The organism is Paraburkholderia sp. BR14374 (assembly GCF_040948685.1).
In the GTDB taxonomy this organism is placed as follows: domain Bacteria; phylum Pseudomonadota; class Gammaproteobacteria; order Burkholderiales; family Burkholderiaceae; genus Paraburkholderia; species Paraburkholderia youngii.
The window spans coordinates 339540-384354 of record NZ_JBFPKF010000007.1 but is presented as its reverse complement, the minus strand read 5'-3'; the positions used below and the strand labels follow the sequence as shown (position 1 = coordinate 384354).

47 protein-coding genes and 4 pseudogenes (1 of these 51 running past the window's edge) are annotated in these 44815 nt (G+C 61.1%); 19 read left to right on the top strand and 32 right to left on the bottom strand.

Annotated features, from left to right (window positions below; all coding sequences use genetic code 11):
* Positions 1-118 (top strand): annotated as a pseudogene (locus AB3X86_RS19665) (IS5/IS1182 family transposase); the annotation flags it as partial.
* On the opposite strand, the gene ligD reads toward AB3X86_RS19665, so the two are convergent.
* The gene (gene ligD, locus AB3X86_RS19660; RefSeq protein WP_368597284.1) at positions 115-1821 is read right to left on the bottom strand and encodes a DNA ligase D; all 1707 of its coding nucleotides are present in this window, start codon (positions 1819-1821) and stop codon (positions 115-117) included. The pseudogene AB3X86_RS19665 and the gene ligD sit on opposite strands and share 4 nt — an antisense overlap.
* Before the next feature lie 19 nt (positions 1822-1840).
* Entirely contained in the window at positions 1841-2419 is a 579-nt protein-coding gene (locus AB3X86_RS19655; protein ID WP_368597283.1) for a GNAT family N-acetyltransferase, read from the bottom strand.
* Between the two features lie 1001 nt (positions 2420-3420).
* On the opposite strand from AB3X86_RS19655, the gene AB3X86_RS19650 reads away from it, so the two are divergent.
* Positions 3421-3582, top strand: a complete 162-nt coding sequence (locus AB3X86_RS19650) for a DUF1328 family protein (protein WP_368597282.1) — start codon at positions 3421-3423, stop codon at positions 3580-3582.
* Positions 3583-4022: 440 nt separating this feature from the next.
* Here the strand turns inward: AB3X86_RS19650 and AB3X86_RS19645 are convergent, their stop codons facing one another.
* On the bottom strand, positions 4023-4175 hold the full coding sequence (locus AB3X86_RS19645; RefSeq protein ID WP_368597281.1) for a hypothetical protein: 153 nt from the start codon (positions 4173-4175) through the stop codon (positions 4023-4025).
* On the opposite strand from AB3X86_RS19645, the gene AB3X86_RS19640 reads away from it, so the two are divergent.
* On the top strand, positions 4174-4908 hold the full coding sequence (locus tag AB3X86_RS19640; RefSeq protein WP_368597280.1) for a hypothetical protein: 735 nt from the start codon (positions 4174-4176) through the stop codon (positions 4906-4908). The two genes, AB3X86_RS19645 and AB3X86_RS19640, sit on opposite strands and share 2 nt — an antisense overlap.
* Positions 4909-4943: 35 nt before the next feature.
* On the opposite strand, the gene AB3X86_RS19635 is transcribed toward AB3X86_RS19640, so the two are convergent.
* Together AB3X86_RS19635 and AB3X86_RS19630 are read right to left on the bottom strand one after the other, a co-directional pair.
* Positions 4944-5246 carry a DUF4148 domain-containing protein gene (locus AB3X86_RS19635; RefSeq protein ID WP_176378150.1) on the bottom strand — a complete coding sequence of 101 codons (303 nt, stop codon included), beginning with the start codon at positions 5244-5246 and terminating at the stop codon, positions 4944-4946.
* A gap of 190 nt (positions 5247-5436) precedes the next feature.
* Positions 5437-5957: pseudogene (locus AB3X86_RS19630) on the bottom strand (phosphate acyltransferase); the annotation flags it as partial.
* Here AB3X86_RS19630 and AB3X86_RS19625 point away from each other — a divergent pair.
* Together AB3X86_RS19625 and AB3X86_RS19620 are read left to right on the top strand one after the other, a co-directional pair.
* Positions 5956-6390 (top strand): hypothetical protein, encoded by a 435-nt coding sequence (locus AB3X86_RS19625; RefSeq protein ID WP_368597279.1) that lies wholly within the window; start codon positions 5956-5958, stop codon positions 6388-6390. The pseudogene AB3X86_RS19630 and the gene AB3X86_RS19625 sit on opposite strands and share 2 nt — an antisense overlap.
* Before the next feature lie 101 nt (positions 6391-6491).
* On the top strand, positions 6492-6743 hold the full coding sequence (locus tag AB3X86_RS19620; protein WP_368597278.1) for an EamA family transporter: 252 nt from the start codon (positions 6492-6494) through the stop codon (positions 6741-6743).
* Here the strand turns inward: AB3X86_RS19620 and AB3X86_RS19615 are convergent.
* Entirely contained in the window at positions 6713-7348 is a 636-nt protein-coding gene (locus AB3X86_RS19615; protein WP_176122074.1) for a TetR/AcrR family transcriptional regulator, read from the bottom strand. The two genes, AB3X86_RS19620 and AB3X86_RS19615, sit on opposite strands and share 31 nt — an antisense overlap.
* 86 nt (positions 7349-7434) lie before the next feature.
* Between AB3X86_RS19615 and AB3X86_RS19610 the strand changes: the two genes are divergently transcribed.
* Positions 7435-8211 carry an SDR family oxidoreductase gene (locus AB3X86_RS19610; protein WP_368597277.1) on the top strand — a complete coding sequence of 259 codons (777 nt, stop codon included), beginning with the start codon at positions 7435-7437 and terminating at the stop codon, positions 8209-8211.
* Positions 8212-8243: 32 nt separating this feature from the next.
* On the opposite strand, the gene AB3X86_RS19605 is transcribed toward AB3X86_RS19610, so the two are convergent.
* Together AB3X86_RS19605 and AB3X86_RS19600 are read right to left on the bottom strand one after the other, a co-directional pair.
* Positions 8244-8864, bottom strand: coding sequence for a hypothetical protein (locus AB3X86_RS19605; protein WP_368597276.1), 621 nt, complete (start codon positions 8862-8864; stop codon positions 8244-8246).
* Positions 8865-8925: 61 nt separating this feature from the next.
* Positions 8926-9432, bottom strand: a pseudogene (locus AB3X86_RS19600) (patatin-like phospholipase family protein); the annotation flags it as partial.
* Between the two features lie 129 nt (positions 9433-9561).
* Here AB3X86_RS19600 and frmR point away from each other — a divergent pair.
* Both frmR and AB3X86_RS19590 read left to right on the top strand, forming a co-directional pair.
* A complete protein-coding gene (gene frmR, locus AB3X86_RS19595; RefSeq protein WP_368597275.1) occupies positions 9562-9837 on the top strand; it encodes a formaldehyde-responsive transcriptional repressor FrmR in 276 nt (91 codons plus the stop codon).
* A 54-nt stretch (positions 9838-9891) separates the two neighbouring features.
* Entirely contained in the window at positions 9892-11001 is a 1110-nt protein-coding gene (locus AB3X86_RS19590) for an S-(hydroxymethyl)glutathione dehydrogenase/class III alcohol dehydrogenase (protein WP_368597274.1), read from the top strand.
* A 140-nt stretch (positions 11002-11141) separates the two neighbouring features.
* Here AB3X86_RS19590 and AB3X86_RS19585 read toward each other — a convergent pair whose 3' ends face one another.
* Both AB3X86_RS19585 and AB3X86_RS19580 read right to left on the bottom strand, forming a co-directional pair.
* A complete protein-coding gene (locus tag AB3X86_RS19585) occupies positions 11142-12290 on the bottom strand; it encodes a 2Fe-2S iron-sulfur cluster-binding protein (RefSeq protein ID WP_368597273.1) in 1149 nt (382 codons plus the stop codon).
* A gap of 7 nt (positions 12291-12297) precedes the next feature.
* Positions 12298-13557, bottom strand: coding sequence for an SRPBCC family protein (locus AB3X86_RS19580; protein ID WP_368597272.1), 1260 nt, complete (start codon positions 13555-13557; stop codon positions 12298-12300).
* 199 nt (positions 13558-13756) lie between these two features.
* Here AB3X86_RS19580 and AB3X86_RS19575 point away from each other — a divergent pair, with 199 nt between their 5' ends.
* Entirely contained in the window at positions 13757-14683 is a 927-nt protein-coding gene (locus AB3X86_RS19575) for a LysR substrate-binding domain-containing protein (protein ID WP_368597303.1), read from the top strand.
* A 109-nt stretch (positions 14684-14792) separates the two neighbouring features.
* Here AB3X86_RS19575 and gcvA read toward each other — a convergent pair whose 3' ends face one another.
* The gene (gene gcvA, locus AB3X86_RS19570; protein ID WP_176366512.1) at positions 14793-15704 is read right to left on the bottom strand and encodes a transcriptional regulator GcvA; all 912 of its coding nucleotides are present in this window, start codon (positions 15702-15704) and stop codon (positions 14793-14795) included.
* Between the two features lie 218 nt (positions 15705-15922).
* Between gcvA and AB3X86_RS19565 the strand changes: the two genes are divergently transcribed.
* The gene (locus AB3X86_RS19565) at positions 15923-17326 is read left to right on the top strand and encodes a KamA family radical SAM protein (RefSeq protein ID WP_368597302.1); all 1404 of its coding nucleotides are present in this window, start codon (positions 15923-15925) and stop codon (positions 17324-17326) included.
* A gap of 70 nt (positions 17327-17396) precedes the next feature.
* Positions 17397-17735, top strand: a complete 339-nt coding sequence (gene fdxA / locus AB3X86_RS19560) for a ferredoxin FdxA (protein WP_368597271.1) — start codon at positions 17397-17399, stop codon at positions 17733-17735.
* Positions 17736-17750: 15 nt separating this feature from the next.
* Here fdxA and AB3X86_RS19555 read toward each other — a convergent pair whose 3' ends face one another.
* The 5 genes from AB3X86_RS19555 to AB3X86_RS19535 all read right to left on the bottom strand — a co-directional run bounded on the left by AB3X86_RS19555 (position 17751) and on the right by AB3X86_RS19535 (position 21828).
* Positions 17751-18899, bottom strand: a complete 1149-nt coding sequence (locus AB3X86_RS19555) for a branched-chain amino acid ABC transporter substrate-binding protein (RefSeq protein WP_368597270.1) — start codon at positions 18897-18899, stop codon at positions 17751-17753.
* A gap of 114 nt (positions 18900-19013) precedes the next feature.
* Positions 19014-19157, bottom strand: a complete 144-nt coding sequence (locus tag AB3X86_RS19550; RefSeq protein WP_368597301.1) for a proline racemase family protein — start codon at positions 19155-19157, stop codon at positions 19014-19016.
* Positions 19158-19571: 414 nt separating this feature from the next.
* Positions 19572-19736, bottom strand: a complete 165-nt coding sequence (locus AB3X86_RS19545; protein WP_368597269.1) for a hypothetical protein — start codon at positions 19734-19736, stop codon at positions 19572-19574.
* Between the two features lie 142 nt (positions 19737-19878).
* The gene (locus tag AB3X86_RS19540) at positions 19879-20373 is read right to left on the bottom strand and encodes a hypothetical protein (protein WP_368597268.1); all 495 of its coding nucleotides are present in this window, start codon (positions 20371-20373) and stop codon (positions 19879-19881) included.
* A 657-nt stretch (positions 20374-21030) separates the two neighbouring features.
* Positions 21031-21828 (bottom strand): hypothetical protein, encoded by a 798-nt coding sequence (locus tag AB3X86_RS19535; protein WP_368597267.1) that lies wholly within the window; start codon positions 21826-21828, stop codon positions 21031-21033.
* A 361-nt stretch (positions 21829-22189) separates the two neighbouring features.
* Here AB3X86_RS19535 and AB3X86_RS19530 point away from each other — a divergent pair, with 361 nt between their 5' ends.
* Complete coding sequence (locus tag AB3X86_RS19530; RefSeq protein WP_368597266.1) at positions 22190-23296, top strand: transglutaminase domain-containing protein; 1107 nt, start codon at positions 22190-22192, stop codon at positions 23294-23296.
* Between the two features lie 56 nt (positions 23297-23352).
* On the opposite strand, the gene AB3X86_RS19525 is transcribed toward AB3X86_RS19530, so the two are convergent.
* Together AB3X86_RS19525 and AB3X86_RS19520 are read right to left on the bottom strand one after the other, a co-directional pair.
* On the bottom strand, positions 23353-24507 hold the full coding sequence (locus AB3X86_RS19525) for a WD40/YVTN/BNR-like repeat-containing protein (protein WP_368597265.1): 1155 nt from the start codon (positions 24505-24507) through the stop codon (positions 23353-23355).
* A 33-nt stretch (positions 24508-24540) separates the two neighbouring features.
* Complete coding sequence (locus tag AB3X86_RS19520; RefSeq protein WP_013093592.1) at positions 24541-24810, bottom strand: MoaD/ThiS family protein; 270 nt, start codon at positions 24808-24810, stop codon at positions 24541-24543.
* A 566-nt stretch (positions 24811-25376) separates the two neighbouring features.
* On the opposite strand from AB3X86_RS19520, the gene AB3X86_RS19515 reads away from it, so the two are divergent.
* Complete coding sequence (locus tag AB3X86_RS19515; protein WP_368597264.1) at positions 25377-25727, top strand: BON domain-containing protein; 351 nt, start codon at positions 25377-25379, stop codon at positions 25725-25727.
* A gap of 229 nt (positions 25728-25956) precedes the next feature.
* Entirely contained in the window at positions 25957-26268 is a 312-nt protein-coding gene (locus AB3X86_RS19510) for a high-potential iron-sulfur protein (protein WP_176122211.1), read from the top strand.
* 67 nt (positions 26269-26335) lie between these two features.
* Here the strand turns inward: AB3X86_RS19510 and AB3X86_RS19505 are convergent, their stop codons facing one another.
* On the bottom strand, positions 26336-26461 hold the full coding sequence (locus AB3X86_RS19505; protein WP_260332324.1) for a hypothetical protein: 126 nt from the start codon (positions 26459-26461) through the stop codon (positions 26336-26338).
* A 461-nt stretch (positions 26462-26922) separates the two neighbouring features.
* Entirely contained in the window at positions 26923-27522 is a 600-nt protein-coding gene (locus tag AB3X86_RS19500) for a TetR/AcrR family transcriptional regulator (RefSeq protein WP_368597263.1), read from the bottom strand.
* Here AB3X86_RS19500 and AB3X86_RS19495 point away from each other — a divergent pair.
* On the top strand, positions 27509-27757 hold the full coding sequence (locus AB3X86_RS19495) for a putative quinol monooxygenase (protein ID WP_368597262.1): 249 nt from the start codon (positions 27509-27511) through the stop codon (positions 27755-27757). The two genes, AB3X86_RS19500 and AB3X86_RS19495, sit on opposite strands and share 14 nt — an antisense overlap.
* A gap of 32 nt (positions 27758-27789) precedes the next feature.
* Here the strand turns inward: AB3X86_RS19495 and trpS are convergent, their stop codons facing one another.
* Positions 27790-28806, bottom strand: a complete 1017-nt coding sequence (trpS, locus tag AB3X86_RS19490) for a tryptophan--tRNA ligase (RefSeq protein WP_368597261.1) — start codon at positions 28804-28806, stop codon at positions 27790-27792.
* 302 nt (positions 28807-29108) lie between these two features.
* Here trpS and AB3X86_RS19485 point away from each other — a divergent pair, with 302 nt between their 5' ends.
* Positions 29109-29489, top strand: coding sequence for a hypothetical protein (locus AB3X86_RS19485; protein ID WP_368597260.1), 381 nt, complete (start codon positions 29109-29111; stop codon positions 29487-29489).
* Here AB3X86_RS19485 and AB3X86_RS19480 read toward each other — a convergent pair.
* The 8 genes and pseudogenes from AB3X86_RS19480 to AB3X86_RS19445 form a co-directional block, all read right to left on the bottom strand.
* The gene (locus AB3X86_RS19480; RefSeq protein ID WP_368597300.1) at positions 29482-31203 is read right to left on the bottom strand and encodes a dihydroxy-acid dehydratase; all 1722 of its coding nucleotides are present in this window, start codon (positions 31201-31203) and stop codon (positions 29482-29484) included. The two genes, AB3X86_RS19485 and AB3X86_RS19480, sit on opposite strands and share 8 nt — an antisense overlap.
* 185 nt (positions 31204-31388) lie before the next feature.
* Positions 31389-31553, bottom strand: a pseudogene (locus tag AB3X86_RS19475) (aldehyde dehydrogenase family protein); the annotation flags it as partial.
* 146 nt (positions 31554-31699) lie between these two features.
* The gene (locus AB3X86_RS19470; RefSeq protein WP_368597259.1) at positions 31700-33592 is read right to left on the bottom strand and encodes a thiamine pyrophosphate-dependent enzyme; all 1893 of its coding nucleotides are present in this window, start codon (positions 33590-33592) and stop codon (positions 31700-31702) included.
* Positions 33593-33610: 18 nt separating this feature from the next.
* Positions 33611-34681 (bottom strand): Gfo/Idh/MocA family protein, encoded by a 1071-nt coding sequence (locus AB3X86_RS19465; protein WP_368597258.1) that lies wholly within the window; start codon positions 34679-34681, stop codon positions 33611-33613.
* Positions 34678-35793 (bottom strand): ABC transporter ATP-binding protein, encoded by a 1116-nt coding sequence (locus AB3X86_RS19460; RefSeq protein ID WP_368597257.1) that lies wholly within the window; start codon positions 35791-35793, stop codon positions 34678-34680. The genes AB3X86_RS19465 and AB3X86_RS19460 overlap by 4 nt, the downstream gene beginning before the upstream one ends.
* A gap of 4 nt (positions 35794-35797) precedes the next feature.
* Positions 35798-36643: a carbohydrate ABC transporter permease gene (locus AB3X86_RS19455; protein ID WP_368597256.1), complete on the bottom strand. Its 846-nt coding sequence runs from the start codon at positions 36641-36643 to the stop codon at positions 35798-35800.
* A complete protein-coding gene (locus AB3X86_RS19450) occupies positions 36636-37517 on the bottom strand; it encodes a carbohydrate ABC transporter permease (protein WP_368597255.1) in 882 nt (293 codons plus the stop codon). Before AB3X86_RS19450 ends, AB3X86_RS19455 begins: the two co-directional genes overlap by 8 nt.
* Before the next feature lie 61 nt (positions 37518-37578).
* A complete protein-coding gene (locus AB3X86_RS19445) occupies positions 37579-38862 on the bottom strand; it encodes an ABC transporter substrate-binding protein (protein ID WP_368597254.1) in 1284 nt (427 codons plus the stop codon).
* Between the two features lie 236 nt (positions 38863-39098).
* Between AB3X86_RS19445 and AB3X86_RS19440 the strand changes: the two genes are divergently transcribed.
* A complete protein-coding gene (locus AB3X86_RS19440; protein WP_368597253.1) occupies positions 39099-39818 on the top strand; it encodes an IclR family transcriptional regulator in 720 nt (239 codons plus the stop codon).
* A gap of 224 nt (positions 39819-40042) precedes the next feature.
* Here AB3X86_RS19440 and AB3X86_RS19435 read toward each other — a convergent pair whose 3' ends face one another.
* On the bottom strand, positions 40043-40519 hold the full coding sequence (locus AB3X86_RS19435; RefSeq protein ID WP_368597252.1) for a bacteriohemerythrin: 477 nt from the start codon (positions 40517-40519) through the stop codon (positions 40043-40045).
* Positions 40520-40847: 328 nt separating this feature from the next.
* On the opposite strand from AB3X86_RS19435, the gene AB3X86_RS19430 reads away from it, so the two are divergent.
* Together AB3X86_RS19430 and AB3X86_RS19425 are read left to right on the top strand one after the other, a co-directional pair.
* On the top strand, positions 40848-42179 hold the full coding sequence (locus AB3X86_RS19430) for a Rieske 2Fe-2S domain-containing protein (protein WP_368597251.1): 1332 nt from the start codon (positions 40848-40850) through the stop codon (positions 42177-42179).
* Positions 42180-42195: 16 nt separating this feature from the next.
* Positions 42196-43374 carry a Gfo/Idh/MocA family protein gene (locus AB3X86_RS19425; protein ID WP_368597250.1) on the top strand — a complete coding sequence of 393 codons (1179 nt, stop codon included), beginning with the start codon at positions 42196-42198 and terminating at the stop codon, positions 43372-43374.
* 113 nt (positions 43375-43487) lie between these two features.
* On the opposite strand, the gene nadC is transcribed toward AB3X86_RS19425, so the two are convergent.
* Together nadC and AB3X86_RS19415 are read right to left on the bottom strand one after the other, a co-directional pair.
* Positions 43488-44333, bottom strand: a complete 846-nt coding sequence (gene nadC / locus AB3X86_RS19420; RefSeq protein WP_368597249.1) for a carboxylating nicotinate-nucleotide diphosphorylase — start codon at positions 44331-44333, stop codon at positions 43488-43490.
* Positions 44334-44478: 145 nt separating this feature from the next.
* A protein-coding gene (locus tag AB3X86_RS19415; RefSeq protein WP_176134982.1) for a MarR family winged helix-turn-helix transcriptional regulator crosses the window boundary here: on the bottom strand, positions 44479-44815 show its 3' portion. Its footprint extends 266 nt past the window's final position; the window shows 337 of its 603 coding nt (coding positions 267-603); its start codon lies off the right edge, out of view; it ends in the stop codon at positions 44479-44481.

The following is a 44815-nucleotide window of genomic DNA, read 5'->3' as shown; positions in this document are numbered from 1 at the left end:
TTTCCGGCGTCTCGCACGTGACTATGAACGGCTCCCCGAAACTCTCGCCGGGCTTCATTTTGTCGTCTTCGCAATGCTCATGCTTGTCCACGCCGTGCCAGTACTTCAAAGTTCCTAACACGCTCTAGGACCAAGGACCGCCGAAAAGCGGTCTGGCACCACCCGCGACATGTGACGGGCGACCGCCTGCGCGAACCCCTTCGCTTCACTCCAGGCCTGTCGTCGCGTCAATGGCACGACGACATGGAATCCTTTGCCTCCGCTGGTTTTCGGGAATGACCGCAAACCTATCTCATCGAGCACGACCTTCAGCAGCTCGGCCGCTTCCAGCATTGCGCTCCATGGCAGGTTCGGGTCGGGATCGAGGTCGAAGATGATCCGGTCGGGATGCTCCAGGTCGGGTGCTGCGGCGTTCCAGCAGTGCAGTTCGACAACGCCCATCTGGGCGAGACCGATCAGCGCCTCCGGTTTGTTTGCAACTAGCAGCGGCGGATGCCTCGGATGCAATTCGGGCGGCAGTTCGTCGACGCCGGGAATCTGGAATTTTTCGCTGTGTTTCTGGAAGAACAACTCGCCTTTAATACCGTTTGGCGCGCGAACCAACGCCAACGGCCGGTTATGCAGATGCGGCAACGCCCATTCGGATATCGCAGCGTAGTACTCGACCATGTCGCGCTTGGTGTGCCCGGTCACCTCATCCATGACCCGCTCGGGATTGGATATCCGGATGCCGCCGATCGTCACGGCTCCTTTCGGCCCTGGACGCTGGCGAGTCGAACCCGTATCGGCCTCGACCGGTTCATCCGACTCGACGGCGATCATCGGCTCTTCGGTGATCGAGCCCGCGGCCTTGTCTTCCCGGACCGCGTGAAAAACCGGATGTCGGACTTCGCCAGCGGGCGTCCATTCGAGGAACGAACACTCGACGACGAGCATCGGCTCCAACCAAAGATAGTCGCGGTTTTTTTCCGGTTTGGGAGGGTTGTAGAACGCTGTTTTGCTAGCGGTGACTGTGCTGGCGCGCCGCAGGAAGGCGTGCGCGGCGCGAGGGGACAAGTATGGCTTGACGTTGCCCGCGTAGCGCAGCGACCCATCCTGTTCGTACACGCCGAGCAGCAGGGAATGAACACCTGAGCGCGCACCTTTGGTGCGGGTGAAGCCGCCTACCACGAACTCCTGGCGCAAATTGCATTTGAGCTTGATCCACTCGGTAGATCGTCCGGAGCGGTACGGCGCGTCGCCGCGCTTGCCGATGATCCCTTCGAGCTTCATGCGGCAAGCGGAAGCGACCAGCGACACCGGGTCTTTCGCGAAGTCTTCCGACAATCGCAACACATCGGCGTCCGTTTCATGCATCAATGCGCGAAGAAGCTTGCGACGCTCACGCAACGGGTGTTCACGCAGATCGGTGCCGTTCAGCCAGAGGATATCGAAGACGAACAGGACGATGTCCGCGGTGCTGCGCCGGTCAAAGGCATTCTGAAGCGCATTGAAGTCGGGGCGACCCTCCGCGTCCAACACGACTACCTCGCCGTCGAGCCACACCTCCTCGACTGGCAAAGCCGTGAGTGCGTCGGTCACACTGGGCATACGTGAAGTCCAATCATGTCCGTTGCGGGTAAAGATCTGGACGGTGCCACGCTCGATGCGGACCATCATCCGATAACCGTCGAACTTGATTTCGTACGACCAGTCGCCGCCTGCCGGTGCGCGATCGACCAGCGTAGCGAGCTGTGGCTCGATCAGAACGGGGAACGTTCCGGGCTCACCCACAGGAGTACGGGCGCGACGGGTCCGCGAGGAGTTCCACCGGCTGCTCATGTGATGAGCCTATTCGGCTTCATTGGCGACGGTCAATTCGATCGGCATCGCCACGACCGCGTTCGCGCATTGAACGATCTGGGCCGCCTTGCCTGCCGGTCGTCCAACCAGCCTCTTCACCTGCTGCGGTAAGGAGCAACTTTTCGAAGCAGCACGCGTCGGACTGTTCTACATAGGACCCGTACCGTTGAACCGCCCTGAAGCCGTTGCGCTCATAAAATCGGATCGCGCGCCTGTTTACCGCGCGAGTCTCGAGGACCAGCCTTTGATAACCGGCGGCTGCCGCGTTGACTTCAAGCTGCTGCAGAATCACTTTGCCGACGCCTGAATAATGCGGCCTGCTGTAGATTCTCTTGAGTTCCGCCGTGCGCGAGTCGAAATGCCAGAATGCGCCGCATCCAACCGGTTCCCCGACCAGGGTGCGGGCAACGTAAAACCTTCCATTCGACGAGTGAAAGTCGGCGAGACAAAACCTCGACTGCCCGCCATCGCCTGAAAGTATCGCCAGCGTGGCGCTGAGTTCATCAAGCAGGATTTGTCCATCAAGCGAGGCAGGGTCCTCGCGCCGGACGGTTATGGCAATGCATGACTGAGTCATTGGTCCTCCGTTGACGCGCGTTCGGCTTCAGCCTGTTTTCGTTGCATCAGTGGTCATTCCTGAAACCTCATACGTCCCCGTCGGGATGCAAACATGCGACTGACAAAACGAGTGCCCGAGGAATCTGCTCATCGGACATCGCCTCGCTGTGCCTGTTTACTGCGCACCTGATGCAGCCGTGTCCGACGCGCCTTTAGCGTGTGGGCCTTTCTGTGGGAGTCGGGTCGGCGACCCCGCCGTCGAACCTTTCGACATGGATGTCGAACCACTGGTCGCGCCTGTGTTCGGCGCACTGGTTCCGGCACCACCCTGGCCCGCTCCGTTGGCTCCTCCCGCCACCCCAGCACCAGCGCTCGTCCCACCGCCTCCACCGCCTCCACCGCCTCCACCGCCCTGCCCATACGCCGCGCCGACCGACGCTAGCGCCAATGCAAGACAGACGACTACTGTCTTCGTTGCTTTCATGATTGCCTCCCTTGAATGACCGCAAACTCGCGGCAACGCCGTTGGGCGAATCTGCGCTATACCCGGTGGGGTGCCAGATTTCGCAAGCCGGCATTTCCCGAAGCGCAACGAATATGCCAGACACGCATCATGAGCCAGCATGGCGTCCTTGCCGCGAAATTGACGACGATATGGAAACGTTGACCGCATGGGGCGCTATCTGCGCCGCCGAATGATTTGAAGTAACACGCGCTAGCGCCGGCCAATCGACCTGGTCCACGAGATGCATCGACGCGACGGCAAGGCGGTCGAGCACCGCGGTCGCCTCGGCGAGATAGCAACGGCCCGCTTCTGGCGAGACTTCAAAGCCGCCGGCCGCGATGAATGAGCCGGGTGGTCATTCGTCGGACCATCCATGGAGTACTGCGATAGCTGGCTGATTCCGTTCCCGTCGCATTCATATGCCTGCTCCATCCGGTGAGGAACGGGAGTTGCTGTGACTAAAACGTCAAGCGGGCATATAACGCGAGCTGCCCGCGATGGGAGGAGGACACATCATGTTGTATTACGCCCTTGTATTTTTCATCATTGCGATCATTGCCGCAGCGTTCGGCTTTGGCGGCATCGCTGCAGGTGCAGCCAGCATCGCAAAAATACTTTTCGTCATATTCATTGTGATTTTCCTCGTCACGCTCGTGATGGGCCTCATGCGACGGTGACACGAGACATTGCAAACGCGGGCGCCGTTATGTCGGTGCGAAACATCAGAAAACGCCTCTAACGTCAAATACGGGAGCAGCGCGAACGCGCCGACTTGCTGGGCGAGACTCGCCATGGCGCCTTGAGACGCAGAACATCACCAGGCCAAAAGGCTGCGATGCGGCCATGCCATGAGCCATGCATAGGGTGCTGCCGATGGGCATCGGAACCAGCAGGGCCGAGGACATGAAGTTGCCGAACTGCTGGGCGGTGACGTAGCAGCTTGAGGCCAGGCCGCGTCGCTCCCAAAGCAATCCCCGACGACGACGAGGTCGGTCGCAAACCGACGAGCAATCGAGAGGCTGCGAATAGATGGCTGGCTTCGGTCCGGAAACAGCCCGTCGCGCGGTGTAAAACTTTGTTTGTCGACTGCGGACACGCGCAATAGTGTTCGATGTCTTCATGGATCAGAAAGCGGGTCTTGCTTCGTCGCAATTCTAAAGTTCATACCAGTGATGCCGATAAATGGCTTGCCGGTCCCTGATTTCCAGGGATGGCCATTATTCAAAAGGCGCTGGGCGTCGACGCTCTCAATCCACAGATAGACAATCATGAAGACCAAAGCAATTTCCAAGTTCGTGCTTGCCGCGGGTTTTGTCGTCTCAACACTGCTCACCGGTTGCACTTCGCTTCCGAAAACCGAGCTTGCCGCCAGCAATCGACAAAAGCTCCATACGATCGCCATGTTGGACGTCAAGGAACCGCGCGGAGAGAGCGTGGTCAACTTCGGTGGCGCTGCTGGAGCATTTGGATTGATTGGCGGATTGGTGCAAGCAGGGGTCAACGCCAATCATACGAGTACGTACACGCAGCGTGTGGCAAGCGAAAAAATCGTTTTCGCTCCCGTTGTTGACGATGGCCTTACAGCGCGACTTTCCAATGCCGGCTATCAGCTCGTTGCGTTGCACGGCCAGAGCGTCAAGCTCGCAAGCGATGGCAAGTCGGACGACTTCTCAGATATCAAGACCGACGCGGATGCCATCCTGAACGTGTGGATTACTTCCTTTGGCTATGCATCCCCACCGGACACGAGCGACTTCATTCCGTGGGTCGTTATCCGTGCGCGCCTGCTCGATTCCAAGTCCAGGCAGGACATGTACTTTAAGACATTCGCTTGCGGCTGGGACATCAAGGCCAATTCGATTCATATCGAAGCAGACGCCAAATATCGTTATGGCAGCTTCGGCACGCTGACCGACCAGTTCGATCAGTCGGTGACAGGCCTCAAGGATTGCGAACAGGCGGTCGTTGCAGCAATTGGGCAGGATTTGACAAAGCCGCAGTAAGCGGTTGATAGCCGAAGACGCCCGGCCAACTGCAATCAATGCGGCAGGCACTCAGTTTGGAACCAATAGTCGACCAGGCGCTGGGCCGCTTGCAGATCATCCGGGTAGTACGGGTCGTCATTCCACGGCGACGGGTCGTAACCTGCTTTCCTCAAGGCCGCGAGTTCGTTCTGGTGCTGTGCCAAGGTCGGAGGCGCATTGGTTTTGAGCGCCGCCAGGTCGCGGCACTCCGCCGGGCTGAGATGCCGCCCGGTATATGGCATGCCGCCGACGACACAGCCAGCGAGCAAAAGTACCGCGGCAGGAAGCGTCAATCCTGAATGAAGCGACTTGGTCATAGTACGTGGACTTCCCTTCATTGCATGATAGTACGTCGTCGCGACTGGCGCCTCGTCGCCAGGTCGTTCCTTCATACCGCAGCAACTGGCAAAACGGCCCCGCCATCATCTGAACCGCGCTGGCATCGCGCTCACGTTGTCGAGCGCGCAACGGCCACTGGCATTGGTCCAAAGGAACCTTGCTTTGTACTTAATCGCGATTTGCCTGCAACACCGTGAGCGCGGCCATATTGATGATCCGACGAACCGTCGAACTGGACGTCAGTATGTTGACGGGTGCATTGACGCCGAGCAGGAACGCCCCACAGCAACATTACTTCCTCCCTCCGTCTTCAGCAGGTTATACGCAATATTTGCCGAATCGACGTTTGGACAGACCAGCAGGTTGGCGGCGCCCTTCAGTCGCGACGTGGGTAAAACACGCTGACGCAGCGCTTCATCCAGCGCGCAATCTCCGTGCATTTCGCCGTCGATCTCGATGTCGGGTGCCTGTTCGCTGACGAGTGCCAGTACTTTCCGCATCTTCTCGCCCGATGCAGAACTACCCGAGCCAAAATTCGAACGCGATAACAACGCAACTTTGGGCGACAGATTCAACCATGCTATTTGCGCTGCGGCCGCAATCGTGAACTCCACAATCTGTTCAGCCGTGGGGTTGTCGTTGACGTGTGTGTCGACGAGTGCCAGCGTGCGCTTGTCGAGCAGCAAGATGCGCACGATAAGCCGGGAATCGAACGGCTTTGGAATCAGATACTGCGGCCCGAAGGAAAGATCGTACGCACCATACGCGGCCGCGACAGAGTCGTTCGCCGCGCTTCTTAACCTGGGCAGAGATGGCGTTGCGGGGCTAGTCGAACGTACCTGCCGCTATGCCCGGATGTTTGCCCAAGGTCTCCAGGCCAGTGGCTTTGAAATCCTGAATCCTGTCGTACTCAATCAGGTGCTCGTCTCATTTGGTACCCCGGAGATGACGCGCGCCGTAATTAACCGTCTTCAGGCGGAGGGGATTTGCTGGTGTGGCGGCACAGTATGGCAGGGCCGCGTCGCCATGCGAATCAGCGTCTCCAGTTGGGCCACCACTGAGACGGATGTGCAGACGAGCCTTCGGGCAATGATTCGCGCCGCGCAAGCAGGTGTGCCGTGACGCCGTGCAGACACTGATCAGCAGCCGGGCTGCTTAACTGCTGACTATGGGGTGCGACGCATTTCACGCGTCTATTTGTGGGCTGATTGGTTTAGTTATCAATGGAAGCTATTCATATAGCAGCGGCCCTGCTTGTTCCTTTGCTGTGGGGATTTCAGTTTGTCGTCGTAAAAGCGGGGCTCACGGTGCTGCCACCGCTATTCTTCGCTGGGCTGCGATTTGCCGTGATTGCCGCGATTCTCATTCCCTTCGTGGCACGAATCCGCGGCCCCGAGATTTGGCCGATCCTCCTTATCTTTTACACAACTCCAGACCAATACATTCACGCAACCGGTTTCTTGCGACGAGGTTGAGGCCGAGGCCATGCCGACAGCGCAATATCAGCCAGCCGCTTCAATATTGCCCTGCATGCCCCGTCACAGGCTTGCGCCGACATGCCTTGCACAACCGCCTCGTAAAAGCGGGCGAGAGCTTCGGTGTCGGTTTCAGCGGCAAGCTCACCCTCGGCGACGGCACGGTCGAAGCGTGCCTTGACGGCCTGGAACCAGGACTCCCGCCGCTCGGCGACCGTCCGTGCGACGGACTCGCTCTTTTCGGCATATTGAAGAACAGCCGTCGAAATCATGCAGCCGCGCGGCCTTCCGGGGTCGGTAAAGCGTGCCGCGGCATCGTGCAAGTAGAACGCTATCGCATCATAGGCCGGCATGTCTCCTTGCAGCGCTTCCAGCCACTGCCCGTTCTCACGCTTGCTGATATGGTCGACCGCCTGTCTAAAAAGCTCCTCCTTAGAGCCGAACGTAGCGTAGAGGGACGGCGGCGGAATTCCCATGGCCTCGGTCAGATCGGCTATCGAGGTGCCCTCGTATCCGTGCTCCCAGAACAGCCGCGCGGCGACATCGAGCCCCACGTCGCGCTCCAGCAACCTCGGTCTGCCACGTTTTCGGGCGGGGTGACTCATTTTGTAGCGATTCCTATAAAAAACATTGACAGCGTGTTTCCAGCGTCATTAATATAACGATCACTATTCAATTCGGAAAGGAGTGAATGATGTCTGGAAAACTTTCAAGCAAAACGGCCATCATAACGGGAAGCTCGCGTGGTATCGGCCGTGCTGTGGCACTGGCCTTCGCGCGAGAAGGAGCCGCGCTCATCGGCGTGCATTACGGCAGCAACGCGGATGCCGCTCACGCCACCGTTCGCGAGATCGAGGCCCTCGGAGCAAAAGCCGTCGCCATCAAAGCGGATTTGAACCGCGGGAAGGAAGCAACGGACAGTATCTGGGAGCAGTTCGAGGCAGCCGCGATTGCCGCCACGGGCGAACCTCGGCTTGACATTCTAGTCAACAACGCCGGCATTGCACCCGGGATTCCCTTGTCCGAGACCAGTGAGGCGACCTTCGACGAGGTCCTGACGGTCAACTTCAAGGCACCGTTCTTTCTGATCCAGGCCGTTGCCGATCATCTCCGCGACAATGGACGAATTATCAACGTTTCGACCGGCTTTACGCGAGTGGCCGCGCCAACGCATCCCGCGTACGCCGCATCGAAGGGTGCCGTTGAGACCCTGACGCTGGCGCTTGCTCCCGAGTTCGGGCGTCGCGGCATCACGGTCAATACGGTCATGCCGGGTGTGACGGACACCGACATGAATGCGGAGTGGCTTAGCGTACCGGAGGCGCGCGCCGGCGCGGAGGCCATGTCGGTATTCTCGCGAGTGGGTCGACCTGACGACGTGGCTGACGTGATCACCTTCCTGGCCTCGAATGACGCACGCTGGACTACGGGACAGGTGATCGACGCGACCGGCGGCGCCCGGCTCTAAACATTGATCCCGGGACTGAGCACCGCCTGGGTCTACCGCGATCCCGGCGTCTCCGACGCGAGCCGCCGCGTGAGATTCCCGCGAGCACGCATCTCGCATCTCGCGTGGAAATAGTCCGTGAAATAGATGCGAGGTCGTGCAAGCAGGCTGCCCAGAAACTTTCGCTCCTGCAAGTCATATGCGAGGTCGTCGAGGTCCGAGCGCTCTCTGCGCACGCGCACTCCTTCCGCGAGAAAACGGGATCTCGCTGCGCCTAGGACAGCGAGGTCGATGTCGCATGTAAAGCGCTCATCGAGCTCTTCCGGCGCGCCGGTATGTCGGGTGGCGAGGATCATCGCGCAGATTCGCTCACACATCGCGATGCGATCGCCGGCCGAGCGTCGAAGCCAGTCCGCGCTGCGCCGCTCGTTGTCGCTTGCGCCTGGAACATAAATGATGTCGTGGCACCACAGCGCAAGTTCCACGAGATCAGGATGCGGGATCGCGCTGCGTGCCGCATCGAAATAGCGCAGACAGCGGCGAATGTGACGCAGCGTGTGATAGTGACGAATGGGTTCGCTGTAACGTTGCGCGAGATCGGCATAGACAGCCTCGGCGCGTGCGCCGCCGCAGCGCGTCCATAACTCGACGAAGCGTTCCTGCAAGTGGCTCATCTCTGCTCCTTTGCGCACGTCGGCTCACTACGACTGTCCGCCGCTTTCTTCAGCAGGCTGCTCAGAGAAACTCCGCGCGAATGTCGATGCTGGAGCGTCGACCGATATCCGCGTAGTGCCGCGCGAGCCACGCATCGGCCTGGTTCCGGCCGTTGTCGCGCAGTTCGCAGAGAAAGCTCCAATCCGCGTTGTACTTGCTGGACAGGCCGAGCGCGCACATCGCGGCGTCGGAGCGGATCGAATGAATCAGCATTTCCTTCATCTCGTCCCGATCGAGTTTACCTTGCTGGATCAGATCGGTGACAAATGCAATTGCACGCATCTCGCGCATCAGCGATGAATTGAAGCCGATTTCGCTGATCCGATTCAGAATTCCGGCGGCCGTGACTGGCACGCCGGCGCGTACGAGCGGATTGATGTGGACGATCACCACGTCGCGCGTCTTGCAGTGATAGATCAGCGGATAAATGGCGGGGTTGCCCATATAGCCGCCATCCCAGTAGTGCTGGCCTGCGATCGTCACCGCATGGAACAGCGTAGTCCTGCACGACCAATAGGAATTCATTATGCGCCGGATGCACCATGGGAGCAGTCCGGCTATTCACCTGGTGTTTCGGCCGCCGAATCGCCGGGACACGTATACTCCCCCTAAGTATTGTCATATACTGCCCCCTAGTATCAACACATCGTTGCTGTCATGCCTCATTCCGCCGAAGAAAAGAAACGTGTGCTGACACGCGTGCGCAGGGTTCGCGGCCAACTGGACGCGCTCGAGCGCGCGTTGGAGGACGGCGCCGAGTGCGCTCCGGTGCTCCAGCAACTGGCGGCCATCCGCGGGGCGATCAACGGTGTGATGGCCGGTGTGCTCGAAAGCCATCTGCGCGAGGAGTTCTCGCACCTTGCGGGATCCGCGGATGCCTCATCGGGGTCGATCGACGATGTCGTGACCCTCGTTCGAACCTATCTACGCTAGTTCAATGCGGGAATCCCACCCCGCAATTGGCGCCCCTTTCTTAACAGGACCACTATGAAATCGCGTGCTGCAGTTGCGTTTGCGCCAGGTAAGCCCCTCGAGATCGTCGAGATCGACGTCGAACCGCCTCGCAAGGGCGAGGTGCTGATCAAGATTACGCATACTGGTGTGTGCCATACCGACGCATTCACCCTCTCGGGGGACGATCCCGAGGGCCTCTTCCCAGTCGTGCTCGGTCACGAGGGCGCCGGCATCGTCGTGGAAGTGGGTGAAGGCGTGACGAGCGTCAAACCCGGCGATCACGTGATCCCGCTCTACACCGCGGAATGTGGCGAGTGTCTGTTCTGCAAGAGCGGCAAGACCAATCTGTGCGTGTCCGTGCGCGCCACGCAGGGCAAGGGCGTGATGCCCGACGGCACGACCCGCTTCAGTTACAACGGCCAGCCCCTCTATCACTACATGGGCTGCTCCACGTTCAGCGAGTACACCGTGGTGGCCGAGGTGTCGCTCGCCAGAATCAACCCGCAGGCCAATCGCGAACAGGTGTGCCTGCTCGGCTGCGGCGTGACCACGGGGCTGGGCGCGGTGAAGAACACCGCGAAGGTGCAGGAAGGCGATACCGTCGCCGTATTCGGGCTGGGCGGCATCGGCCTCGCCGTGATCCAGGGCGCCAAGCTCGCCAAGGCTGGCCGCATCATCGCCATTGACACCAACCCGGGCAAGTTCGACCTGGCGCGCGCCTTCGGGGCGACCGACTGCATCAACCCCAAGGATTACGAAAAGCCGATCCAGCAAGTCATCGTCGAAATGACGGGCTGGGGCGTGGACCACAGCTTCGAATGCATCGGCAACGTCAACGTGATGCGTGCGGCGCTGGAATGCGCGCACCGTGGCTGGGGCCAGTCGGTCGTCATTGGCGTGGCCGGTGCGGGTCAGGAAATCTCCACCCGTCCGTTCCAGCTCGTGACCGGCCGCCGCTGGCTCGGCACCGCCTTTGGCGGCGTGAAGGGCCGCTCGGAACTGCCCGGCATGGTGGAAGACGCGATGAAGGGCAAGATCCAGCTCGCGCCGTTCGTTACCCACACAAGGCCGCTGTCTGGCATCAATGAAGCTTTCGATTTGATGCACGAGGGCAAATCGATCCGGACCGTGGTTCATTACTGACACAGAACGACGGAGAGAGGCCCTGGTCTCGGCAGGCTAACCAGGGCATCGGGAAGGCGCGCGAACTTCGCGGGCGCCGCCGTTCGCAGCGGCGGCTGGCCGCGCTATCCGCGCCCTGGGTCCCTCCGGAATGGGAAAAGCTACAGATCGAGAATCAGATCCGAAGTCGGTCGGCTGCAGCACATCAAGCGCATGCCCTTGTCGATTTCACGCGGGCGGATGCCTCCGTTGTGCATCATGTCCACCGAGCCATCGAGCACTTTCGTCTTGCAGGTCCCGCATATGCCCTGGCTGCATGACGATGGCAAGGGCACACCGGCCTTGCGCGCGGCGACGAGCACCGTCTGCGATCCGTCCATCGTGAACGTGCGACCCGAGCGCGCCAGCTGCACCGTATAGCCTATCTGCCCGCTCGCTTCTGCGCTGGGCTCCGCGCCCGGCCCTTCAGCGCGCTCCATAGTCTCCGCGAAGTTGAAGCTTTCCTGATGATATCGGGAAGGATCGTGCCCACCTTCCTCGAGCATCTTTCTGCAAGCGTCCATATAGCCGCCCGGGCCGCAGATGAACACTTCACGATCGCGGTAGTCCGGCACATGCTGGCTCAACAGTCCAAGATCAAGACGCCCCACGGGGCCCGACCGATCCGGCTCGTTCCCAGGCGCCTCGCATACGTGCACGACCCGGAGCTTGTCCGAGAGCGCGCACAAGCACGCAAGCTCGTTGCGAAAGATGATGTCTTCCGGCGTCCGTGCGCTATGAATAAACACGATGTCGCGATTCAGGCCGAGGTCGAGTGCCGCCCGCGTCATTGACATCAGTGGTGTCACGCCCGATCCCGCCGAAAGATACAGAAGCTTTGCAGCGGGGCCCGAAGAAGGTGTGAATACGCCCGAGGGCCCGAAGGCTTTCAGCTCGACACCCTCCCTCATGTTCTCGTGCAGCCAGTTCGACATGACGCCGCCCGGCGTGCGTTTGACCGTAATGGAAAGCGTATGGGGGCGTGTCGGCGGCGAAGAGATCGTGTAGCAACGGCTGACCTCCTTGCCGGCGATCTCGGCCGATACCGTAATGAACTGCCCCGGCTCAAAGCTGAAGAGCCGGCCGTCCCGGGCGCTAAACACGAATGTCCGGACATCGTGCGTTTCAGCGGACACCCGCGTGCACGTGAGCGTGCGCTGCTCGTGACTCGGCCACTGCGTGTCCGCGAGTTCCCACGTGCTCGCACTGCAAAAGCGATCAGGCATTTCCCGACCCGGCTCGATGAAACATGAATCCACGGCAACGTTCATGGCGACCTCAAACTCCGTGCGCTCTCAGCTTCGCGTCGTACCACCGCGAAAACTGATCCAGCGCTGCCTCTGTATAGTTCGAAAACGGCCCCGGGATATAAGCCGGATCCTGCGTGCCTGCGTGCGTGTTCGCGACGAGTTCCGCGTCCTGGTTCGTCGTCGCGATCCAGACCTCGGTTAGCCGCTTCAGGTCATAGTCCACACCTTCAACAGCGTCTGCGTGGACGAGCCAGACCGTGCGCACGAGCGTCTTGTCCGGCGCGAGCGGCAAAAGATAGGCGATCACCGCATGGTCGCTCATCACGTGAGTCCACGAATGATGGCCCCACATGTGGACGTCACCAAGGTCGCGCCGGCTGACTCCGCCGAGCAGTTTCGTGCATGCGACTTTCGTGTCCAGCGTCTGCGATTCGTTGGCCCCCGAGATGACGAGGCGCTGGGTCCGGAAGTTGGTCTCCACACTCTCGTCGAGCGATTCGAACGTGGCGCAGACATAGCCGTCCTTTTCCCAGTTCTCCCGGCAAGCCGCGTTGCGTTTCAGGTAGTCCTCGTAGCTTCGCAGCGATTCTTCGCTCTGGCCGTCCGGACAAAAACCGAAGTCCTCCGCCAGGAACGAGTTTGTCAGTTCCGGATGGGTGCCGGCGCAGTGGTAGCACTCGCGGTTGTTTTCCATCACGAGCTTCCAGTTGCCGTTTTCGACGATCTCCATCTCATGGGCGATCTTCGTTCGCGTCAGATCGTACGGCGCGAAGCGCGGGGCCATCACGGTCTCGAGCTTCTCGAAGTCAGCGGGCGGATTGTCGGCGAGACAAACGAAGATATGCGCGCCCACCGTCTTCACATGGACGGGAATCAGGCTGTGGCAGCTTGCGTCGAAGTCCTTGCCCATATGCGTCGAATGCTTGAGGCTGCCGTCGAGATCATAGGTCCACTGATGGTATGGGCACACGAGCATCCCCACGCTGGCCTTGCCGGCCTTCTTCATGATCCGCGAGCCGCGATGGCGGCAAACGTTGTGATAGGCGCGCACGTTCTCGTCGTCGTCCCGCACGATGACGATCGATGCCCGGCCGATGTCGACCGTGTGGACATCGCCCGGTTCCGGTACATCGGCTGTGACGCCAACGAGAATCCAGAGCTTGTAAAAGAACACCTCGACGTCCGTCTCGAAGACGTCACGACGCCCGAACAACTCGCCGGGCATGCCGTGTCCCTTCTTGCGGCTTTCGATTAGTTCGCGATGCGTTTGAAGCTGAACTTCAGACATGGTGGACCTCGTGGTGAGAACGTTTCGCAGCGCTCGCGGCACTGATATGGCGTTGAGTATTGGATCGTCGAAACGCACCGTCAACGTCCTTTATAAGCCGGTTCACATTCCTTTAAATCATGCGAGAATGCACGTGGGACCGGACTCCTGAACCGGGCATCATGGATCTGCTCTCAAACCAGGGTTCCGCGTGAGCAAGATGAAAACCACCAAAGCAACCAAAGGCTATCGTCGGATCGTTCCCTCGCTGACCGCCCTTGTCGAATTCGAAGCCGTGGCTCGGCTTGGGAGTTTCACTTATGCCGCGAGTGAATTGGGCGTCACGCAGTCCGCAGTGAGTCGACAGGTTAGATTCCTCGAAGAGACGCTCGGCGTTCAACTGTTTCACCGGCTGCACCGTTCGATTGAGCTGACGAGTGAGGGCGAAGCGTTGTACATGGTCGTCGCCGAGTCGATGCAGAAAATCGCCGGCGTGTTCGATCGGCTGGTGACGGGAACCGAATTGCGGGAACTGGTGCTGGTGTCGACGGCCGCCTTTTCGCAATTCCGGCTCTTGCCGCGGCTCGCGAAGCTAAAGAAGCTCGTCCCGCCATTGCAACTGCGGCTGTCGACCGACATGTTCAAAGCGGACCTTCGCCATGTCGAAGTCGATGTCGCCGTGCGCTACGGGGACGGCAACTGGCCGGATGGAACCTCGACTTTGCTGTTCGACGTGGAAGTCTTCCCCGTATGTTCCCCGGAGTTCCTTCGGGAATACGGCACGCCGCGCTCACTCGATGACCTGGCGAAGCTGGCGCTCGTCGAGTCCGACGCTACGACTGAAGGTTGGATGGGCTGGAACGAATGGTTTCGCGCGGTCGGGTACCGGCCTGGGCGACTCAACAAGGTGCTGCGGTGCAGTCTCTACACCGATGCGATTCAAGCCGTGAGATATGGACAGGGAATTGCGTTGGGGTGGAGCCGCCTGGTCGATGACCTGTTGCTCTCAGGAGAACTGGTCCGGATGGACGTGGCGACGTTCCGGCCGAGCGACGCCTATTTCGTCGTGGTTCCGCATGGTCGGACCATCACACCGGTCATTACGCAGCTAATCGAATGGCTGCGGGGAGATCCGGCGCCTCGCTGACTTCTCGCGCAGGGCATCGTCGGTTGTCGCTCAGGCCAAGATATCACCCGATCACCACCACCGGAAAAGCGCTGTGGTGTTTGCTGGTGTAAAGGCGCCTCGGCGACGGTTAGCGGCATCCGCCGAGTTCGACATATCGGCCTGCTTCTGAGAGCATCCATCGCTCGAACGCTTGCACCAGCGGCATATTCTGTTTGCACTCCGGATATACGAGGTAATAGCCCTTGTCGCTGCGCAAGGACAAATTGCACGGCACGATCAATTCTCCCAGTTCCAATTCGTGCGACACGAAGAATCGAGGTACGAGCGCGATACCAAGGCCCGCGCGCGCGGCTTCCACGAGCATTGAAAACAGCTCGTAGCGCTGCCCACGCATGCAGTCGGCGTCGTGAATGCCCGCCTGCGCGAGCCAGTTCCTCCACGCGTCCGGCCGCGCGGACTGATGCAGCAACGTGTAATTCGCGACTTCAGGCGGCTGCAGATCGGTCCGCCCTTTTAGCAACTGCGGGCTGCAAACGGGCGTCATCTCTTCGCCGAAAAGGTACTTTGCGCAAGAGCCCGGCCAGACAGGATCGCCGAAATGGATCGCTGCATCGAACGGCGTGTCGGTAAATAAAAAGGGTTCCGCACGTGTCGTCAGGTTGACCGTCACCCGCTCGTGTTCCGCATAGAACCGGGGAAGACGCGGTATCAGCCAGCGCGTAGCGAATGTCGGTATGACAGCGATTTCGAGGACGCCGCCCGCGTCGCGATGCGCCATTGCGGCCAGCGTGTCACGCTCCAGCCTTCCAAGGTTCTCGCGAACCTGCCTTGCATAGATCTGGCCGATCTCCGTCAGGCTGAGTCGCTTCTTGACGCGATTGAAAAGCGGTACGCCCAGATACTCCTCCAGACTCCCGACCTGCCTGCCGACCGCGCTTTGCGTCAGGGCCAGTTCGTCGGCGCTGCGCGTAAAGCTCAGATGCCGTGCTGCGGCCTCAAACGCAATCAATGCTTCGATACTGGGAATTCTTCGCCTCACGTTCCTTCCTCAAACGCACAACGTTGCGAGTTTATATCGTTTGCGGGCCGGTGGCCGACGACGCCACAATTAATTCCAACTTGCCGAGCGACGGACAACGCACCCGTCCGTTCGGTTGGCTTCACGTTGCAGAAATTTCTTTCGCTTCGATTCATCATCGCCCGGCAACAGTGGCGGTGTTCGTCAGCATCTTTCCAAACCTCACGAAGGATCAGGCCATGACTTTCGACTCGCCCCCTGTAAAGTTCAAACCATATACCCGGCAGACGATCAGCCAGGCGCCACAGTGGCAACACCTTCCTGAATCACTGCGGGAGGCCGTGCAGGTCGTATCGCGTGTCATGCCGTTTCGTACCAACCAGTATGTGATGGACGAACTGATCGACTGGGGCAAGGTGCCCGACGATCCCATCTATCGCCTGACGTTCCCGCATCAGGACATGCTCTCGCCCGCGGACTATTCGAAGCTGCGAGACCTGGTGCTCGTGAAAAAGGACGAGGCCGCCATCGAGGAAACAGTTCGCGGTATCCGGCTGGCGATGAATCCGCACCCGGCCGGGCAGATGACACACAACGTGCCGTTCATGAACGGGCAGCCCGTGAGCGGACTTCAGCACAAGTACAAGGAGACGGTACTTTTCTTCCCGAGCGCCGGGCAGACATGCCACGCGTACTGCACATTCTGTTTCCGCTGGCCGCAGTTCGTGGGCATGGACGATCTCAAGTTCGACGCTCGCGAATCGAGCGAGCTCGTTGCGTACCTCAAGCTCCATCCCGAGGTGACCGACGTGCTGATCACCGGTGGCGACCCGCTCATCATGAACACGCGTTCGCTCGCCGGGTATATCGAACCTCTGCTGGCACCCGAGCTTTCGCACATCCAGAATATCCGCATCGGCACCAAGTCGGTCGCTTACTGGCCACAACGCTATGTGAGCGACAAAGACTCCGACGACTTGCTGCGTCTATTCGAAAAGGTCGTGGCGTCCGGCAAAAATCTCGCGATCATGGGCCACTACAATCATCCGGCCGAACTGCGAACCGAGATCGCACAGCGCGCGGTCAAACGGATCGTCTCGACAGGCGCGACCCTGCGCATGCAGGCGCCGCTGATCCGGCACATCAACGAGGACCCCAACGGGTGGGTGGAACTATGGACGACGGGCGTGCGCCTAGGCGCCATTCCGTACTACATGTTCGTCGAACGCGATACCGGGCCCAGTCATTACTTTGAACTGCCGCTCGCAAAAGCATACGAGATATTCCAGTCTGCTTATCAGCAGGTGTCGGGACTTGCGCGTACGGTTCGCGGCCCGTCGATGAGCGCGTTTCCCGGCAAGGTGGTCATCGACGGCATCGTCACGATTGCCGGCGAAAAGGTGTTTGCCCTGCAGTTTCTCCAGGCACGCAACCCGGACTGGGTGCGTCGCCCCTTCTATGCCAGGTTCGATCCCACCGCGACGTGGCTCCACGATCTCGTTCCGGCTTTCGGTGAAAAGAAATTCTTCTTCGAAACCGATGAAGACACGCCGCATAAGACCGTACACATCATGTCGCGGCACGCTGGCCGGCATGTTCCTGAGTCGACAGTCGAGATACCCGCGGTAACGGCCGAAGCGTAATCCATCGCCAACAACCGGTCCGCTCCCGGCGGACCGGCGTCTTATCGACTCATATTAATAGGGATTCGAAATGACTTACGTGGTAACCGAAAGCTGCATCCGGTGTCGCTATACCGACTGCGTAGAGGTCTGCCCCACCGACTGCTTCCGCCAAGGTCCGAACTTTCTCGCGATCGATCCGGATGAATGCATCGACTGCGGGGTTTGCGCGCCGGAGTGCCCCGTCCACGCGATTGTGCCGTCCGAAGACATTGCCGAGGACCAACTCGGGTTCGTTGAACTGAACGCCGAGCTTGCCAAACAGTGGCCGACGATCGCCGCCCGACAGGCGCCGCTTCCCGACGCCGAGGACTGGAAAGATGTTCGGTCGAAGCTTCGATATCTTCAGAAAGAGTCCGCTGCTTGCTAACCGTCACCCGGCAACTCACCTGGCGCCGATGGTCGTCACGGGCACCCACTTTCCGCCTTTCACCTGATAGAGCGTCGACGTCGGGTGTTTCAGATCTCCGTATGAATCGAATTCGATCTTTCCCGTGATGCCGTTGTACTGAATATTTCGCAACGCAGGCATAAATACCTCGGGTTTTGAGGAATTCGCCTGTTTCATGGCGGTGATAGCGACCCACGCGCAGTCGTAGGCGAATGGCGCGTACGTCAACGTATCCGCGCCGAATCGTTTTTTGAATTTATCCGCGAACGCTTTGCCTTGAGGAAGGGACTCGACTGGCCGTCCGTACTCCCAGGCCATTGCGCCCTCGGCGGCACTGCCGGCAACGCCGATGAAGATGCTGTCGGCAATGCCACCGCTCCCTACGAACTGCGTCCGCATACCGAGTTGTTTCATCCGCCTGGTAAGAAGGGCCGCCTGATTATCGAGGCCGGCAAAATACAGCAGGTCCGCGTTCGCCGCCTTGATATTCGTGAGCTGTGCGTTGAATTCGACGGCCTTGTCGTTGGTGTATTCCGACGCGACGATATGGCCGCCGGCCGCGATGACGGCCTTCTTGAATTCATCCGCGGCACCCTGGCCAAATGCCGTGCGATCGTCCATCACTGCAATGCGCTGCGCCTTGGTGACCGCTACCGCGTACTGCCCTGCATTGCCCGAGTTCTGTGCGTCGGTGGCGATAATACGGAAGACGTTCTTCAGCCCTTGTCGGGTTATGGCCGGGTTCGTGGCGGCGGGGTCTATCAACGGAATGCCGGCTTTGGCGAATATCGGCGACGACGGCAACGCTACTCCGGAGTTGTAGTAGCCCACCACGGCGACCACGCCATCATCGACGAGCTTCTGAGCGACTTGTACGCCAATGCGTGGGTCGCCCTGATCATCGACGGAGTCCAGCTCGAAGCGCACCTCCTGCCCGCCCAACTTCGTGTGCTGGGCGTTGGCTTCTTCGACGGCGAGCCGAACACCACTCTCGATGTCCTTACCGTTGGCGGCTCCGGCGCCGGTCAGCGGCGCTGATACGCCGATCTTCACGACCTCCTGTGCGAACGCCTGACTGCTTGCGAGCAATAAGGCGACGGCAGCCAGTCCAGCCGCAAAGCATTTTTTGGAGGTGTCGAGCATTTGTTTACTCCTGGACGTGCGAACTCCGGCTTCGAGCGGGTGCAGCCGCGCCGAAACCCTTCACGGTCGTCTCGAGGCCGGAACTCGGCTACTTTTGCTTTGCGACAGGATTCATCACCAGATATCACCAGCAGTAAAACCATTCGTGAAAGGATCGCTGGGGTCCAGCACGTATGTACTGAATCCATAGGTCCACGAATGTCCCGACACTGTCGGCACGTGTGGATCAACGGCGTGACGTTGGCCAACGGCGTGAATCTGGCTGGGAGGTACGGCGGCGGCTCGCTAAGTTCGCAGGGACCGCAGTACAAGATTATCGGGTCGGGCACGACCGGCCTTGCACCGAATCCTTCGACCGGCCAGGGCGGATCGATCACATTCGACTGCGCTTACAGCCCGTCCGGCGATGCGGTACGCTGGAGCCCGCCGCTGATCGCCGGGTCCGGTGTTCGTGAGCAATGTGAGCGGCATTAAGCTGAACAAGGCGGTGATCGCGGGCATCACGTACAACACGTCGCTGACCGCACCGGCAACCTGATGCCGGCGCACATGGGCGCGGGCAACCGCTGTCCGTGTGCGCTTGACAGCGGGCAGATCAAGCGACGAAACGACGCGAACCGAGGTACGACTACCACCCCTTGTTCTTTGGCTCCCTGACGCAGTCGTCGTGTCCTATTGCCACTTCGCGTGCTTATGACGATTGCGACCGACTACGTCCCACTGCTTTCTCGCTTCCTTTTGCGCCGACTTGCCGTGATCATGCTGATGTTCTCCGTCGGCTGCTTGACCGGCCTTGGCGCCGCGCCTTGCGAACCTGAACATTTCGGCGATTTTCATCTCGATCTCCTTGTGCGGTAACGACGCCGCAAATCCAGTGTACTGCGGCTGCCAGGTCAAAAGTCGCGACTCGGACCAGCTTGCGTCCGGGTTCTGACCGGGTTTGGCTTTTCCCAGGAAACGCAATGATCGACGCGTCAATTCAAATAACCGTTCTCGTTCTTGTCGCCTCGATCGCTGTCGCGCCCGGGCGCGAATATTTCTGAATCTCAGCGTTGCAGCGCGTCGCGTAGATGAATGTCAGGTCCGAAGCGTCTCGATGCGGCACTTGAAAAGTACCCCAATCCTCGCCTGGTTCGCTGAGGCGGTCACATAACAGTTTGATCACTGCATCCGGCGCGGGTGCGCAGTTCATGAACGGCTTGTGCGACATCAGAAACGTCCGCATTGTCTCTGGTCGTTCCAGATTGAGCGGAACGTGCCACGGCAGCCGGCCAGATGTTCCGTCAAACTGCACATACAACACCGGCGGAGCCTTGAAGTGCATGTGGAACAACCCGTGCACATGGATCGCGAAACGCTCGAAATAGTCCTCCATGCGGGACTGCAGGCTTGAGTGGGAATAAAGAAGTGTCGCGCTCGCGGTGGCTTCCAGACGAAAGGTGACAAACCTTGCTTCGCCTTCCTGTGAAACCACTCCAACTCCGTACTGCCCTATCACCTGAAACGGGGTAGCGCGAGGCGGAGTATAAAAATATCTATCGACGTAAGAGACGGGTTCCCCATCGTCATCATCATCGCGGAAGTTGCGCGCTCGAGAATTCGCGGAGGCTGGATTGCCGGGATTCAATGGGGTGGATCTAACGTCCCTATCGCTTTTGCTCGACATAGTGGTGCCTCCGCATCCGGTTCTGGGAGAAGCAGCATATGCGTCCAATCCGACGGGCTCGGCCTTGCGTCTGCCTTGCGAAAATCACCCTTTCGGATCTTTACGTACCAGGGAGTTTTGCGGTCCGTGAATCGTGCGCCTCCAGGCCTCGTCCGCTCTTTGTTGAGCCGATTTCACGGTATGTTCGATCCGACGCTTGCTAGTGGGCGCATGGGTAATCGCCGAAGTCAGAGTGGAAAGTGTCCGTCGGACAGTCCTGGTGACCATAACTCGCTCCGCGTTCTTGTCCATATCCATATGTTAAGTCTAGGCCGATACGTGAAGTGCGCGCTACTGTACGTTTGAACAGCACCTTGGTGAGTCCATGATGGACATCGTCTCCTTTCATCGGAGCAATGAGCCTCCGGCCACGGCAGCGCTCGATTCACAACTGCCCTGGAGGAACCGCGCAGTTCAGTCAACGCTTCACGTCTCTGGCTTGGGGCCTCTAACCGCAGCGAAGCGGTGTTGTATCGCGACGAGTTGGTCGTCCGTGGTCGCGACCAGCCACAAGCGTGCGTGCTCCTCGATCTTCCGGTTGTGGTCCTTCAGCGGCCCCATCGAGGTCGCGGCCTTCCAGACCACCGGGCCCACTCGGCTGCTCCTGCCGGACGGGGCGCCTACCAGCAGGCAATAAGGTCCAAGAGGAAGCGATACGAACGGTACCGCTGGACTCCCTCGCACGCGCCAGTCGATGAAGGGCGTCTCGCTGATAAGCAGCGGCGCGGCCAAGCCGTAAAGCACGCTGAAATCGTACAGCGCCAGTTGCTTGCGCAGGCCCGCGTAACCGCGCCGGATATCAGCAACGACTGCCGCGCGGATTTCATCCTCGAACATCGGCTCGTTCGCATAGCGCGCGAATGCCTCCCGGGCGTCCGACTGATATGCGCTGAACACCCCGAGTTCCACGCAGTCCTGAACCGCGCGGTGGATCTCCGCTACCGAGCCGGCCTCATCTGGCTTGCCCAATTGCGCTGCCCGCAAGAACCGGGCAAGTCCCGCTTCCTGGATCGGAGGGCCATCCGCGGATGTGTCGCCGTCAGCGTCCTGATCGAGCGGCACGTAGAGGTATTTTTCGGCCGCAAAGCGCGATTTCTTGCCTTCATCAAACTTAATTTGGCCATCGCTGCAGTCGAGATAGCGAGTTCCGATTCGTCCATGCTCCCAAATCCAGTTCTTCAGGAGCGGGCGGAGTGGATGCAACGTGTCGTGGTCAGCAGCCATTCAAGCCTCCCAATGCCTTCGGCTAGTTCCGCGTGGTCGCCTGTTTCGTCGAGGATCCCCAACAGCGATGGTAACGGAGACACGGCCCGCGGCTTCCATCAACTCGAAGTGTGCGGGTAGCGCGAACAGGTATCGCGTTTCTGTTGGGCGATGGGCACCACAGGGCGTTCGCGGCACTCGAACCACAAAGCCAATCTCTTTGTAAATCAACGATGTAGAGAAATATGACGAATTGGCACGTCGCGTGCAGTGTTGGGTTCAGCCCGCGTTGCCCTGCGCTGAATGGCGTAAGACGCCATCGGAGGGGACTTCGAAACACTGTCGCGCATCGGCGTCCGGTGTGGCTTCCTGGAGTCTACCTATGCCGCTCGCTCGACTGCTCCTCTGCTTTCTCCAGTGCTCGCTCGCAGCCGCGGCGCTGTTGCCCATCGTCGCCGGCGCCGCGAACCTGCCGGACGCATCGCAACGCTATGCGTCCGGCACGCTCGATGCGGGTCCCAGCGATTCGACGACGCCTCGCGAGCTGAAAGCCGGCATCGAGCGCCTGCGCACCGGGACGTGGTGGGAAGCCAACCGCAAGATCCGCCCGGAACTCGCGCAAGTCGGCGACCTGATGTTCCTGCTGCCGCTTGCCGACAGGCAGCTCGAACCATCGTCGGATGCTATCGGCCGCGTGCAGCGCCTGCGCGAGGCGCTGCACGGCCACCTGATGCGCGAACCCGCCGGCTGGCCTCGCCTCGTTGCGCAGGTGCGGGCAGAGCGCGCGAAGGCCGGCGATGCGTCAGCCGTGCTGCTCGCTGACGCGCTCGTCAACGAGGTCCGCTACCGCGACGGAACCGACGGCAGCTACTACGCGCCGGCACGGTTCTTTGCCGAAAGCGGCGTGTGCAAGGACTTCGCCGTCGCCAAATACCTGCTGCTGCGCGACGCGGGTTTCGACATCGAGCGGCTGCGTCTCGTATCGCTCGCGCCGCGCTACAACAACACGCCGGACGACTGGCACGTGATCCTCGTCGTGCAGATCGATGGCGCGAGCGAACCGCTCGCACTCGATTCACCGAACGCGAAGCGCGCCGCCGATGCGTTCAGCGAGACATCGGCTTCGAGCGGTCCGTCCGCGCTGCTCGGCGCAATCCTCGCCGGCCGCGAGCCCGCCGACGCGGTGCTGCGCGCGCCCGCCGGACCGCTTGCCACACCGCTCAGCCGGTCTGGGCAAGCGCGGCGGCCGCTTGCGACAGTGTTCAACGAACTGGGCAGCCGGTCGTTCGAACGCACTCCGCCGGGCGCGCTGCGGCGCGCGTCGGCGGCCAGGCGAAGCGCGAACGCGATGTATGTCGACGAAATGGGCGAGTCGTGGACAGTCGACGGCTCCGGCACGTTTCCGAAGTGGCGCGTCGCCGTTGACCAGGCAGACGCGCCGCGGGAGCCGGGTCCGGCGGCAAGGTTGATACGCGTGGCGGCACGCTGACTAATGTGGGCATGGCGCGCGCGCCGCCGCCTCGAAAGTGTTCTGACGCAGATCCCTCATCCAAACCGAACACAATAAACAGGCGGCAAATGCGCTGATATCAATTGCCAGTTTTCACCGCCGTCGTCGGAGGTCCAGAGCGAGCCGGTGGTCGACCCCATCGCGAGGCGCATGCCGGAGTCATCCACCGCGAGCCCGTGCCGATACACAAGGTCATACGCCGGTTTTCGCGGCAACCCGTTCGAGAAACGTTCGAACGTGCGGCCGCCGTCGCGTGTACGCGTGACAACGAATTGGCCGTCCACCGGAATGCGGCACTGGTCTTTCACGGCAGGCACGAACCACGCGGTGTCCGGGTCGCGCGGATGGACGGCAACCGCGAAGCCGAAGCTCGATGGCTGCGCTTCGATCCGCTGCCAGTGAGCCGCACCGTCGATCGAACGGAAGATGGCGCAGTGATGCTGAGTCCACAGCGCATCCGGGTTTGCCGGGCATTGGACGACGCGGTGCGGGTCTTGCACGTTGGCGTCGCCGCGCCGCTCCGGCGGCATGTAGTCGGCTTCCATGCCCTCGGCACTCACGCGCCAGCTCGCGCCGCCGTCGTCGGTTTGCCAGACGCCGCCGCAGGATACACCGATCGTCACGTGCCGGCTGTTGCGCGGATCGACCATCACGGAATGGATTCCCGCCGCGTCGTAGCCGCCTCCGAACCATTCACGGCGCTCCGGGCGATCCCACAGCGCGCGGTTGAGCACCCACGTGTCGCCGCCATCGCCGGATCGGAAAAGCCCGCCTGGAATCGTGCCGGCCCACAAGACGCCCGGCTCGTCGGGGCCGCCTGTTTCAAGCGACCAGATCTGCTGAAGCGTCCAGGGAGTGGCTGGCCGGCTGGGCGGGGCTTGGTCATCGCTGTCGGCGCCTGCGCTCGCGTGCGCGCCGTCCGCGGCAGGCGTCTCTTCGGCAGGCTGCGGCGGGTAGACCGGAACCGCGCACTCCTCCCAATCCTCGATGCCCGCGCGCCGGCGATGCAGCTTCACGCCGAAGTGGCCGAGATTGAGCGCCGCATACAGCGAGCTGTCGCGCGGATCGCGCAGCACCATACTCACTGGCTCGCCGGCGAAATGCAGATCGCCGAAGCGCCAGCCGCCCTCACCATCGGCTCTGACATCGAACAGGCCCTTGCGGGTCGCGACAAGCAATCGATCGCTCATATCGAGTGACTCCTCGAGTACTGATAGGCCCTCTCACCCGCCCGACAGCGCCTGAACCACGTAAACCCGGCTTTGCTCGCCGAGCGCGTCGGACAGATGTTCCCGGTCGTGGACCCGCCGGCCGTCGACGAACACCGCGAGATGCGGCCGCAGCGAGCCCTGATCGTCAAGGATATAGCCGCGCAGTCGAGGTTGCGCGACGAACACGGCTTCGAGCGCTTCGCCGAGTGTGCGCGCGTCGATCTCGCGCTCGGGCGTTGCGATATGTCGCTGAATCGAAGCTGCAAAAAAAATATGCGCCATGGCCGGATAGAGTCGCGGGGACGACAGCGTCCGTAGGTTATGTAGTCTAGGCGATTCCGCGCTTGCGGTTGAGTTGCACGAAGTGCTGTCGCCGTCCATTCGCGACATCGCAGTCGCAAGAACGGCAATCGACCCGGTCGCAACGATCAGCAGCAGCCAGGTCCCGTTGAGTCCAGTGTGCAAACCGGGCTCTCTTCGTCCGATCGTCATCGCGGCCAGACACGTATAGGTGATCACGAGCCACATCGCGACCGCGAGACCAAGGAACCATGGCACGACGCGCGGCAGGACGTGAAGTGATACACCGATAGTTGGCTGCCGAGCACGGCCGTCGCCGCGACCAGCGTCGGAAACCCGGCCCGCGGCTGTGATCGACAACACCGGCATGCACCGCGCGCGGATACCGCAACAGGCGGCATAGCGTGATGGCGAGCAAGACAGGCCACGTCACAGCATTGATGCCGAGAAGGAGCCAGCCCCGTATACTCGACAAGCCGGACCGCTTCGTTTAGATGAAGTGAATGTACGAATGTTTCATCCAGAGCTTCTTCAGGAAATCGACTTCAATGCGAAATGCGCCCTACCTCCAAGGCCGGTTACTGATCGTCGCGATGTTCGCGTTGCCCGCGTTCGTGTTCACGAGCGGCTGTAAGTCGACGACCACAGCGAGACCGTCCGCAACCGCGCCGACGGCAGTCGCCACTGACGACGCCACGCTCGCCGGCCGGGTGAAGCAGGCGCTTGCCGCGGACTCCACGCTACGTTCGTTGCCGATCAGCGTGGCAACGTACCGAGGCGTCGTGCAGTTGTCGGGGTACGTGGATTCACAGGCTCAGATTCTGGAAGCCCTTGCGGTGACCCACAGCGTGCCGGGGGTGCAATCCGTGAGCAACGATCTGCACCTCAAGTCGCAATGACAGGCGTTCGCCGGTAGACGGATGACACGAGAGTCACGCGGGCCCGCGCACGCCCTCGCTTTCAATATATCTCAATGTGACATGTCGGCCAGCAGGCCAGCTGCGAAACCGGTGTTCGACAATCGAAAGGTATGCCGATTGCTCATGTGTTATGACGAGGCGGTTCGCGATTGACCGGTTAACCGTCACTTTGCGGCCGTCTGATTGTGTCTCGAAAGGAGTTTCGATCGTGCCGCTCTCTCGCCGTCATTTCATGATACTTGCCGCATCCGTTGCCTCAACGACCGTTCTCTCGACGAAGTCAAACGCGGACGCGCCCGTGCTGGCCGAAAACGATCCGACCGCGCAGGCGCTCGGATACAAGATGGACGCGTCGAAGGTCGACAAGGCGAAATTCCCTCGGTACCAGACAGGGCAGACTTGCGCCAATTGCCAACTGTATCAAGGCAAACCCGGTTCCACGAATGGACCGTGCCCGACCTATGGGGGCAAACTGGTCGAAGCAAAAGGATGGTGTAACGCCTACGTGAAAAAGGTGTAATTTACAAACTGCGAGTGTTGAACGAGAACTGTCACGCACCGCAATGAACAAGAAGCCCGCCTCCCGTTCAGCACCATATCACCTGGTCATATCCAACCGTGCGCCGGTAGACGTGCGTGGCGTTCCAGTTGCACGTCGTGTATTCCATGTACGCATTGGTCAGAACAACGATCCAGTGTGACAGCGTTTGCATCACGATCTCCATAGGTCCCGGAAATGCCCTTCAGGCTCCTGCGGCGCAACAATTCCGTGATTTGTTGAGCCCTCGATGTATCGTCGGACAAGACGACCGCACGGTCCAGCTTCGAGATTTCGATTTCGTCGCGAATACCTAGCCAGATCATGCGGTTCATCATCGCCTTCTGGGGCAGCAACCGATTCTTCGAGGACTTGAATCGACCCAGAACCAAAAACAGCCAATGAAAAAAATGGCTAACCGTTGTCGCGACGCAGCACTAAAGCGACCCCGGCAACGGAGAGCGATGCATGATGTGACTCCATGCTGCCGGTTGTGCCTCGACGCGGCAATTGCGAAATCCGCCACCGTGATTGCTGATTCTTGCCGTCGTCGAAAATAGGTAGGCACGCGGCGCACGACGACGCCTACCCGATGCTCACCGAAGCGAGCGGAGAACGACATCGTTCTCGCCTTCGTCAGACGGATCGTTTCGTAACATGGGCTTTACCATGTCGACCAGTTTTTACGTCACGCCTGGAACGTGCCGCGCCTCGTGTGCCCAGCATCGCGTCGACTAAATTCTCCAACTGCGTAGCGACACGATCCGCGCCTAAAGATTGCGCCGCAATCTGCGCACCCTCGAAGCACAGATGCAGGATCATCGCGCAATGTTCGGGATTTCCAAGCCCGGCCTCGCCGCATAGTGTCTGAATGCGCCGCAGTTGCGCATTCTTGTGCCGGTCAATTACCACGCGGGCCGGATGGTTCTCGTCCGGGAGTTCCGCCAGGCTGTTCGCGAGCGCACATCCGCGGTTGCCCTCGGTGCGAAGTCGCTGAACGACGGACTGGACCAACGCCTTAAATTGCGATGCCGGATCCCCGGGGTACAGATTTTCCCATTGGGCCCACATCTGTTCGTACTCCTGCGCCACCGAAGCCAGCCAGTAAGTGACCAGATCGTCTTTGGTATCAAAGTGACGATAGATCGCCATCTTGTTGGTGTTTGCGGCTGAAGCAATAGCCTCGACGCCGATGCCGCGAATGCCCTCACGATAAAAGAAGATGCTGCCAGGCATCCGCCTCACGAGAATGGAGACAGGCAACAATGAGTTTCAGATGTTCAAGGTAAAAGGCAGCGACGACAAATACGTGGTGTTCGAGCGCTGGAAAGATCAGGCTGCGTTGGACTGGCACTGGCAACAGCCCTATACGAAAGAGGCGCTGGCGCTTTTTGGCGAACATCTGGCAACACCGCTGTCGGAGACCGACGACGTCGCCTACCTCACTGACGTGATGGAAGCTGAGGAATAGCGGGGGAGCGCGACACAGCCGATCCCCTCTGTTCAGCGCTGAAAGTACGTCAAGCCCAACGCGCTTTTGACCTCTGAGAGTGTTTCTCCCGCCACCTCCCGTGCGCGCATCGTACCGCGACGCAAGATCGCAAGCACCTCGGCCGGGTCTTGCTCCAGCTCGCGACGTCGTGTGCGAATCGGTTCAATGAGCGACTGGAGCCGCTCGTTCAGCACGCGCTTGATCACGCTATCGCCAAGTCCACCCCGCCGATAGTGGGATTTCAGTTCGTCGACTTTCTGCACGTCCGGCTCGAACGCATCGAGAAACGCGAACACGACATTGCCTTCCACCTGACCAGGATCGCTGACTCGCAAGTGGTTCTGGTCGGTGTACATGTTGTTGACCGCCCTGGTGATTTCGTCCGGCGTAGCGCCCAGTGCGATGGCGTTCCCGAGGGACTTGCTCATCTTCGCTTTGCCATCGATGCCGGGTAATCGCGTGACCTGTGACAGCACCGCCTCGCATTCGACCAGCACAGGTCGGTCGACGGTGTTGTTAAAGCGCCGCACCAATTCGTTGGTCTGCTCGATCATCGGTAGCTGGTCATCGCCCACGGGTACGTGGGTTGCCTTGAACGCGGTAATATCAGCCGCCTGACTAATCGGATACGTCAGGAAGCCCGCCGGGATGTCGCGCTCGAAACCGCGCAGGCGAATCTCCTCCTTGATGGTCGGGTTTCGCTCGAGGCGCGCGACCGTCACGACGTTCAGCAGATACTGAAACAGCTCGGCCAGTTCTGGCACCTGGGACTGGATGAAGATGGTCGACTTCGCTGGGTCGATGCCCACCGCAAGATAGTCGAGCGCTACTTCGATGACGTTCTGGGTAACCTTCTGATGCCGGCCGACGTTGTCGGTTAAGGCCTGCGTGTCAGCGAGAAGCAGGAACTGCTGTGCCTCATGCTGAAGTTGGACGCGCGCACGCAGCGAGCCGATATAGTGGCCGAGGTGAAGCGGGCCGGTGGTGCGGTCACCGGTCAAGATCGTGGGGCGGTTGGTGTGTGTCATGGACAGGAGGTTCCTGATTTGGATGCCACCAGCCATGAGCGTGCTGAAACGAAAATGCCGCCAGGACTGGCGGCATCACGTTTGCGAATATGCGTATGTGTGTGGAAACGGGCCGCCGGATTCAGGCGTGCCACCAACGGTGCAGTTTCAGCGAGGTCAGTTTCGTATCCATGGAATCGAGTATAACGCAGCCTCAAACAATTTTGCCTGAGGTCGGCAACGCGTACCAGGGTGACGCGCTACGTGCAAGTGCGAAAAAGGGAAAGTGATACGATTGTCGGGCGTCCGATCAGGAGACGAATATGCCCATCTATCAGATCACTCGCAGTGTTCTGGAGCGCGTCGCCCAGGCGGTATCGCGCTCCTTCCACGATGACGCTATCTACAGCGAAGAGGCTGCGGCGGACGGTCGGTTGAACGTGCTGCTAGTGCGCAACCCAGCCGGGCCCGATACTCCCTACATTTCGCTTCGCTTCCCCGGCGACCTGCTGGCTCGCCTCGAAACACTGGGGCCCAAGCAAACCGCGATAGTCGGGAATCACATTCGAAACATCGTTTCGGCCCGTCTTGCCGAGTACCGGAACGCATCCGACGCCGGAACGCTGAGCCGGAACGCCCCCTTCCCGATCGAATTCGACGAGCGCATTTTCGACGACACCGCTGGGGCGGATGAGCTTACTTGAGCTCGTCGGAAGGAAAGGCGGTGAGGAAATCAAGGTCGCACCCTGCCGCGGCGGATAGCACGTGATCGTGATAAAGCCGCTGGTAACCGCGCGCATACATCCCTTCCGCCGGACTGAGCTCAGTGGCACGACGCGCCAGTTCGGCGTCGTCAACCAGCAGATCGATCCGCTTGTCCCGCGCCGACAGCCGGATCCGGTCGCCGTTGCGCACCAGCGCCAGCGGGCCGCCGAGCGCCGCCTCCGGCGTCACGTGAAGCACGATGGTCCCGTATGCGGTGCCCGACATGCGCGCATCGGAAATGCGCACCATGTCCTTCACCCCCGCCCGCGCAAGTTTCTGCGGAATCGGCAGATAGCCGGCCTCAGGCATGCCTGAAGCACTGCGCGGCCCCGCGTTCTGCAACACGAGAATGTCGTCCGCGCGAACGTCCAGATCGAGGTCGTCGATGCGCGCGGCCAGATCTTCGAGCGAAGTAAATACCACCGCGCGCCCTTCGTGTTCGAGCAGTTCGGGGGTAGCGGCGGCGCGCTTCAGAACAGCACCGTCAGGCGCCAGGCTGCCGTTCAGAACGATCAGCCCGCCCTCGGCACTGACCGGTTTCTCCGTCGAGCGGATCACGGCCGTATCGATCGGATCGGCAAGCGGCTTGTTCAACCGCTCATCGAGGCTCTGCCCGGCGATGTCGCGACAAGTCAGATCGAGTTGGGGCATTAGTCCGCGCAGAACGCCCTCCAGCCCGCCGGCCGCATGGAAATCCTCCATGTAGCCGTTGCCTACCGGCTTGAGATCCACGAGTACCGGCGTTTCATCTGACAGCCGGTTGAACTCGTCGTAATCGATTTTCAGTCCGATACGACCGGCGATCGCCGCCAGATGAATCACGGCGTTGGTCGAACCGGAGACCGCCAACAATACGCGCAACGCGTTGCGCACCGATGCGGGCGTCACGATCTCGGCCGGTTTCGGTCCGCCATTGAGGGCCATGCGCGCAACCAGCGCTCCGGTTTCCTCGCAATTGCGCAGACGATCCGCGTGCACGGCCGGGATCGCCGCCGACCCGGGCAGCATCATGCCCAGCGTTTCCGCGATCAGCGCCATCGTCGACGCCGTACCCATGACCGCACACGTTCCCGCGGTGACGGCCAGACGCCCCTCCACCTGCCTGATCTCCTGCTCCGGGACTTTCCCCGCGCGGAAATTCGCCCAGAAGCGGCGGCAGTCCGTGCAAGCGCCAAGCCGCTCGCCGCGATGTCGACCGGTCATCATCGGACCGGCCACCACCATGGCGGCGGCCCGCCCTGCGGAGATCGCGCCCATCAACATCGCCGGCACGGTTTTGTCGCATCCGCCGAGCATCACCACCGCATCCATCGGCTGGGCGCGGATCATTTCCTCGACGGCCATCGCCATCAGGTTGCGATAGACCAGCGAAGTCGGCGAAAGGAATACCTCGCCAAGCGAAATCACCGGAAATACCACCGGCAACGCGCCCGCCGCGAGCACACCGCGCTCGACCGCCTTGACCATTTCGGGGAAGTGACGATGGCAGTTGTTGAAACCACTCTCCGAGGTGCAGATCCCGACGATCGGCTTGTCGAGCGATTCGCCGGTGTAGCCCATCGATTTGGCAAACGACCGGCGCAGATAGCGCGCGAAGTCGTGATCACCGTAGTTCGTCAGGCCATTGTCCAGGCCACGCGGTTTTTGATTCATGTCCCATTCCTTACGATCAGGCGATGACGAATGTATTTGGGCGTCAGGTAATCGAGTATCCGAGGCTACCGCAACGGGTACACGTTCGAGATGGGACGGCCGTCGGCCGCCAGCCAATACTCGCGCACCACGGGCGCGGGCATCCTCGATCAGCGACAGTGCGCTCTCCACGCAAACGGCATCAGGATCGACCGGTGCACATAGAACCGCGACGGCGAGATGCAGACCTGACCACAATTGCGGAACCTGGTCGTTGCGAGCCCTTTCGCGCTTTGCACGGGGTCCGCGTCGGCATGGACGATCACCGGCGCATGTCCGCCCAGCTCCATCGTAACCTTCTTCACGTGAGCGCAGCGGCTTCGTCCGCTCCGGTCGCGGCGGGCACGCTGCCAACCCGCCGGTCGCCGGACTTCTGACCACGATACTTGCACCGTCGGATGCCCAGCGCCACGCGCCATCGATCAGCAGGCCACAAGATTCGTACATGCTCGCCCCTTCAGATTCGTGTCTTCGTATAAGCGTCCTGCACGCCGTCGGACCACGGGCCGACGTTCCACTGGCCATACGCACCCATCCCGCCTGCGGGGTCCGCACCGTAATAGACCGGCACGTGAATCAGACTCAGGCCAGGGTGAGCGTGCGCCTTCGCGAGCGCATCGCGCAGACCTCGCTCCGTATCGCCCGCCGACAACGCCCTCACGCCCGCAACCGCTCCCGCCATCGCCACATAATCGACGGCGACCGAATCGTTGGTGCGGTAATCGGTATCGAACTGCGCTTCCTGCAAGCTGCTGATCGCCGCCATGCGGCGGTTGTCGAGCAGCAGGATGGTGCCGTGCACGCCATGCTCGATACCGTCGATCAGGATCTGCGGATTCATCATGAACGAGCCGTCGCCGGTGAACGCGACGCCATAGCATCCTTGCCGCGCGATCGCCTGAGACAGCAGCGCGGAAACGGCGAAACCCATATACGACGCGCCGGACTCGGTGTACGTTTCGCCGGGCAAGTCGTCGCGGATCACCTGGAAGCCGTTAGCCTGCACGTCGCCGGCATCGAAAAACTTCAGCGCACCGATCTCGCGGCAAAAACGCTCGGCGATGGCGATGGCCTGCGGTTGCGTCAGCACCTCGCGCCGCCAGACCGCATCGAAACACCGCGGGCCGCCGGCGCGTGCGTCGCGCAAGCCCAGCCACTCGGCTTTCTTGCGCGCGGCCTCGTCGAGCCATGCCGATTTCGCCGGGCTCAACGGGCCGGCCAGCGCCAGCGCAAGCCGCTCGCAGATGGCAGCTGCATCTCCCAGCAACGCGGTGCTTTCGTTGTAGTGCTGGACGTCGGTCGGATCGGCGTTGATATTGACCACATGACGAACCTTGGGCCAGCCAATGCCCGAGCAGTCCGACTGGCACACCGCGCGGCTGCCGATCACGATCAGCAGCTCGGCCTCCTGCATGGCCCAGTTGCCGCTGATCGATCCTTTCGAGCCCGCCACGTGCAGGTTATGCGGATGCGCGTCGGGCAGCACACCAACCGTTCCGGGGCTCAGGACCGCGACCGCACCGCTGGCTTCGGCCAGCCGCCGCACGGCCACCGCCGCATGACGCGCGCCGGCGCCGACCTTGATGGCCACCCGGTCCGCGCCCGCGATCAGCTTCGCAGCCACGGCCAGGGAAGCCTCGTCCGGTATCGGCAAACGCGGCCACACGGGTCGGGCCGCAAGCGCATCGAGTCTCAGCGATACCCGCGCCAGTTGCGTGTTCAGCGGCAGATTCAGATAGAACGGCGCCGGCCGCCACGGATGAAACACGGCCGCACTGCCGTTGCGCAACGCATCGCGCAACGCAGCGGGCGTATGCAGCGTATAGGACGCCCCCATCCGTTCTGTCAGGGAGCCAAACAGTCCCTGCCCCGGCCGAGGAATCTGCTGCATGTTGTAGCCCTCGCCGTGTGTCGTCTCATCGCCATACAGATGGTAGACACCGACCCCGTTCGACGCCGCGGCCAGCGAGCCGGCGAGCGCCTGCAACGCGCCGGGCCCGATCGACGTGAGCACCGCGGGAACTTCGCCGTAGACCCACGAAAGCGCGGTGGCCGCGTGCGCCATTTCCACTTCGTTGCGGAACTGCCAGCATTTCACCAGACCGTGCGCCTCGTAGATACGCAGAATCTCGGCGATCGCGGTATTGCCGTGTCCGAAGATCGCCAGATACTTGGTCACGCCCTGCTTCATCAAGCCCAGCACGAGCGCTTCGGCCAAAGGCAGTTCGACGACATCGGACAGCAGGCCGTCCGCGAACGCCGCGCTCAGCCCGCCCGCCTCGCGCAACCAGGCGGCGCGGCTTTCTGTCGTGACCGGAAGCTGCTTCGACGGAGTAACGAGATCAGACATGGTTGTGCCCTCGCGGGATCAAAATGCCAGGCGAACCGCCGTGGCTTCACGAGCCGACTGCTCGGCCGCCGACGCGAAACGCAGCACCTGGCGGGCCTCCCTCGCCGTCAGCACCGGCGCCCCGCCCGTGCGCAGCGCATTCAGAAAATGCCGGGTCGACAGCACGAAGCTCTGCTCCCATCCGCTCGGCACGTCGTAGGTCGTGATCTGGCCGTCCCGGTACAGGGTCACGGGCGGTGTCGCCCCGAGCCGTCCATGGCCGCCGTTGATGAAGAGCACACCCGACGTGCCGGTGATCTCGACGCGATCGTCCTGCGCATAGTGTCGCGTGATGAGTTCCATGTCCGGCGAATAGACGATCTCCAGATTGCCGACACGATTGCCGGGAAACCGGAACGAGATGATCGACTGTGCATCGAAACGCATGCCGCCCGGACCTTCGGTATCGCCGATAAACGCATGCACCTCTTCCGGATCGCCCATGAAATGCCAGGCGAGCGCGAACTTGTGATGTCCGTCGTCGAATACGAGCGGCCCGCCGCCCGCGTGAGACTTCTCGCTGCGCCATGCCGATGCGGACGGCGGCACTTCCCACGCCGTCGCGCTGCGCGCCGGGTTCGACTTGATGCGGATCGACAGCGGCGTGCCGATCGCGCCCTGATCGATCAGCTCGCGCGCCTTCAGCACCGGCGGATAGAAGATGAAGTTCTCGAAGACCTTGAAAGGCCGGTCATAGGCCTCGGCGGCCGCCACGAGTTGGTCCGCCTCGGCGAGATCGACGCACATCGGTTTTTGCAGCGACACGATCTTGCCGGCAGCCATCGCCTTAAGCGCCACCGGCAGGTGCAGATGATGCGGCAACAGGATTTCGACCAGATCGATGTCCTCACGCGCGAGGAAGCGATCCACGTCCTCCTCGACCGCGACGTCGGGAATGCCCCAGGCCGCGAGCTTGCTGCGCGCCTGCGCCACATCCCGGTCGCAGACGCCGACGATGCGTGCCGACGGATTTTGCAGGTATTCGATGGCGTGCAGATCGGAGATGCGACCCGCACCGATGATCCCCACGCGAAAACGAGATCCAGTCATTTTTCTTCCTCTATTTGAATAGTCTCTGTTGGCGATGGTGTGCGTTCATCGCTTCGAGCGGCGTGATTCCCGATCGCGATCCCGTCCGGGCCGAAGCGATGCAGCTTCGTGCTGTCCACGTTCAGTCCGACTTCGTCTCCGCGGCGCACCGCGTGCGCGAGCGGCGAGCGTACCGTGAGCGTGGGCAGGCCATTGCCGATGCCGAGGTAATACAGTGTCTCCGCGCCAAGCTGCTCGACGAGTTCGATGCGCCCTCCAACACTCGCCTGACCGCGCGCGCAAAGCGTGACGTGCTCGGGCCGGATACCGATACAGTCGACGCCGCCCGCCTCGCTGCGAGGTCCGGCATGCTCCGGACTCGTCAGATGCGGCCACGCCGACGCCGGCAGCACGTTCATCGCAGGCGCGCCGATAAAGCGCGCGACGAACAGATTCGCGGGCCGTTCATAGAGCTCCATCGGCGTGCCGACCTGCTCGACCTTGCCGCCGTTGAACACGACGATCCGGTCCGCCAGCGTCATCGCCTCGACGTGGTCGTGCGTGACGTACACCATCGTGGCGCGCAACTCCGCATGCAGTCGCGCGATCTCGAGGCGCATCTGCACGCGCAACGCGGCATCGAGATTCGAAAGCGGTTCGTCGAACAGAAAGATCTTCGGATGACGAATGATGGCGCGCCCGATCGCTACGCGCTGCCGCTGCCCGCCCGACAATTCTCTCGGCGTGCGTTCCAGCAGACGGTCCAGTTGGAGCGTCTTGCCGACCTCGCCCACCTGCCGCCTGATCTCGCGCTTGTCGACACCCGCGAGCCGCAGTCCGAAGCCGATGTTTTCAGCCACCGTCATGTGCGGAAACAGCGCGTAGGACTGGAACACCATCGCTATTTCGCGCTTCGACGGATGCACCTGCGTCACATCCCGGCCATCGATATGGATCGTCCCGCCCGACACATCTTCGAGGCCGGCGATCATTCTCAGCATCGTCGATTTGCCGCAGCCGGACGGGCCGACGAACACCACGAACTCGCCGCCGGCGATGTCCAGATCGACGCCATGGATGACCTCATGGCCAGCGAACGATTTGCGTATGCCTTGCAGACTCAATTGCGCCATTCGATCACCCTTTTACCGCGCCCATGGTCATGCCCTTGATGAAGTAGCGCTGGAAGAACAGAAACACCAGCAGCGTCGGCAAGCTCGCCATAATCGACAACGCGCCCTGCACGCCCCAGGCGACGGAATACTGGCCATTCAGGTTCACGATGCCGAGCATGATGGTGCGTTTCTCGTCGGATTGCGTGAACACCAGCGGCCACAGAAAGTCATTCCAGATCCACGTGAACTGCAGCGTCGCCAGCACCGCGAGCGCCGGCAAACTGAGCGGCAACACCACCGACAGCAGCACCCGCGGCTCGGACGCGCCTTCCATGATCGCGGCTTCACGCAGCGTGCTCGGCACCGTTGCGAAGAAATTGCGCATCAGCAGCGAGCAGATCGGAATGCCCAGCGCCGTATGCACGAGGAACACCGGCCACAGTGTGTCAATCAGGCCGAGAAAATTGAAAAGCCGGAACAGCGGAATCAGAATCACCTGCGGCGGAAAGAACATGCCGGACACCAGCACCAGGAACAGGCCATTCGAGCCGCGAAAAGGCAGCTTGGCGAATACATAACCGGCGAGCACGCCGAGCGCGGTCGACACGATCGTGGCGGGCACCGTGACGATCAGCGTGTTCACGAAATACTGGTGTACGGAGGGCTTCGACAGCACTTCGATGAAATTGCCGAGGTACAGCCTGACCGGCAAGCTCCAGAGATCGCCCAGCGCAATGTCGCGCTGCTCCTTCACCGACGACAGCAACACGCCGACAGTGGGCAACAGGAACAGCACTGCCAGCACCACGAGAATCGTGAAAGTGGCCGCTCTCGCCGGATTGAAGCGGGCATACAGACGCTCATCCATAGATGCGGTCCACCTTGCGCAACTGACGGAAATACAGGCCGATCACGGAGACGGCGATCAGGAACAGCACCACGGAAATCGCACTGCCATAGCCCATGTGGTATTTCTTGAAGCTCTCGTTGTACATGTGCATGGCCAGCGTATCGGAACTGTTGAACGGTCCACCGCCGGTCATGATGTAGAGAATGTCGAAACCCTTCAGTGAGTTGATCACCGACAGCGCCACCGCGACCACGGTGGAGGGCGTCAGCAACGGCAGGATCACGAGGCGGATGCGCTGCCAGCGGCTCGCGCCTTCGATATGGCAGGCCTCCTGCAGGTCTTCGGGAATCGCGGTGAGCCCGGCGAGATAGATCACCATCGACAGCCCGGTCTGTTGCCACGACCACGCCACGATCACGGACCACAGCGCCGTATTGGGTTTAGCGAGCCACGCAAAGTCGTGACGGGTTCCCGCCGCGTGCGACAGAAACAGGTTGAGCAGCCCCCAGTCGGGCTGATAGATCCAGATCCAGATCTGGCCGACGATCACGGCCGACAGGCAGATCGGCAGATAGAAGATGCTCTTGAACACGCGGGAACCGGGCACCTTCGAATCGAGCAGCAGCGCGAGACCCAACCCCAGCAGCGTCGGCAACGCGATAGCGGCAACGATCCAGAGCGCGGTATTGAGCGCGGCATGCGAAAACAGATGATCGTTGCGAATCCGCGTGAAATTAGAGAATCCGACAAAATCATAGTCGGACGAAAAGCCATTCCAGTCGGTGAAGCTGTAATAGAACGACGACAGCAGGGGTCCCACCACCAGGATTCCGAAAACGCCCAGGGGCAACGCCAGAAATACCACGCGCCATAGCCGATCGTGCTTCCTCATCTCGCGTCTCTACCGGAAAACGAGGCGGGCCGCCGCAGGGCGACCCGCCTTCGTGGAGGTGTTACTGCTTCTTGAACGCGGCCTGCGCATCCGTCTGGGTCTGAGTCAGCAGGCTCTTGATATCGCCAGGCTGGTCGATGAACTTCGCAAACATCGACAGACCGACTTCGGACACCGGCGGGGGCGTGGCGAGGTCATAGTTGAAGGCGAAGCCGTTGGACTTCTCGACCGCCGCGGCGGCTTTTTGCATCACCGGGCTGTAGTGGGACTGATCGACCTTCACGTTGGCCGACAGCGCGCCTTGGGACGACGTCCATGCCGACTGCACGTCGGTGTTGCTGACCATGTAGTCGAGCAGTTTTTCGCTACCCGCCACGTTCTTTGCGTTGGCGGAGATCACGAGGCCGTCCACCGGACCGAGCGCGACGTTCGGCACGCCCGCCTGCATCTGCGGGAATACCGCAACGTCGTAGTCCTTGCCCGCCGCCAGATGGTTGTTGTTCCAGTAGCCCGTGATCCACGTGCCCATCAGCGTCATCGCGGCATCGCCCGTCGCGACCTTGTCGGCGGCGTCGGTCCAGTCGATCGCGTTGGCGTTGTTGTTGAAATAGCCTGCATCGAACATGGACTTCCATTGGTCCATCACCGAGCTCACCTGCGGATCGTCGTAGCGGGCATGCCCCGTCATCAGCTTCGCGCGATACTCCGGCCCCGCGGTACGCAACAGCATATAGTCGAACCAGAACTGCGCGGGCCAACGATTCTTCGAACCCATCGCAATCGGCGTAATGCCTTGCGACTTGAGTTGCTTGCACATGGCGAGGAAGCCGTCCCACGTCGTCGGCATCGTCGTGATGCCCGCCTTGGCCATCACCTTCGGGTTATAGAAAACGCCGACGAAGTGATAGTCGACCGGCACCAGATAGCGATGCCCGCTGTAGCTCGTCGCCGCCGCCGCAATCGGCCTGGAGATCACGGAATCCAGCCCCGCGGTCTTCCACATGCCGTCGATCGGATGCAAGCTCTTCGAATCGGCGATGAATTGCGTCTTGGCGCCCGCCCAGAAACTGAATACGTCGGGCAGACTATGTCCGGCCGCGCGCACCAGTATCACCGACTTGAAATCTTCGTGTCCCACCGGGCTTTGCTTGATTGCGATCCCGGTCGCCGTGGTGAATTTGGCGAGCTGTTCGTTGAACGCCTTCTCCCCCATGTCGCCCGTGAAATAGTCGCTGATCGACACTTCGCCCGAATCCGCGAAGGCCGGGGTCGTGAATCCCGCGGCTGAAGCCAGTAGAGCAGCCAGCACAAGCGCGCGACGCTTTATTCCGTGTCTCCCCAACATGCCTGCCTCCGTAAAGTTGACGCATGCAAAACAACTTGGATTAGAAAACTGAACTCGCCCCTCAGACCGACCTGATCCACTAGCGCTCAATTTGCATACGCACAACAGTACTTCACCTATAGCGTAAAAAAATCCGTGTAATTCCCTACATTGGGTGATTTTTCGGCTACAGTTTTCCTATATAAAACTTTTTGTGTTTTACAGAGAAAAACTTTTACTGGCGTGGAGGGATATTCATGCGACTGCTCCAGTCCCTGACTCGTGGCCTCGAAGCACTGACGTATCTGCGGACTCATCGCGGCCCCGTCCGGCTAACGGAACTCGCGAGCGAACTCGAAATGGACAAATCCATGGCCGCCCATCTTCTGAAGACGCTGGTTGCCGCCGGCTATGCGGCGCAGGATTCCAACCGGCGCTATCTGGCCTCGAACGGCAGTCAGCCGGGCAAGCCGGTACAACGCACGCTCGAGGAAGTCGTGGCGATCAAGGAAGCATGGCGCCCGGCGCTGGAAAGGCTCGCTGCGTCCACCGGGGAGTGCACGCATCTGGCGGTGCTGGTCGGCTCGCGCGTCTGGTATATCGACAAGGTCGACTCGACCTTGCCGCTCAAGGTCGATCATCCGATCGGCGCCCTGTCGCCGCTGCACTGCACGGCGCTCGGCAAAGCGTTCCTGGCCTTCGGCCATGCCGAAGCGCCGGCGGAATTGGTCCCCTACACGTTGCGCACCCTGACCTCGGAGCCGGCTCTCGCGCAGGAGTTGGAACTGACACGTCAGCGCGGCTATGCCATCGACGACGAGGAATTCACCGATGGCATCCGCTGCGTGGCTCGCCCCATCTACGACGCGCACGACGAGATGATCGCCGCCATGGGCATCTCCTGCCCGAGCGTGCGCGTCGATGCCGCCCGCCTCGCCGAACTGGGCGACGTCGTGCTGCGCGAGTCGGGTAGTTGAACGGGGCTGATATCGTCCGCGGAGATTCCAGCAACGACGCCCGCAAGCGACGATGCGTTGACGGGAGCCGCAGCGCGGCAAAACTCTGAGCGCGCAAAACACGCTACGGAAATCAACCGCTCTCGAGATTATGCGGCGGGAACTACGCGACATGGGTTGAGCCAGCAGTCTGCCGGCTACAACTTATGGCGCCCAGTGTATTTCGACGGTCGAAACGGCAAACTTCAAATCGTCCGTCTTAACACAACAGGCTTTCCACCCATCGTCTGTTTGGTCATCCATGCGGCAAGCGCCGAATCCAGGTAGTCGGCGTGTCCGGGAAACCAGTTGTACAGATGCATGCCGATGTCATGCACCAGCGCGCAACCAGCCTGCCCTGCTTTGACCGCTGCTTTAACGTCCCGCACTGACTTCAGTACGGCTTCGTGTTCTTCGATGTGGCAATCGCGCGGCGGAAAGTTGGTCGTGCGCATCCATTCATCTTCCTGCTCGAAATGGCTGACCGCGTGTTTTTCGAATTCCTCGATCGCGGCAAGGGCGCTCGCATCGGTGCAGGTCACGAGCCGTAGCGCGACTTCGTAGAATTCCTTATGCACGTCATCCATCGGCGTGAAGCCGAGTAGCCGTGCGTCTGACCACACAAGACTGTTGTCACTTTCCCGCACAGGGGCTTCGACATCTTTCAATACAGAGTCTGTCATGTCCGTTCAATCCGGCTTTATCAAGGGCTCTATCATAGCCGTCCAACATAGAACGCCGCGAATTTGCCAGCGTTCCGTCATCAGCGCGGCTGGAATCCTTCCGTCTTTCGAGACTAGCCGGGTGGCACACCAGCGCCTCGCAAATCCGATCCATCGGCGATGAATCCCGCCACTTTACATTAGAGATCGAATATTCCTGAGCCAGGGTCGCTTTCGACCATACGTACTTTCCCTGATGTCTCGAAAGGCTCTTGCCATTTTCACTAGATATCTAATATAGTTGGGCAACACCTGTTGATGAAGGCGAGCTTTCGCCGGGAGACATTACATGCTGACCCACCAAGAAAATGAATTGCTGTGCCGCGTCGAAGGCGATGCCCCGATGGGCCAACTGATGCGCCGGCACTGGACGCCGGTTTGCCTCATCGAAGAAGTCAGCGAGCCGGACGGCGCGCCGGTCAAGGCGCGCGTATTTGGCGAGGACCTCGTTGTATTCCGGGACTCGGAAGGCAGCGTTGGCGTGCTGGACGAGTACTGCCCGCACCGTCGCGCATCGCTCGTCTACGGCCGCAATGAAGACTCCGGCCTGCGCTGCCTGTATCACGGCTGGAAGTTCGACGTCTCGGGCAACGTGCTTGAAATGGTGTCCGAGCCGGCAGCGAGCTGCATGACCGACAAGGTCAAGCACAAGGCCTACCCGGTGCAGGAATGGGGAGGCATGGTATGGGCATATATGGGCCCGCAAGACGCGATCCCCGAATTCGTGCCGCCGGCCTGGGCGCCGACTTCCGACACCCGCGTGAGCATCGCCAAGGCGCTGCTGCCATGCAATTGGGCGCAAATCCTCGAAGGCGCGATCGACTCCGCGCACAGCTCCAGCCTGCATTCGTCGGACTTCGTGCCGGCGCGCGTGGGCGGCGCCGAAGCGACCGCGAAGAACTGGTTGCGCCCGTCCACCGACAAGGCCCCGCGCCTGCAGGTCGAGCGCACCGACTACGGCTTCCGTTACGCCGCGCTGCGCCGCCCGATCTTCAACGCCAACACGCACGACTACGTGCGCTCCACGGTGTTCGTGGCGCCGGGAACGGTGCTGATTCCGCCGAACAACCTGTACAACGTTGCAAACATCAACGTGCCGATGGACGACACGAACACGGCGTTCTACTTCATCGCCTGGGGCGATCCGGAGACGACGCCGGAAACCGAAACGTGGCGCAAGTTCCTGCGTCAGCAGGTCGGTGTTGACCTCGACCAGTACTATCGTCCGCTGCGCAATCACGACAACCGCTTCTGGCAGGACCGCCAGGCGATGAAGGCTGGCAATTTCACCGGCATTTCGGGCTTCCCGAACCAGGACATTGCGATGTGGGTCACGATGGGCCCGATCGCGAACCGCTCGGACGAGCGCCTCGGCGCGAGCGATCTCGCCATCGTCGAATTCCGCCGCCGCATGATCGATGCGATCGCCGAATTCGAGAAGGATGGCGAAGCAATTGGTACCGGTGCAAAGGCGATTTCGCGGGAAGTGTGCTCGTACCAGGCTGTCGTGCCGAAGGAAATCGACTGGCGCACGTATGCCGCGCGTTACGTCAGCAAGAAGAATCCGGAACCCGCCGACCAGCCGTCCGCGCTCGCAACGGACTATCAGGTCAAGCAATAACGGGAGGCACACGGCCATGGAGCAGCGCCGTTTGCGCATCGGGGTCGCAGGACTGGGACGGGCATTCTCGCTGATGCTGCCGACCTTCCTGCGCGACCCCAGAGTCCAGCTCGTCGCTGCGTGCGATCCGCGTGACGAAGCGCGGCGGCAGTTCGCCGCCGACTTCGCGGCGCCCACCTATGCGGACGTGGCGGAGTTGGCGGCTGACCCCAACGTCGAGATCATCTACGTTGCGAGTCCGCACCAGTTCCACGCGCAGCACACTGAAATTGCCGCGTCAAAGGGCAAGCACGTGCTGGTCGAAAAGCCGATGGCGCTCGCCGCAGCGGACTGCGATCGCATGATCGCTGCATGCCGCGCAGCGAACGTGCATCTGATCGTCGGCCATTGCCATAGTTTCGACACGCCGTACCTGCGTACGCGCGAACTGATCGGTCGTGGCGATTTCGGCGCGGTGAAAATGATCCAGGCCGTCAACTACACCGACTATCTGTATCGCCCGCGCCGGCCCGAGGAGCTGGCCACGGCTGAAGGTGGCGGCGCCGTCTTCAGCCAGGCGGCTCATCAGGTCGATATCGTGCGAATGCTCGCCGGCTCGCGCGCGACGCGGCTGCGCGCGAGCGTGGGACGGTGGGATCCGTCCCGCCCGACCGAAGGCGCTTATTCGGCGCTGATCTGGTTCGAGAACGGTGCCTATGCCTCGCTCTCGTACAACGGCTATGGCCACTTCAACACCGAAGAGTGGAGCGGCTGGATCGGCGAAATGGGCGATCGTACGAGCCCCGACACGTACGGCAGCGCCCGCCGCCGTCTGGAGACGCTCGCGTCCTCGGCCGACGAGGCCAGGCTCAAAGCGGCCGGCACCTACGGCGGTTCCGCATACAAGCCGCCAACGGCCGACGCGCACGAGCCGCCGCGCTTTCATCAGCATTTCGGCCCGATCATCGTCTCGTGCGAACGCGCCGACCTGCGCCCGCTGCCCGATTCGATCGTCGTCTACGGCGACGAGCAGCGCCAAACGCTGCCGCTGCCTGCGCCCGCCGTGCCGCGCGCCGAAGTCATCGACGAGGTGTATGGCGCGGTCGTGGACGCACGCTCGCCCCTTCACGATGGCGAATGGGCGAAGGGCACACTGGAAATCTGTATCGCGATTCTGAAGTCGAGCGAAACGGGCGCAGATGTGACGCTTGGATAGTTCGAGGTAAGCGCAAAAAACCCTCGTTTTGAACTGCGCATGCACAGTTCAAACGAGGGATTTTTTATCGGCGTTTCCTTCTACGGAGCGCACACATGCGCCCCGACCTCCGCTTATCCGTCGAACGCCGCGAAGCGCAGTGAAAAATCGATCGCCCTGATGTTCTTCGTCAGCTTGCCCAACGAAATACGGTCCACGCCGGTTTCGGCAATCGTTCGCAGCGTCCGCTCGGTCACACCGCCCGAGACTTCCAGTTCGGCGCGCCCCGCGGTGACACGCACAGCCTCGCGCATCGATTCGATGGAGAAATTGTCGAGCAGAATCGCCGCGGCGCCAGCAGCCAACGCTTCCGTCAATTCATCGAGCGTCTCCACCTCGACCTGCACGGGCACACCTGCACCCAATGCTTCGGTAGCGCGAAGGGTCGACGCAATGCCGCCACCCGCCGCGATGTGGTTTTCCTTGATCAGGATTCCGTCGTACAGCCCCCGACGATGGTTTTCGCCGCCGCCAACACGAACTGCGTATTTTTGCGCGAGGCGCAATCCTGGAAGCGTTTTTCGCGTGTCGAGAATCCGCGCAGATGTGCCTTTTATGATCCGCGTCATCACGCTTGTCTCGGTGGCCACGCCAGAAAGCAACTGAATGAAGTTGAGCGCGGTGCGCTCGGCGGTGAGCATGCCGCGCGCCGGACCAGCGATCCGGCAGACGGTCTGCCCTTCGTGCATCCGTTCGCCCTCGCCGACCAACCATTCAATGGTGATGCGCGGGTCGACCTGCCGCAGTGTTTCATCGAACCACGGTCTGCCGCACAACAGCGCAGGTTCGCGCACCGTCAAGACCGCTTCGGCTGAAGCGTCGGGGTCGATCAGTAGCGACGTCCAGTCGGCCTCGCCGACATCTTCTGCGAGCGCATCGCGGGCGTTGCGCGTTATCGCCGCGCGGGTCATTCCATCCATTCCAGATCCGTATGTTTTGAGCGAAGGAGCAGCAGCATGCCGTGGCCTGCCGTCGTGCCTGTCATGGACTTGGCACGCCCGCCAATATTATTAGATCTTTAATGAATTTGCCACTCGGGAATGACCCGCAACGCCGAGCCGCGCGTCAATCCTGATCGACTTCTTCCCCGCGCGCCGCGATCAGATTCCCCACTTCCCGAGTCGACGGAATACGCAGCGCCGGGTCGTCCGACTCCGATTCGTCGCGTGCCATGTTCTCGATGATCGTCAGCAGAACCTTGCGTGCGACGTTGATCTCGGTGGCTTTCAGGCCCCGGACGCTAATTTCGTTGACTTCTTCCGCGAGCGGAACGAGTTTGTGTTTCAGGCTCCGTCCGCGCGGCGTCAGATAGACGTGCGTGTTCTTGCGATTGCCGGGCTCGTAGCGGCGCTCGACATAGCCGAGCTTTTCCATTGCCGACACCGCACTGAACGTGGTGGGG

Excerpts from the sequence above, each read along its gene's own strand:
- AB3X86_RS19525 (WP_368597265.1), bottom strand. The coding sequence starts at position 24,507 with ATGAGCGATCGATTGCTTGTCGCGACCCGCAAGGGCCTGTTCGATGTC.
- AB3X86_RS19450 (WP_368597255.1), bottom strand. The coding sequence starts at position 37,517 with ATGAGGAAGCACGATCGGCTATGGCGCGTGGTATTTCTGGCGTTGCCC.
- AB3X86_RS19645 (WP_368597281.1), bottom strand. The coding sequence starts at position 4,175 with ATGATTGTCTATCTGTGGATTGAGAGCGTCGACGCCCAGCGCCTTTTG.
- AB3X86_RS19565 (WP_368597302.1), top strand. The coding sequence starts at position 15,923 with ATGACTTTCGACTCGCCCCCTGTAAAGTTCAAACCATATACCCGGCAG.
- AB3X86_RS19650 (WP_368597282.1), top strand. The coding sequence starts at position 3,421 with ATGTTGTATTACGCCCTTGTATTTTTCATCATTGCGATCATTGCCGCA.
- AB3X86_RS19535 (WP_368597267.1), bottom strand. The coding sequence starts at position 21,828 with ATGGCTGCTGACCACGACACGTTGCATCCACTCCGCCCGCTCCTGAAG.
- AB3X86_RS19515 (WP_368597264.1), top strand. The coding sequence starts at position 25,377 with ATGCGAAATGCGCCCTACCTCCAAGGCCGGTTACTGATCGTCGCGATG.
- fdxA (WP_368597271.1), top strand. The coding sequence starts at position 17,397 with ATGACTTACGTGGTAACCGAAAGCTGCATCCGGTGTCGCTATACCGAC.
- AB3X86_RS19655 (WP_368597283.1), bottom strand. The coding sequence starts at position 2,419 with ATGACTCAGTCATGCATTGCCATAACCGTCCGGCGCGAGGACCCTGCC.
- trpS (WP_368597261.1), bottom strand. The coding sequence starts at position 28,806 with ATGACACACACCAACCGCCCCACGATCTTGACCGGTGACCGCACCACC.
- ligD (WP_368597284.1), bottom strand. The coding sequence starts at position 1,821 with ATGAGCAGCCGGTGGAACTCCTCGCGGACCCGTCGCGCCCGTACTCCT.
- frmR (WP_368597275.1), top strand. The coding sequence starts at position 9,562 with ATGCCTCATTCCGCCGAAGAAAAGAAACGTGTGCTGACACGCGTGCGC.
- AB3X86_RS19500 (WP_368597263.1), bottom strand. The coding sequence starts at position 27,522 with ATGCCTGGCAGCATCTTCTTTTATCGTGAGGGCATTCGCGGCATCGGC.
- AB3X86_RS19635 (WP_176378150.1), bottom strand. The coding sequence starts at position 5,246 with ATGACCAAGTCGCTTCATTCAGGATTGACGCTTCCTGCCGCGGTACTT.
- AB3X86_RS19430 (WP_368597251.1), top strand. The coding sequence starts at position 40,848 with ATGCTGACCCACCAAGAAAATGAATTGCTGTGCCGCGTCGAAGGCGAT.
- AB3X86_RS19615 (WP_176122074.1), bottom strand. The coding sequence starts at position 7,348 with ATGAGTCACCCCGCCCGAAAACGTGGCAGACCGAGGTTGCTGGAGCGC.
- AB3X86_RS19425 (WP_368597250.1), top strand. The coding sequence starts at position 42,196 with ATGGAGCAGCGCCGTTTGCGCATCGGGGTCGCAGGACTGGGACGGGCA.
- AB3X86_RS19585 (WP_368597273.1), bottom strand. The coding sequence starts at position 12,290 with ATGAACGTTGCCGTGGATTCATGTTTCATCGAGCCGGGTCGGGAAATG.
- AB3X86_RS19455 (WP_368597256.1), bottom strand. The coding sequence starts at position 36,643 with ATGGATGAGCGTCTGTATGCCCGCTTCAATCCGGCGAGAGCGGCCACT.
- AB3X86_RS19640 (WP_368597280.1), top strand. The coding sequence starts at position 4,174 with ATGAAGACCAAAGCAATTTCCAAGTTCGTGCTTGCCGCGGGTTTTGTC.
- AB3X86_RS19440 (WP_368597253.1), top strand. The coding sequence starts at position 39,099 with ATGCGACTGCTCCAGTCCCTGACTCGTGGCCTCGAAGCACTGACGTAT.
- AB3X86_RS19590 (WP_368597274.1), top strand. The coding sequence starts at position 9,892 with ATGAAATCGCGTGCTGCAGTTGCGTTTGCGCCAGGTAAGCCCCTCGAG.
- AB3X86_RS19435 (WP_368597252.1), bottom strand. The coding sequence starts at position 40,519 with ATGACAGACTCTGTATTGAAAGATGTCGAAGCCCCTGTGCGGGAAAGT.
- AB3X86_RS19610 (WP_368597277.1), top strand. The coding sequence starts at position 7,435 with ATGATGTCTGGAAAACTTTCAAGCAAAACGGCCATCATAACGGGAAGC.
- AB3X86_RS19460 (WP_368597257.1), bottom strand. The coding sequence starts at position 35,793 with ATGGCGCAATTGAGTCTGCAAGGCATACGCAAATCGTTCGCTGGCCAT.
- AB3X86_RS19485 (WP_368597260.1), top strand. The coding sequence starts at position 29,109 with ATGCCCATCTATCAGATCACTCGCAGTGTTCTGGAGCGCGTCGCCCAG.
- AB3X86_RS19520 (WP_013093592.1), bottom strand. The coding sequence starts at position 24,810 with ATGGCGCATATTTTTTTTGCAGCTTCGATTCAGCGACATATCGCAACG.
- nadC (WP_368597249.1), bottom strand. The coding sequence starts at position 44,333 with ATGGATGGAATGACCCGCGCGGCGATAACGCGCAACGCCCGCGATGCG.
- AB3X86_RS19505 (WP_260332324.1), bottom strand. The coding sequence starts at position 26,461 with ATGCAAACGCTGTCACACTGGATCGTTGTTCTGACCAATGCGTACATG.
- AB3X86_RS19575 (WP_368597303.1), top strand. The coding sequence starts at position 13,757 with ATGAAAACCACCAAAGCAACCAAAGGCTATCGTCGGATCGTTCCCTCG.
- AB3X86_RS19530 (WP_368597266.1), top strand. The coding sequence starts at position 22,190 with ATGCCGCTCGCTCGACTGCTCCTCTGCTTTCTCCAGTGCTCGCTCGCA.
- AB3X86_RS19620 (WP_368597278.1), top strand. The coding sequence starts at position 6,492 with ATGGAAGCTATTCATATAGCAGCGGCCCTGCTTGTTCCTTTGCTGTGG.
- AB3X86_RS19605 (WP_368597276.1), bottom strand. The coding sequence starts at position 8,864 with ATGAGCCACTTGCAGGAACGCTTCGTCGAGTTATGGACGCGCTGCGGC.
- AB3X86_RS19445 (WP_368597254.1), bottom strand. The coding sequence starts at position 38,862 with ATGTTGGGGAGACACGGAATAAAGCGTCGCGCGCTTGTGCTGGCTGCT.
- AB3X86_RS19465 (WP_368597258.1), bottom strand. The coding sequence starts at position 34,681 with ATGACTGGATCTCGTTTTCGCGTGGGGATCATCGGTGCGGGTCGCATC.
- AB3X86_RS19545 (WP_368597269.1), bottom strand. The coding sequence starts at position 19,736 with ATGAAAATCGCCGAAATGTTCAGGTTCGCAAGGCGCGGCGCCAAGGCC.
- AB3X86_RS19470 (WP_368597259.1), bottom strand. The coding sequence starts at position 33,592 with ATGTCTGATCTCGTTACTCCGTCGAAGCAGCTTCCGGTCACGACAGAA.
- AB3X86_RS19625 (WP_368597279.1), top strand. The coding sequence starts at position 5,956 with ATGCGCACGATAAGCCGGGAATCGAACGGCTTTGGAATCAGATACTGC.
- AB3X86_RS19495 (WP_368597262.1), top strand. The coding sequence starts at position 27,509 with ATGCTGCCAGGCATCCGCCTCACGAGAATGGAGACAGGCAACAATGAG.
- AB3X86_RS19580 (WP_368597272.1), bottom strand. The coding sequence starts at position 13,557 with ATGTCTGAAGTTCAGCTTCAAACGCATCGCGAACTAATCGAAAGCCGC.
- AB3X86_RS19555 (WP_368597270.1), bottom strand. The coding sequence starts at position 18,899 with ATGCTCGACACCTCCAAAAAATGCTTTGCGGCTGGACTGGCTGCCGTC.
- AB3X86_RS19480 (WP_368597300.1), bottom strand. The coding sequence starts at position 31,203 with ATGAATCAAAAACCGCGTGGCCTGGACAATGGCCTGACGAACTACGGT.